Annotated in this window: 43 protein-coding genes and 1 riboswitch (2 of these 44 cut by a window edge); of the genes, 27 read left to right on the top strand and 16 right to left on the bottom strand. The window is 73.0% G+C overall.

Annotated elements, in window-relative coordinates; translation table 11 throughout:
• Window positions 1–1,486, top strand: the 3' portion of a protein-coding gene (locus JKV81_RS35530) for an alpha/beta hydrolase (protein WP_202079715.1). The gene continues 47 nt to the left of window position 1, outside the view; only the last 1,486 of its 1,533 coding nucleotides appear in the window; its start codon lies beyond the left edge, outside the window; it ends in the stop codon at window positions 1,484–1,486.
• 5 nt (window positions 1,487–1,491) lie between these two features.
• Here JKV81_RS35530 and JKV81_RS35525 read toward each other — a convergent pair whose 3' ends face one another.
• Window positions 1,492–2,418: an AraC family transcriptional regulator gene (locus tag JKV81_RS35525; protein WP_202079713.1), complete on the bottom strand. Its 927-nt coding sequence runs from the start codon at window positions 2,416–2,418 to the stop codon at window positions 1,492–1,494.
• A 117-nt stretch (window positions 2,419–2,535) separates the two neighbouring features.
• Here JKV81_RS35525 and JKV81_RS35520 point away from each other — a divergent pair, with 117 nt between their 5' ends.
• The 6 genes from JKV81_RS35520 to JKV81_RS35495 all read left to right on the top strand — a co-directional run bounded on the left by JKV81_RS35520 (window position 2,536) and on the right by JKV81_RS35495 (window position 8,728).
• Window positions 2,536–3,507, top strand: coding sequence for an SDR family NAD(P)-dependent oxidoreductase (locus tag JKV81_RS35520; RefSeq protein WP_202079712.1), 972 nt, complete (start codon window positions 2,536–2,538; stop codon window positions 3,505–3,507).
• An 84-nt stretch (window positions 3,508–3,591) separates the two neighbouring features.
• Entirely contained in the window at window positions 3,592–3,825 is a 234-nt protein-coding gene (locus tag JKV81_RS35515) for a hypervirulence associated TUDOR domain-containing protein (protein WP_202079710.1), read from the top strand.
• 139 nt (window positions 3,826–3,964) lie between these two features.
• Entirely contained in the window at window positions 3,965–5,230 is a 1,266-nt protein-coding gene (locus JKV81_RS35510) for an NAD(P)/FAD-dependent oxidoreductase (protein WP_202079708.1), read from the top strand.
• On the top strand, window positions 5,227–6,435 hold the full coding sequence (locus tag JKV81_RS35505) for a lycopene cyclase family protein (protein WP_202079706.1): 1,209 nt from the start codon (window positions 5,227–5,229) through the stop codon (window positions 6,433–6,435). The genes JKV81_RS35510 and JKV81_RS35505 overlap by 4 nt, the downstream gene beginning before the upstream one ends.
• Window positions 6,432–7,166 (top strand): methyltransferase domain-containing protein, encoded by a 735-nt coding sequence (locus JKV81_RS35500; RefSeq protein ID WP_202079704.1) that lies wholly within the window; start codon window positions 6,432–6,434, stop codon window positions 7,164–7,166. The genes JKV81_RS35505 and JKV81_RS35500 overlap by 4 nt, the downstream gene beginning before the upstream one ends.
• Entirely contained in the window at window positions 7,163–8,728 is a 1,566-nt protein-coding gene (locus tag JKV81_RS35495; RefSeq protein WP_202079702.1) for an FAD-dependent oxidoreductase, read from the top strand. Before JKV81_RS35500 ends, JKV81_RS35495 begins: the two co-directional genes overlap by 4 nt.
• A gap of 3 nt (window positions 8,729–8,731) precedes the next feature.
• Here the strand turns inward: JKV81_RS35495 and JKV81_RS35490 are convergent, their stop codons facing one another.
• From JKV81_RS35490 to JKV81_RS35475, 4 genes are read right to left on the bottom strand one after another with little or no spacing between them, the layout of a single operon-like run.
• Complete coding sequence (locus JKV81_RS35490) at window positions 8,732–9,739, bottom strand: DUF5914 domain-containing Rieske (2Fe-2S) protein (RefSeq protein ID WP_129259980.1); 1,008 nt, start codon at window positions 9,737–9,739, stop codon at window positions 8,732–8,734.
• A complete protein-coding gene (locus tag JKV81_RS35485; RefSeq protein ID WP_129259979.1) occupies window positions 9,736–10,722 on the bottom strand; it encodes a phytoene/squalene synthase family protein in 987 nt (328 codons plus the stop codon). The genes JKV81_RS35490 and JKV81_RS35485 overlap by 4 nt, the downstream gene beginning before the upstream one ends.
• Window positions 10,719–12,254 carry a phytoene desaturase family protein gene (gene crtI / locus JKV81_RS35480; RefSeq protein WP_129259978.1) on the bottom strand — a complete coding sequence of 512 codons (1,536 nt, stop codon included), beginning with the start codon at window positions 12,252–12,254 and terminating at the stop codon, window positions 10,719–10,721. Before crtI ends, JKV81_RS35485 begins: the two co-directional genes overlap by 4 nt.
• On the bottom strand, window positions 12,251–13,390 hold the full coding sequence (locus JKV81_RS35475) for a polyprenyl synthetase family protein (protein WP_129259977.1): 1,140 nt from the start codon (window positions 13,388–13,390) through the stop codon (window positions 12,251–12,253). Before JKV81_RS35475 ends, crtI begins: the two co-directional genes overlap by 4 nt.
• A gap of 433 nt (window positions 13,391–13,823) precedes the next feature.
• On the opposite strand from JKV81_RS35475, the gene modA reads away from it, so the two are divergent.
• From modA to JKV81_RS35460, 3 genes are read left to right on the top strand one after another with little or no spacing between them, the layout of a single operon-like run.
• Entirely contained in the window at window positions 13,824–14,648 is an 825-nt protein-coding gene (gene modA, locus JKV81_RS35470) for a molybdate ABC transporter substrate-binding protein (protein ID WP_202079700.1), read from the top strand.
• Window positions 14,645–15,499: a molybdate ABC transporter permease subunit gene (gene modB, locus JKV81_RS35465; protein ID WP_129259975.1), complete on the top strand. Its 855-nt coding sequence runs from the start codon at window positions 14,645–14,647 to the stop codon at window positions 15,497–15,499. The genes modA and modB overlap by 4 nt, the downstream gene beginning before the upstream one ends.
• Entirely contained in the window at window positions 15,496–16,584 is a 1,089-nt protein-coding gene (locus JKV81_RS35460; protein ID WP_202079698.1) for an ABC transporter ATP-binding protein, read from the top strand. Before modB ends, JKV81_RS35460 begins: the two co-directional genes overlap by 4 nt.
• 17 nt (window positions 16,585–16,601) lie before the next feature.
• On the opposite strand, the gene JKV81_RS35455 is transcribed toward JKV81_RS35460, so the two are convergent.
• The gene (locus JKV81_RS35455) at window positions 16,602–18,155 is read right to left on the bottom strand and encodes a glycoside hydrolase family 43 protein (protein WP_202079696.1); all 1,554 of its coding nucleotides are present in this window, start codon (window positions 18,153–18,155) and stop codon (window positions 16,602–16,604) included.
• A 241-nt stretch (window positions 18,156–18,396) separates the two neighbouring features.
• On the opposite strand from JKV81_RS35455, the gene JKV81_RS35450 reads away from it, so the two are divergent.
• The 3 genes from JKV81_RS35450 (at window position 18,397) to JKV81_RS35440 (ending at window position 23,148) form a co-directional block, all read left to right on the top strand.
• Window positions 18,397–19,350: a carbohydrate deacetylase gene (locus JKV81_RS35450; RefSeq protein ID WP_202079694.1), complete on the top strand. Its 954-nt coding sequence runs from the start codon at window positions 18,397–18,399 to the stop codon at window positions 19,348–19,350.
• A riboswitch (cobalamin riboswitch) is annotated at window positions 19,349–19,568 on the top strand. It overlaps the preceding gene by 2 nt.
• A 159-nt stretch (window positions 19,569–19,727) precedes the next feature.
• Window positions 19,728–22,046, top strand: coding sequence for a 5-methyltetrahydropteroyltriglutamate--homocysteine S-methyltransferase (gene metE, locus JKV81_RS35445; RefSeq protein ID WP_202079692.1), 2,319 nt, complete (start codon window positions 19,728–19,730; stop codon window positions 22,044–22,046).
• A gap of 274 nt (window positions 22,047–22,320) precedes the next feature.
• Complete coding sequence (locus JKV81_RS35440) at window positions 22,321–23,148, top strand: aldo/keto reductase (RefSeq protein WP_202079690.1); 828 nt, start codon at window positions 22,321–22,323, stop codon at window positions 23,146–23,148.
• An 80-nt stretch (window positions 23,149–23,228) separates the two neighbouring features.
• On the opposite strand, the gene JKV81_RS35435 is transcribed toward JKV81_RS35440, so the two are convergent.
• A complete protein-coding gene (locus tag JKV81_RS35435) occupies window positions 23,229–25,577 on the bottom strand; it encodes a GH92 family glycosyl hydrolase (protein ID WP_202079688.1) in 2,349 nt (782 codons plus the stop codon).
• Between the two features lie 226 nt (window positions 25,578–25,803).
• Between JKV81_RS35435 and JKV81_RS36465 the strand changes: the two genes are divergently transcribed.
• A complete protein-coding gene (locus JKV81_RS36465; protein ID WP_236058545.1) occupies window positions 25,804–26,064 on the top strand; it encodes a hypothetical protein in 261 nt (86 codons plus the stop codon).
• The gene (locus tag JKV81_RS35430) at window positions 26,061–26,990 is read left to right on the top strand and encodes a PP2C family protein-serine/threonine phosphatase (RefSeq protein ID WP_307820669.1); all 930 of its coding nucleotides are present in this window, start codon (window positions 26,061–26,063) and stop codon (window positions 26,988–26,990) included. Before JKV81_RS36465 ends, JKV81_RS35430 begins: the two co-directional genes overlap by 4 nt.
• Window positions 26,991–27,033: 43 nt before the next feature.
• Here JKV81_RS35430 and JKV81_RS35425 read toward each other — a convergent pair whose 3' ends face one another.
• The 6 genes from JKV81_RS35425 to JKV81_RS35400 all read right to left on the bottom strand — a co-directional run bounded on the left by JKV81_RS35425 (window position 27,034) and on the right by JKV81_RS35400 (window position 34,130).
• Window positions 27,034–27,639, bottom strand: a complete 606-nt coding sequence (locus JKV81_RS35425; RefSeq protein WP_129259967.1) for a class F sortase — start codon at window positions 27,637–27,639, stop codon at window positions 27,034–27,036.
• Window positions 27,640–27,730: 91 nt separating this feature from the next.
• A complete protein-coding gene (locus tag JKV81_RS35420) occupies window positions 27,731–28,126 on the bottom strand; it encodes a hypothetical protein (RefSeq protein WP_129259966.1) in 396 nt (131 codons plus the stop codon).
• 101 nt (window positions 28,127–28,227) lie between these two features.
• Window positions 28,228–30,246, bottom strand: coding sequence for a sensor histidine kinase (locus tag JKV81_RS35415; protein ID WP_202079686.1), 2,019 nt, complete (start codon window positions 30,244–30,246; stop codon window positions 28,228–28,230).
• Window positions 30,230–30,952 (bottom strand): response regulator transcription factor, encoded by a 723-nt coding sequence (locus JKV81_RS35410; RefSeq protein ID WP_202079684.1) that lies wholly within the window; start codon window positions 30,950–30,952, stop codon window positions 30,230–30,232. Before JKV81_RS35410 ends, JKV81_RS35415 begins: the two co-directional genes overlap by 17 nt.
• A gap of 80 nt (window positions 30,953–31,032) precedes the next feature.
• On the bottom strand, window positions 31,033–32,325 hold the full coding sequence (locus tag JKV81_RS35405) for a YeeE/YedE family protein (RefSeq protein WP_202079682.1): 1,293 nt from the start codon (window positions 32,323–32,325) through the stop codon (window positions 31,033–31,035).
• A gap of 1,460 nt (window positions 32,326–33,785) precedes the next feature.
• Complete coding sequence (locus tag JKV81_RS35400; RefSeq protein WP_129259961.1) at window positions 33,786–34,130, bottom strand: hypothetical protein; 345 nt, start codon at window positions 34,128–34,130, stop codon at window positions 33,786–33,788.
• A 374-nt stretch (window positions 34,131–34,504) separates the two neighbouring features.
• Between JKV81_RS35400 and JKV81_RS35395 the strand changes: the two genes are divergently transcribed.
• The 5 genes from JKV81_RS35395 to JKV81_RS35375 all read left to right on the top strand — a co-directional run bounded on the left by JKV81_RS35395 (window position 34,505) and on the right by JKV81_RS35375 (window position 47,882).
• Entirely contained in the window at window positions 34,505–44,896 is a 10,392-nt protein-coding gene (locus JKV81_RS35395) for a non-ribosomal peptide synthetase (protein ID WP_202079680.1), read from the top strand.
• Entirely contained in the window at window positions 44,893–45,099 is a 207-nt protein-coding gene (locus JKV81_RS35390; RefSeq protein WP_099175872.1) for an MbtH family protein, read from the top strand. Before JKV81_RS35395 ends, JKV81_RS35390 begins: the two co-directional genes overlap by 4 nt.
• A gap of 43 nt (window positions 45,100–45,142) precedes the next feature.
• Window positions 45,143–46,141, top strand: coding sequence for an ATP-binding cassette domain-containing protein (locus JKV81_RS35385; protein WP_202079678.1), 999 nt, complete (start codon window positions 45,143–45,145; stop codon window positions 46,139–46,141).
• Window positions 46,138–46,938 (top strand): ABC transporter permease, encoded by an 801-nt coding sequence (locus JKV81_RS35380; RefSeq protein WP_129259957.1) that lies wholly within the window; start codon window positions 46,138–46,140, stop codon window positions 46,936–46,938. Before JKV81_RS35385 ends, JKV81_RS35380 begins: the two co-directional genes overlap by 4 nt.
• 137 nt (window positions 46,939–47,075) lie before the next feature.
• Window positions 47,076–47,882, top strand: a complete 807-nt coding sequence (locus tag JKV81_RS35375) for a class I SAM-dependent methyltransferase (protein ID WP_372444278.1) — start codon at window positions 47,076–47,078, stop codon at window positions 47,880–47,882.
• A gap of 25 nt (window positions 47,883–47,907) precedes the next feature.
• Here the strand turns inward: JKV81_RS35375 and JKV81_RS35370 are convergent, their stop codons facing one another.
• Window positions 47,908–49,056 carry an FAD-dependent oxidoreductase gene (locus JKV81_RS35370; RefSeq protein WP_129259955.1) on the bottom strand — a complete coding sequence of 383 codons (1,149 nt, stop codon included), beginning with the start codon at window positions 49,054–49,056 and terminating at the stop codon, window positions 47,908–47,910.
• A gap of 169 nt (window positions 49,057–49,225) precedes the next feature.
• Here JKV81_RS35370 and JKV81_RS35365 point away from each other — a divergent pair, with 169 nt between their 5' ends.
• Window positions 49,226–49,822 (top strand): TetR/AcrR family transcriptional regulator, encoded by a 597-nt coding sequence (locus tag JKV81_RS35365; RefSeq protein ID WP_129259954.1) that lies wholly within the window; start codon window positions 49,226–49,228, stop codon window positions 49,820–49,822.
• 103 nt (window positions 49,823–49,925) lie between these two features.
• On the opposite strand, the gene JKV81_RS35360 is transcribed toward JKV81_RS35365, so the two are convergent.
• Window positions 49,926–50,966: an NAD(P)-dependent alcohol dehydrogenase gene (locus JKV81_RS35360; protein ID WP_129259953.1), complete on the bottom strand. Its 1,041-nt coding sequence runs from the start codon at window positions 50,964–50,966 to the stop codon at window positions 49,926–49,928.
• A 171-nt stretch (window positions 50,967–51,137) separates the two neighbouring features.
• Between JKV81_RS35360 and JKV81_RS35355 the strand changes: the two genes are divergently transcribed.
• From JKV81_RS35355 to manD, 6 genes are all read left to right on the top strand, one after another.
• Window positions 51,138–52,082, top strand: coding sequence for a helix-turn-helix domain-containing protein (locus tag JKV81_RS35355; RefSeq protein WP_129259952.1), 945 nt, complete (start codon window positions 51,138–51,140; stop codon window positions 52,080–52,082).
• A 152-nt stretch (window positions 52,083–52,234) separates the two neighbouring features.
• Complete coding sequence (locus tag JKV81_RS35350) at window positions 52,235–53,041, top strand: FadR/GntR family transcriptional regulator (RefSeq protein ID WP_129259951.1); 807 nt, start codon at window positions 52,235–52,237, stop codon at window positions 53,039–53,041.
• Between the two features lie 188 nt (window positions 53,042–53,229).
• Window positions 53,230–54,549: an ABC transporter substrate-binding protein gene (locus tag JKV81_RS35345; RefSeq protein ID WP_129259950.1), complete on the top strand. Its 1,320-nt coding sequence runs from the start codon at window positions 53,230–53,232 to the stop codon at window positions 54,547–54,549.
• Window positions 54,549–55,508: a carbohydrate ABC transporter permease gene (locus JKV81_RS35340; protein WP_099175862.1), complete on the top strand. Its 960-nt coding sequence runs from the start codon at window positions 54,549–54,551 to the stop codon at window positions 55,506–55,508. The genes JKV81_RS35345 and JKV81_RS35340 overlap by 1 nt, the downstream gene beginning before the upstream one ends.
• Window positions 55,505–56,365 (top strand): carbohydrate ABC transporter permease, encoded by an 861-nt coding sequence (locus tag JKV81_RS35335; RefSeq protein WP_124279217.1) that lies wholly within the window; start codon window positions 55,505–55,507, stop codon window positions 56,363–56,365. The genes JKV81_RS35340 and JKV81_RS35335 overlap by 4 nt, the downstream gene beginning before the upstream one ends.
• Before the next feature lie 37 nt (window positions 56,366–56,402).
• A complete protein-coding gene (manD, locus tag JKV81_RS35330; RefSeq protein WP_202079674.1) occupies window positions 56,403–57,617 on the top strand; it encodes a D-mannonate dehydratase ManD in 1,215 nt (404 codons plus the stop codon).
• Between the two features lie 53 nt (window positions 57,618–57,670).
• Here manD and JKV81_RS35325 read toward each other — a convergent pair whose 3' ends face one another.
• Window position 57,671 carries a 1-nt sliver of a glycoside hydrolase family 2 TIM barrel-domain containing protein gene (locus JKV81_RS35325; protein WP_202079672.1) on the bottom strand. Its footprint extends 3,953 nt past the window's final position, so only 1 of the gene's 3,954 nt is visible here; the start codon falls outside the window, past its right edge; the stop codon is cut by the window's right edge — 1 of its three bases falls inside, at window position 57,671.

Below are 57,671 nucleotides of genomic sequence, written 5' to 3'. Positions count from 1 at the left end.
GTGGGACGACGTAGCCGCGCGGCTGACATCGGCGGGGGCCGAGGTCCACGCGGTGGCCCTGACCGGGCTCGGCGGAACCGGCCCGTCCGCCGTCGGTACGGGCATCGATCTGGAGACGCACATCGCGGACGTCGTCGCGGTGATCGACCGGGTGGGCGGAGAAGTGGGAGGAGAACAGGGCCAGGAGATCGTTCTGGTCGGCCACGACTACGGCGTCCATCCGGCCCTGGGGGCCGCCGACCGGCGGGCGGGGTCGGTCGCCCGGATCGTGTACCTGGACTCCGGGCTGCCCCAGGACGGCGTCCCGGCCCTGGCCGCCGTGGCCGACCAGGGTCTGCGTGAGGAGGTGCTGCGGGCCGCCGAGGCGGGAGAAGGCACGCTGCCGCCGCCCACGCGCGACGCCTGGCGGCTCTGGGGCAGCACCGCGGACCTCCCCGACGCGGCACTCGACCGGCTGACGGCCCTCGCCGCACCGCAGCCGCTGGGCACCCTGCTCCAGCCGCTGCGGCTGACCGGTGCGGCGGCCTCCGTGCCCATGGCCGGGGTGCTGTGCGTCGGCAACGGTGCGGGCATCGCGATGGTCCAGGCCCGCGTGGACCTCGGCGAGCCCAGCCTGCAGGCGCTGACCGACCCCCGGGTGACCTTCTTCGAACTGCCCACCGGACACTGGCCGATGCTGTCCGGGCCCACGGCGCTGGCGGTGACGCTGCTGAAGGCCGCCGCGGGCGAGGGACACCGGCTGACCCCGGCGGACACCACGAAGCCGCCCGCCCACCTGCGCCCGTTCCTGCTGGACGTGCCCGAACTGCCCCGCGAGCGGACGGACAACCTGGACCTGTACCTGCCACCCGCCACCGACGGCCCCCGTCCGGCGGTGGTGTTCGTCCACGGAGGCCCGGTGCCGGCCGGGGCGAGCCCGACGCCCCGGGACTGGCCGACCCTCCGGGGGTACGCCTGTTACGCCGCCGACCGGGGCGTGGTGGGGGCCACGCTGGACCACCGGCTGCACGCCGTGACCGACTACGAGCGGGCCGCGGCCGATGTGGCGGACGCGGTGGAACGGGTCAGGGCAGACCCGCGGGTGGACGCGGACCGGGTCGCCCTGTGGTTCTTCTCCGGCAGCGGCCCGCTCACCGCGGACTGGATGGGGAAGCCCCCGCCGTGGCTGCGCTGTCTGGCCGCCGACTACCCGATCATGGCTCCGCTGCCGAACTGGGGGCGGCTCGACGCCCGGTTCCACCCGGCGGACGCGGTCACCCACGCGGGGGCGCTGCCCCTGGTGCTGGTGCGGGCGGGTCTGGAGTCGGCCGAGATCGCCGCCACCGTCGAGGAGTTCCTGGCCGCCGCGCGCCGGTGCGGGGCGGACGTCGAGGTGGTCGACGTACCGAACGGCCACCACGGCTTCGAGACGGTCGACCCGACCGACGAGTCACGCGCCGCCGTGCACCGCGCGATGGGTACGGTCCTGCGGCATCTCACGGCCTGATCTGGTCAGACGCTCCGGGGCGACCGGTGGGAGGTGCGGTAGTCCCGGGGTGATGCCCCGGTGACCCTCTTGAAGGCGGTACTGAGGGCGCTCTCGGAGCCGTAGCCGACCGCGCGGGCGATGGTGGCGATCGTCCCGGTGTCCTCGCGCAGGTGCCGGGACGCCAGCTCGACGCGCCACCGGGTGAGGTAGTCGAGCGGGCCGCAGCCGACCGTGCCGCGGAAGCGCGCGGCCAGGGTGGAGCGGGAGACCGCACCGGCCCGGGCCAGTTCGGCCACGGTCCACCGGTGCTCCGGCCGCGCGTGCATCGACGTGAGGGCGGCGGCCACCGCGGGATCCGCGAGGCCCGCCAGCCAGCCCGAGACGGCGTCCGGATCACGGGCGAGGTGCAGACGCAGGACATGGACGAGCATGACCACCGCCAGATGCTCGGCCACCAGCGTCGAGCCCATCTGCCGCCGCCGCAGTTCCTCGTCGATCCGGGCGAGCGCCCATTGCAGGGTCTCGGCCTGCGGGGTTCCCGCCGGTACGTGGACGACCTCCGGGAGCCCTTCCAGCAGCAGCGACCGTGCCCGGTCGCCGAAGGAGAAGCGGCCGCCCACGAGCAGCACCTCGTCCGAGCCGTCGCCGGTGCGCGCCAGGCCGTCCTCGGCGGACGCGTAGACATGTGCCGCGTCGACCGGGACGGCCTCCCCGTCGCTGCGCAGGGTGAACCGGCGTGGCCGCGTGAGCAGATAGCAGTCGCCCTCGGCCAGCGCGATCGGCTCGCCGGCTCCCTCCACCTCGAGGAAGCACGCGCCCCGGCGGACGGCATTGAACTTCACCCCGGACGGTGCGTCGAACCGGACGGCCCACCGCCCTCCGGCGGCCAGGCTCGACGAGAGATGACTCCGCGTGTCCAGCAGGGTCAGCACGTCCTCCAGAGGATCCATTACTCCACCCTACCTGGATGATCGAGCATGTTTCTCGGACGTGACCTTATAGAAGCTCCAGCACAAGGTCGGTAGCGTCAGGAAGTGACACCGGTCCCCCCTCGCGGAAGGCTTCCCATGTACGACCACGACCGCCTGACCACACCGTTCCACTCCCACGCCACGGCCACCGAGGTCCTCGACGGCGCGGACCTCGCGGGGCGCCGTGCCGTCGTCACCGGAGGCGCCTCCGGGATCGGCACCGAGACGGTCCGGGCCCTGACCGCGGCCGGTGCGGAGGTGACGGTCGCCACCCGCGATCCGGCGTCCGCCGAGGCCACCGTCCGGGCCCTCGACGCCCTGCCGGGACCCGGTTCCGTACGGTCCGCGCCACTCGACCTGGCGGATCTGGCCTCGGTCGAGGCCTTCGCGCGCGCCTGGCAGGGCCCCCTCGACATCCTCGTCGCCAACGCCGGGATCATGGCGGTCCCCGAGCGCCGGGTCAGCGACCAGGGCTGGGAGCTGCACCTCGCGACCAACCACCTCGGTCACTTCGCCCTGGCGACGGCACTGCACCCGCACCTGCGGGCAGCGGGCTCGGCGCGCGTCGTGGCCGTCAGCTCGGGAGCGCACCGGGCCGCCGCGTTCGACTTCGAGGACCCTCAGTTCGAGCGGCGCCCGTACGACCGCTGGACCGCCTACGCACAGTCGAAGACCGCAGATGTGCTGCTCGCCGTCGGCGCCCGGCGGTGGGCTTCCGACGGCATCACGGCCAACGCGCTCAACCCGGGGTGGATCAGCACCAATCTCCAGCGCCACCTCGACGACGAGACCCTGCGCGCGATGGGTGCCATCGACGAGAAGGGCGACATCATTCCGCAGCCCTACTACAAGGAGCCCACCCAGGGAGCCGCGACCTCCGTGCTGCTCGCGGCCTCGCCCCTGCTGGAGGGTGTGACCGGCCGGTACTTCGAGGACAACCAGGAGGCGCGGCTCGCCGAGGACTCCGACACGCGGCCCGGCGGGGTCGCGGCCCACGCCCTCGACCCCCGGGCGGCCGACCGCCTCTGGGAGTACGCCGCCCGTACCGTCGCGGCGGCCCGCGGGTAGAGGCCGGCGAGGGTGCGCGGGCGTGCGATCCGCACGAAGGTGGAAGGGCCCGACGAGGATCGCCGTACGTGCGAGGAGGTCGCTGTGACGAAGAAGGACAACAGCCTGGACAAGGGCGACAAGGTGTCCTGGAAGAGCCACGGCCAGGAGGTCACGGGCGAGGTCACCGGGAAGCACACGGAGCGCACCCGTGCCGCTGGGCGGACCGTCGACGCCTCGGACGAGGAACCGCAGTACGAGGTGGAGAGCGACCGGTCCGGACGCTCCGCAGTGCACAAGCCGGACGCCCTGCGGAAGAAGCGGGGCAGCGGTTCCTGACCGGAGGCGCACCGCCGGTCGGGCCAGGCACGGGGGTCACCCGAAGAGGCGATCTCCGTGGCGGCTCCTGGCTTCGGCGCCCGGAACGTGATCGGGTTGACAACCCGTCAGCCGTACGGGGCCGAGCCGAGGGACCCGGATGACGAACCGACCGAATCCACCGCCGCCCGACGCCGTCGTCGTCGGCGCCGGCCTGGCGGGACTGGCCTGCGCACTCGACCTCGCCGAGGCGGGCCTCCGCGTCGAACTGCTGGAGGCGTCCGACGGGGTGGGCGGCCGGATGCGCACGGACCGCAGGGACGGCTTCCTCCTGGACCGCGGCTTCCAGGTCTTCAACACCTCCTATCCGCAGGTACGCAAGCGCCTCGACCTGCGGGCCCTGCGCCTGCGGCCGTTCACCCCGGGCCTCATCGCCCGGACGTCCGAGGGGCGGGTGCGGCTCACCGACCCCACCCGCCGCCCGGAGGACGCGGCGCAGCTGCTGCCCGGGCGTGTGCTCCCAGCCCGGGACCTCGCCGCCCTCGCGGCGCTGACCGCCCGTGACGTCCTGCTCCCGCCGAGGCGTCTGGGGCACATGCGCGACCGTACGGCGTCCGAGGCGCTCGTCCGCGCCGGGCTGTCGCCGCGCGCGATCGAGGACCTCATGCGGCCGTTCCTGTCCGGGGTGTTCCTGGAGGAGGGGCTGGAGACCTCGGCGCGCTTCCTGCACCTGGTCTGGCGGAGCATGGCGCGCGGCACGCTCTGTCTGCCCACCCACGGCATCGGCGCCGTGCCGGCCCAGCTCGCCGGTCGGCTGCCGGAGGGGACCCTCCGGCTCGGTTCGGCCGTCGCCGGGGTGACGGACTTCGGGGTGCTCCTGGCGGACGGCGGCGAGCGGCCCGCGGCCTCCGTCGTGGTGGCCACGGACTCCTCCACGGCGGCCCGTCTGCTGCCGGGGCTGCCGGTGCCGGACAGCCGTACGGTGACGACGTACTACCACGCGACGGACCGGTCACCGCTGTCCGAACCGACCCTGGTCGTGGACAGCGGCCTCGCCGTCCTCAACAGCTGTGTCCTCACCGAGGTGGCGCCCTCGTACGCTCCCCCGGGTACGGCCCTGGTGTCGACCTCCGTTCTCGGCGCGGGCCCGCCCGGCGGGGACCACACGGTCCGCGCCCGGCTCGCCGAGCTGTACGACGCGGACACGAGCACCTGGGACACGGTCGGCACCTTCACCGTGGAGGGTGCCCTGCCGGCCATGCGGCCGCCGTGGCCCCTGAGCCGTACGACCCGTTTCGCTCGGGGCCGTTACGTGTGCGGGGACCATCGGGCCACCGGGTCGGTGCAGGGCGCCCTGGCCTCGGGCAGCCGGGCCGCGCGCGAGGTGCTGGCCGACCGGGCCGCCGCGCGGACCCCCAGGACGTGACCGGGGCCGCCCAGGAGCGGGTGGACGACGCCGTCGTCGTGGGCGGGGGCGCCGCCGGACTCTGTCTGGCCCACTGGCTCACCGAAGCCGGTACGGGAGTGACGCTGGTCGAGGCACCGGACGGGCCGCTGCGCCCTGCGGAGCGCACCTGGTGCTACTGGGAGGCGGGCACCGGCGCGTTCGAGGAGGCCGTCGTCGCGTCCTGGCGGCGGCTGCGGGTGCGCGGGCCGGACGGCGAGGTCGTCGAGTCGGACCCCGCGCCCCTGCGCTACCGCATGGTGCGCTCGGGCCCATTCGAGCGGCTCGTCCACGCGCGGCTGGCGGCCTCCCCGGCGGCCCGCGTCCTGCGTGCCACCGCCCACGAGGTGCGTGACACCTCGTACGGCGCGGAGGTCCGCTGCACGACGGCCGACGGGCAGCCGCTCACCCTGCGCGGCAGACACGTCTTCGACTCACGGCCCGTGCGACGCCCACCGCCGCACCGCACGCTCCTGCTCCAGCACTTCCGCGGCTGGTTCGTACGCACCGACGCCCCCCGCTTCGACCCCGGCGTCGCGGACCTCATGGACTTCCGGGTCCCGCAGCCCGGCCACGGTCTCGCGTTCGGCTACGTGCTGCCGCTGGCACCGGACCGGGCGCTGGTGGAGTACACCGAGTTCTCCCGTGCCCCGCTCACGACGGACGCGTACGAGGCGGCCCTGCGGCAGTACACCGAGGGTGTCCTGCGGCTCGGCAGGTTCGCCGTGGAGTCGGCCGAGCAGGGCGTCATCCCGATGACGGACGGTCGCTTCCCCCGCCGGGCGGGCCGTGCCGTCTTCCGGATCGGGGCCGCCGGGGGTGCCACCCGTCCGGCGACCGGCTACACGTTCGCCGCGGTGCAGCGGCAGAGCCGGGCGATCGCCGCCGCCGTGCACCGGGGGTCCCCCGGTGTGCCGCCGCCGCACGGGCGCAGGGCCCTGGCGATGGACGCCGTGCTGCTCCGGGCCCTCGACACGGGGCGCGTGGACGGGCCGCGCTTCTTCACCGACCTCTTCCGCCGCATCCCCATGGAGCGCCTGCTGCGCTTCCTCGACGGCGGCAGCACGCCGTGGGAGGAGTTCGGGATCGGCCTGCGTACGCCTGTGGGCCCGATGCTGCGCACCGCGGCCGAACTCCCCTTCCTCGCCCGCCGGGAGACCGGCCGATCCGAAGAGAGCCCCCGATGACCCTGCTGCGGGACCACGAGCTGGCACACGCCTTCGACCACGCGTCACACACGTACGACCGGCTCACCGCGCTGAATCCGGGCTACCGCTCCGATCTGCTGCGCTCCGCGCACCGGCTCCGGCTGCCCCGTGGCGGGCGGGGGCTGCGCGTGCTCGACCTGGGCTGCGGCACGGGCGCGTCCACGCGGGCCCTGCTGCGGGCCGCCCCGTACGCCCGGATCACGGCGGTCGACGCGTCCGCCGGCATGCTGGAGCGGGCGCGTGCCAAACGCTGGCCCCCGAACGTCCGCTTCGTGCACCGCTCGGCGGAGGAGATCCCCACCACCGAGGACGACGGCTCGTACGACGCCGTGTTCGCGGCCTATCTCTTCCGCAACGTCGCGGAGCCCGGCGCCGTCCTGGAAGCCGTGCGCGCGCTGCTGCGCCCGGGCGGCCGTCTGCTGGTCCACGAGTACAGCCTCAGTGGCTCCCCCGTGCACCGGGCCGTGTGGAACACGGTGTGCCGGGGTGTCATCGTCCCGGCGGGCAGCCTGACCGGTGACCGCGCGCTCTACCACCATCTGTGGCGCAGCGTCCTGGACTTCGACACGGCCCCGGTCTTCGCGCGGCGGATCGCCCGGGCCGGGTTCCCCTTCGTACGGACCGTTCCCGTCGGCGGCTGGCAGACCGGGATCGTCCACGCGTTCCTCGCCCGGAGCGGCCAGGAGCCCGTACGGGCCGACGCCTCATGAGCGCCCGCAGGCGGCGCCCCGGCACGGCCCGGCGGCACGGGCGCGACCGGCGGGCCGAGGTGCTTCTGCCGGAGCCGGGGCGCGCGCGCTTCACCGGTGACGCTCCGTCGGCGGCGGTGGTCGGCGGCGGGATCGCCGGGCTGGCGGCGGCGACCGCGCTCGCCGAACGCGGTGTCCGGGTGACGCTGTACGAACAGGGCGAGAGCCTCGGCGGGCGCCTCGCCGGCTGGCCCGTCCAGCTCGCCGACGGGTCCTCCGCGACGATGAGCCGCGGCTTCCACGCGTTCTTCCGGCAGTACTACAACCTGCGTGGACTGCTGCGCCGTACGGACCCCGGGCTCTCGATGCTCACCCCGCTGCCGGACTACCCGCTCCTGCACCGCAACGGCATGGCGGACGGCTTCGCCCGGGTGCCGAGGACCCCGCCGTGGAGCGTGCTCGGATTCGTGGCGCTCAGCCCGGCGTTCGGCCCGCGCGACCTCACCGCGATGCGGCCCCGCGAGGCCCTGCCGCTGCTCGACGTGCGGGTCCCCGAGGTGTACGAACGGTTCGACGGGGTCGGAGCTGAGGAGTTCCTGCGCCGGATCAACTTCCCCGAGGCGGCCCATCATCTGGCCTTCGAGGTGTTCTCGCGCAGCTTCTTCGCCGACCCCCGGGAACTCTCCGCCGCCGAACTGCTGCTGATGTTCCACATCTACTTCCTCGGGTCGTCCGAGGGGCTCCTCTTCGACGTACCGCGTGAGCCGTTCCCCCAGGCGCTCTGGGAGCCGCTCGCCGCGTATCTGGGGCGGCTCGGCGCGGAGGTGCGCACCGGCACTCCGGTGCACCGGGTCCGGCCGGCCGGCGGCGGGGACCTGGTGGTGGAGACCGGCGGCGCGGCAGACGTCCACCAGGCCGTGGTCCTCGCCCTGGACACCGAGGGGCTGCGCCATGTCGTCGGCTCTTCGGAGCAGTTGGGGGACGCGTCCTGGCGTGCGGACATCGCGGCCCTGCGGACGGCGCCCCCGTTCCTCGTGTCCCGGCTGTGGCTGGACCGCCCCGTGCGTGGGGACCGTGCGGGGTTCCTCGGCACCAGCGGCTTCGACGGGCTCGACAACGTCAGCGTCCTCGACCGCTGGGAGGGCGAGTCGGCCAGGTGGGCGGCGCGGACGGGCGGTTCCGTGGTCGAACTCCACGCCTACGCCGTCGAGGAGGGGGCCGAGCCGAAGGAGGTCCAGCGCCGGATGCTGGACCGGCTGCACGAGATCTATCCGGAGACGGCGGACGCCCGGGTGGTCGACGCCCGCCACGAGTGGCGGGCCGACTGCCCTGTCTTCTCGGTGGGCGGCTACCGGCGCCGGCCTCCCGTGCGCACCTCTCATCCCGGGGTCGTTCTGGCGGGCGACCTGGTCCGCACCGGCCTCCCCGTCGCCCTGATGGAGCGCGCCGCGACCTCGGGGTTCCTCGCCGCCAACGCGCTCCTCGCCGGCTGGGGCGTCCGGGGGCAGGTGCTGTGGACGGTCCCGCGCGCCGGGCGCTCCCGGGTCCTGCGTGCCCTCGCGGGCCTGGCCGCGCGGCGCTGACGCTCAGCCGGGGAAGCGCCCGGTGCTCCGCAGCGACCAGCGCCGTTCGGCGTACGCCAGGTCGTCGCGCCAGAGCCGGCCGGCCGTCCGGCGCATCAGGGGGCGCAGGACGGGCGCCGCGGCACGGGCGAGGGCGAAGCCCCGCCGGCCGGAGGCCGCGACGACGGCCTCGACGACCGCGGTCCGGGGGTCAGCCGCGCCGGGCGCTGTCAGCGGGGTGGCATGCGTCTCCACCACCGACCCGGCGCCCTCGCCGTCGGTGATGCGCATGAGAACGGTGCGGGGCCCGGGCGCCGTGAACACCGCCCGTACGGGCACCACGAGCCGGCCGGCCACCTTGAACGAGACGTCGACGGTGAACGCGTCCTCCCCGCCCTGCTCCGGGGTGCCGGCCACGCTCAGTCCGACGAACGCGTACGGGTGGAACCAGGAACCGTGCCAGGGGTCGAGCCGGTTGGCGACCACGTCCTCGGGTTCGCACCGGCCCACGGCGGTGAACACCGCGTCCACGGCGTCCGCCGGCACCGGCCGAGCCGGTACGACTGGGCGCTCCAGCGGGCGCTCGCCCCCGGCCCGGTCCAGCCTCACCCAGACCAGGACCCCGTCGTCGTGCACCGGGTACGGCTCCCACCCGGCGAACGGCCCGCCGTCCAGCGCCAAGCCGTGCCAGTGGCACAGGAGCGTCCCGCACACCACCCGGCTGTCGCGCAGCGGCGCTCCCAGATGGGGGCACTCCCCCGGCCCGGCGTGCGGGGTGCCGTCCTCGGACCGCCACAGGACGACTTCCACCCCGGCGATCGTCCGGCCGTACGGGCGGTCCCTCGCCCCGATGTCCCGGGAGGCCCCGGCGACGTACCAGTTGCCCGACGGGCGGGCCGTAGCCCGCTTCAGCGCCTCGGCGATCACGGCGGGCCTCGCCTCGCGCCAGGTCGGTGCCTGCCGCTCCCAGCGGGGGGCGCGCCGCACCCGCAGCGGTGACGTCCATGTCGTCGCTCTGCGCGGGGTGTTCATCGCAGGGAGCCCTCCGCCCCGGCGGCCGCGCCCTGGGCGGGTGCGGACGGTCCGGTGCGCAGCCGCGCTCCCAGGATCCGTACGAGCCCGCCCGCCGCGGTGGCGGCCCGGCGGTGGCGCGGCACCACGGCGCGGCGGTGCAGCACCCGGTAGTCGTCGGCGGCGACCGCGTCCAGGATCCCCCGGTACAGAACGAAGGCCGTACGGATGCAGGGCCGCACCCGTGGCTCCAGCATGGCGATGCCCGGTTCCGCCTCCCGGTAGACGGCCCTGATCACCGTGTCGGCCTCGGCGAACGCGGCCCGCAGGCGCGGGTCGTGCCGTCCGGTGCGGCGGCTCCACTCCAGCAGGGGGCGGTCCACGGCGTGGGCGGCGAGCAGGTCCGCCGGCAGGTAGACACGGCCGCGGTCCAGGTCCTCGCCCACGTCCCGCAGGAAGTTGGTGAGCTGGAAGGCCACACCGAGCGAGGCGGCGTGCGGGGCCGCCTCCTCACGGGGTACGACGGTCCCGAGCACGGGCAGCATCTGGAGGCCGATGACCGCCGCCGAACCGTGCATGTACCCGCGCAGATCGGCGTACGTCGGATACTCGGTGACCGTGAGGTCGCTGCGCATGGACGCCAGGAAGTCGGCGAAGAGGCCGTGGTCGATGGCGTAGCGCGCGGCGGTGTCCGCCACGGCCCTGACGACCGGCTCGTCGCCGCCCCCCGTACGCAGGCCGTGGGCCAGGTCGCTCTCCAGCAGGCGCAGCAGCCGGTCGCGTTCCTCGGGGAGCAGGCGACGGTCCAGGTCGTCCACGATGTCGTCGGCCCACCGGGCGAAGCCGTACAGCGCGTGGACGGCGCAGCGGCGTTCGACGGGGAGCAGCCGGGTGGCGAGGAAGTAGGTGCGGCCGTGCCGGGCGTTGAGCCGCCGGCAGCGGGCGTAGGCGGCGCGCAGGGCGGGCGCGGTGATCCCGGCGGCGTCCAGTTCGCGGTGGTTCATCGGCTCTGCCCTTCGAGGACGGGGGGACGGCGGCGCGCGCCCGCCGCTCGGGGGGCGCCCGTGATGCGGGCCGCGGCGAGCTTGCCGCTGACCAGGACGGTCGGCACGCCCACCCCGGGGGTGGTCCCGCAGCCGGCGAGGACGACGTTGTCGTAGCCGCGCACGAGATTGCGTGGCCGGAAGGGGCCGGTCTGCGCGAAGGTGTGGGACACGGAGAACGGGGTGCCCGCCGCGTGGCCCTGCGCCGTCCAGTCCACCGGGGTGACGAGCAGCTCCCGGTCGACGGAGGCCCCGAAGCCGTGGAGGCCCCGGCGTTCCAGCTCGGCCAGCAGGCCGTCCCGGTAGCGGGGTCCCAGGTCACGCCAGCCGGCGGCCGACGGGCCGGTCGTGGTGTTGGGGCAGGGGGCGAGGACGAAGTGCAGGTGTCTGCCGTCGGGCGCCAGTGCCGGGTCGTGCGTCGTCGGCCGGGTGATGAGCAGCGACGGGTCGCTCATCACCCGTCCGGTCCGGGTGAGTTCGTCGAAGGTGCTCTCCCAGGCGGCGCCGAACGACAGGGTGTGGTGCGCGAGTTCCGGCCAGGTGCGGTCCGTGCCGGCGTGCAGGACGACGGCCGACGGCGCGTGGCGCAGCGGTACGGGCCGCCGGGGCGCCCGGCCCAGGAGCCGGTGGACGACGGGGAGATCCGGGGTCAGGACGACGGCGTCGCAGGCGATCCGCTCGCCGGACGCCAGCCGGACGGCCCGTACCCGCCCGGACGTACGCTCCAGGGCGGTCACCTCGGCCTTCCAGCGGAATTCTCCTCCCGCGTCGGCCGCCGCGTCGGCCATCGCCCGGGGCAGCGCGTGCATGCCGCCCTTCGGGAACCAGACGCCGGCGACCGTGTCCATGTAGGCGATGACGGCGTAGGCGGCGAGGGCACGGGCCGGGGCGACGCCGGCGTACAGCGCCTGGAAGGAGAAGACCCGGCGCAGCCGTGGGTCCGAGAGGAACCTGCCGATCTGCGGGTCGAGCCGGCCGAAGCCGCCGAGAGCGGCGAGCCGGGCGAGGTCCGGGTGCAGGAGCTGGAAGGGCGAGTCGAAGTTGGTGTCGATGAAGCGGTGCATCTGCGCCCGGTACATCCGCTCCAGCCAGCGCCGCAGCCGCCGGTAGCCCTCGGCCTCCGCGGCTCCGGCGAACCGGCGGACCTCGGCCTCCATCGCCTCGCCGTCCGTGTGGACGTCGAGGCGGCTGCCGTCGGCGAAGAGGGCACGGTAGGCCGGGTGCAGCGGGATCAGCTCGACCCGCCGGTGGAGGCTGTCCCCGACGGCGGCGAAGGCCTCGTCGGCCAGGTGGGGCATGGTCAGCACGGTGGGTCCTGTGTCGACCCGGTAGCCGCCGAGTTCCAGCCTGCCGGCACGTCCGCCGGGCCCGGCGTCACGCTCGACGACGGTCACCCGCCGTCCCGCGCCCAGCAGATGGAGTGCCGCGGCGAGGCCGGACAGTCCGGCGCCGACCACCACCACGTGGTCGGTGGGTCCGGTGACGGTCCTCATGCGCCCTCCCCGTTCGGTACGGCGCCCACGGCTCTGGCCACCAGCGCGGCGAACTCCCGCCGGGCACGCGGGTCCGCCCCGGTGTCCGCGAAGTGCCGCAGGCTCGCTCCGGAGAGTTCGGTGATCTCCTCCTCGACCGCCGCCCGGGCGCCCGTGCGTTCCAGAGCGGCGCGCATGCGGTCGACCGTGTCCGCGCCGGAGCCCTCCGGGCCGAGCACCGCCAGTGCCTCGGTGTCGCCCGTCTCGGCGGCGAGGCGGAGCGCGGCCGCCAGGAGGAAGGTGAGCTTGCGTGACCGCAGGTCCTCGTCCGCGGGTTTCCCCGTGACGGCGGGGTCGCCGAAGGCGCCCAGCAGGTCGTCGCGCAGCTGGAAGGCGAGCCCCGCGCACCGTCCGGCGGACCGCAGCCCGTCCAGGGCACCGGCGCTCGCCCCCGTCAGGCACGCGCCGAGGGCGAGCGGCCGTGCCACGGTGTAGTACGCGCTCTTGAGCGTCGCGATGGTCCTGGCCAGGGCGGGGTCGGAGGAGCCCGTCGCCTGGGCCCGCATGTCCAGGTACTGCCCGGCGACCATCTCGCCCCGCATCGCCTGCCACTCCCGGAACAGCCGTTCGCCGTAAGGGGAGGCGAGCGCCGTCTCGGTGAGCAGGTCGTCGGCCCACGCCAGTGCGAGGTCCCCGGTGAGCACCGCGGCGGTGGCGGAGTAGGACGCGGCGGAACCGCGCATGCGGCCCTCCCGGTGCGTGCGGGCGAAGTCCGTGTGCACGGCGGGCGCGCCGCGGCGTACCGGCGATTCGTCCATGACGTCGTCGTGCACCAGGGCGCAGGCCTGGAGCAGTTCCAGGGCGGCGCCGACGCGCAGCGGCATCCCGGGGTCGCCGGCCCCTCCGGCGGCCAGCCATCCGCACCACACGAAGGCCGTCCGCAGCCGTTTGCCGCCCCGCAGGACGAACTCCGCCACCCGGGTGGCCACCTCGTCGGCGAAGACGGCGTCCACGCCCCGTGCTTCCGCCACCCGGGCGTGCAGGTGCTCCGCGAGGACGGCGTCGACGGCCGCGGCCGCCTCGGCCGCCGTACGCGGGACACCGCCGGGGCCCGCGCCTGTGCCGGCGCCCGCCCGCGCCGCCCGTGGACCGAGCATGGACAGCCCCTTTCGCTCGGTTGTCCGCTTCCGCGTCCACCGGTGCTTCCGGCCGCGAGGACCGCGGATGCCCCTATGCCTGCCCGTCGCCCGGCCCCTCCGGAGCGGAGTTCACCCGGACGGCGGGCGGAACGGCGTGGCGGGGCCCGACGACGGGACCGGGCGGGCGGCGAGGCGGCCGGTCCCGCGCCGGACCATGACCGGCATCCGGACTCACTCTCCGTACAAACGCACATGCCAACGACGGCGATCATGATTGCGCCTCATGCGAAGCGACAAGGGACTTTCCCCTCGCATCTGCGGCAGTATGATCAGCGTATGCACGCCTACCGGACCGGGGGCGCCGCCGCGTGCGCGCGAACCGGTCCATGAGCGGGTCCGCCAGGACCCCGGGTGGTCGTGCCCGTCAGGACGAAGAGGGAGCAGACCCGTGATGACCCGTACCGCGCGCCGGACCCGCCGGACCCTTCAGACGGCCGTTGCGGGCGCCACCGCCCTGCTGGCCCTGAGCGCCTGCTCGTCGTCCGACGACTCCTCGTCGGCGTCGGACTCCCCGGGGACCGCCTCCCCGTCGGACGAGCTGTCCGGCACGGTGACCGTGTTCGCGGCGGCCTCGCTCAAGGAGAGCTTCACGACCCTGGGCAAGGAGTTCGAGAAGGCCCACCCCGGCACGAAGGTCACCTTCAGCTTCGGCGGCAGTGACTCCCTCGCCGCGAGCATCCCCGGCGGCGCCCCCGCCGACGTGTTCGCCTCGGCCAGCCCCAAGACGATGAAGATCGTCACCGACGCGGGGGACGCCACCGGCACGCCCGCTACCTTCGTCCGCAACCAGCTGGAGATCGCCACCCTGCCGGGCAACCCCGACAAGATCTCCTCCCTGAAGGACCTCACCGACTCCGGCCTCAAGGTGGTCCTCTGCGACAAGGAGGTGCCCTGTGGCGCCGCCGCCCAGAAGTCCCTCGACGCCGCCGGCCTCAAGCTGACCCCGGTCTCCTACGAGCAGGACGTCAAGTCCGCTCTGACCAAGGTCGAGCTGAAGGAGGCCGACGCGGCCGTCGTCTACAAGACGGATGTGCACGCGGCGGGTGGCAAGGTGGAGGGCGTGGACTTCCCCGAATCGGCCGACGCCATCAACGACTACCCGATCGCCCAGCTCAAGGACACGCAGAACGCCGACGCCGCCAAGGCGTTCATCGCCCTGGTGCAGTCCTCCGAAGGCCAGAAGGTCCTGACCGGGGCCGGGTTCCTCAAGCCGTGACCGAGCTCGACAAGACCGGTGCCGCGGCCGGCGCCCCCCGGGGCGGGCCGCGGCGTCGGCGTATCCGGGGCCGCCGGGGTGTTCCGCTGCCGCTCCTGGTGCCCGCGCTGCTCGGTCTGGCGTTCCTGATCGTGCCGCTGGTGGCCCTGCTCGTACGGGCCCCGTGGCGCAGCCTGCCCGAGCTGCTGACCAGTGCCGAGGTCTGGCAGGCGCTCCAGCTGTCCCTGGTGTGCGCCACGGCCGCGACGGCCGTCAGCCTGGTCATCGGGGTGCCGCTGGCCTGGCTGCTGGCCCGCGTCGAGTTCCGCGGGCGCGGTCTCGTACGGGCGCTCGTCACCCTGCCGCTGGTCCTGCCCCCCGTGGTCGGCGGTGTGGCGCTGCTGATGGCGCTCGGACGCAACGGGATCGTCGGGAAGTCGCTGGACGACTGGTTCGGGATCACGCTGCCGTTCACCACGGCGGGGGTCGTGATCGCGGAGGCGTTCGTCGCGATGCCGTTCCTCGTCATCAGCGTCGAGGGGACCCTGCGCGCCGCCGATCCGCGCTTCGAGGAGGCCGCCGCCACGCTCGGCGCCTCCCGCTTCACCGCGTTCCGCCGGGTCACGCTGCCGCTGATCGCACCGGGCGTCGCCGCGGGCGCCGTGCTGGCCTGGGCCCGTGCCCTGGGCGAGTTCGGTGCGACGATCACCTTCGCCGGGAACTTCCCCGGCCGCACCCAGACCATGCCGCTGGCCGTGTACCTGGCGCTGCAGAGCGACCCGGAGGCGGCCATCGCCCTCAGCCTGGTCCTGCTCACCGTGTCCGTCGCGGTGCTGGCCGGTCTGCGCGACCGTTGGATGACAGCAGGATGACCGACACCCGCGACACCGCTCCCGGCCCCCGCTCCGATGGGCGCGCGGAGGGCCTCGACGCCCGTCTCGTCGTCGGGCGCGGCGCCTTCCGCCTCGATGTGGCGCTGACCGTCGCGCCCGGCGAGGTCGTCGCCCTGCTCGGCCCGAACGGCGCCGGCAAGACCACCGCACTGCGCGCCCTCGCCGGTCTGACACCGCTCACCGCGGGCCATCTGCGGCTGGACGGGCAGGCGTTGGAGCCTACGCCCCCGGAGTCCCGCCCCGTCGGCGTCGTCTTCCAGGACTATCTGCTCTTCCCCCATCTCACCGCGCTGGACAACGTGGCCTTCGGGCCGCGCTGCCAGGGTTCGGCCAAGGCGGAGGCCCGGGCGCAGGCCTCCGAGTGGCTCGGCCGGCTGGGGCTCGCGGACCATGCCGGCGCCAAGCCGCGCAAGCTGTCCGGCGGGCAGGCCCAGCGGGTCGCCCTGGCCCGCGCGCTGGCCACCCGGCCGCGCCTGCTGCTCCTGGATGAGCCGCTGGCGGCGCTGGACGCCCGCACCCGGCTGGAGGTCCGGTCGCAACTGCGGCGGCACCTGGCCGAGTTCGAAGCCGTGGCCGTCCTGGTCACGCACGATCCGCTGGACGCCATGGTGCTGGCCGACCGCCTGGTCGTGGTCGAGGACGGCCGGGTCGTTCAGGAGGGCGCGCCGTCCCACATCGCCCGCCATCCCCGTACGGACTACATCGCCCAACTGGTCGGCCTGAACCTCTTCCGGGGGACGGCCGACGGCCACACCGTCCGCCTCGACGCGGGCCCCTGCGTCACCACCACGGAGGACCTGTCCGGCCCGGTCTTCGTCGCCTTCCCGCCGAACGCGGTCACCCTCCACCGCGAGCGGCCCGCCGGCGCGAGCGCCCGCAACCTCTGGCACTGCGAGATCGCGGGCCTGGAGACCCACGGTGACCAGATCCGCGCCGACCTCACCGGGGAACTGCCCCTCGCCGCGGACCTGACCACGGTCGCCGCCGCGGAGCTCGACCTGCGCCCCGGCGCGGCGGTCTGGGCGACGGTGAAGGCGACGCAGACGCACGCCTACCCGGTCTGAGACCCGCTCCCCTGGTGTCAGGTCGGCTCCCGGCGGGCCGGCCGCAGCTCGAACCAGTCGAAGGCCGGCGCCCCTCGCGTCGCGTACATGCCGACGACGCGGCCGGTGAATCCTCCGGCGACCTCGGTGGTGAGGTAGCGGCCGTCGAGTTCGGCGAGGATCTCGACGTGCCCGTCCCCGGTCTCGTACCCGAGGCGCAGGGTATCGGGGCCGCCGACGCGCAGGCCGGACGGCGCCGGGGTCCCGGGGCCGGCGGGTCGTACGGTGACGGTGGGCGGCAGAACGTCCGTGGTGGTCACGTCGATCCGCAGCGTCACAGGCCCGGCGGGCACGGCCCGTTCGGCCACGGTCCGGCGCAGGGGGCCGATGCGGGCGACCGCGCGCACCATGCCGTCCTCCGCCTCCACCTGGTAGTGGTGCGCCTCGTCGAGCCGTACGGCGATGCCTCCCCGGCCTCCTTCACCGGTGTCGACCCGGGTCCGTGCCACACAGTCGGCGTCGCGCTGGCGCCGCCCGACGAACAGGGCACCGGGCTGCTCCATGCCGTCGGCCCTGGCGTGCAGCACCAGATGGCCCGGCCGCTCGTCGAGGCGCGCGGCATCCGGATCGTGACGTCTCGGCGAGACCCAGCAGGGTGCGAGCGCGGGGGCGTCGAAGTCGTCGCGGTGCGGCTCGGCGGGCCAGGGGTGCGGGGCCAGTGCGGGCGCCTGGGCTCGGAGTTCCAGAGGTCCCGGCAGGGGCCATCCGTCCTCCCAGCGCACCGGCACCAGGAACGTCTCCCGGCCCATGCCGTGGAACCCGGGCGTGTCGCCGCGGGGCCGGGTGCCCAGCAGCACCATCCACCAGGTGCCGTCGTGCGCCTGCACCAGGTCGCCGTGGCCGGTGTTCTGCACGGGATGGCCCGTGCTGCGGTGGGACAGCACGGGGTTGTCGGGGTGCGGCTCGAAGGGGCCCGGCAGCGTGCGCGCCCTGGCCACGGACATCGCGTGCCCGCGTTCGGTGCCGCCCTCGGAGAGCAGCAGGTACCACCAGTCGCCGATCCTGTAGAGGTGCGGGCCCTCGGGGTACTGGAGGCCGCTTCCCGACCACATCTCCACGGGCTCACCGAGCAGTTCGCCCGTCCTGGGCTCGATGCGCACCGCGCGTATCCCGTCGTGCGAGAACACGCACCAGCAGTTCCCCTCGTCGTCCCAGGCCAGGTCGGGATCGATGCCGGGTATGCCGACGGGCACCGGTTCCGACCAGGGCCCGGCGGGGTCCTCGGCGGTCACGAGGACGGTGCCGGCGCCGGCCACCACGGTCGTGATCATCCAGAACAGGCCGTCGTGGTGCCGCAGCGTCGGGGCGTACACCCCGCAGGAGGCGGGGGCCGTGTCAGGGAGCGACAGTTGCGAGGGGCGGTCGAGGGCGTGCCCGATCAGCCGCCAGTGCACGAGGTCCCTGCTGTGCCACAGCGGCACCCCGGGTACGTATTCGAAACTGGACGTCGCCACGTAGTAGTCCTCGCCCACACGGCAGATGCTCGGGTCCGGGCTGAAGCCGGGTATCACGGGATTGTCGAAGAACGCCACGGTCCGTCCTCAGGGTCGGGCCAGGGGCCGAGACCCACGGCCAAGATCGTTGAAGCGCTTCGACGGTGTCAGGCCGGCGGGAGGGTGTCAATGGACAATTCCGGCCCGGCCTGCGCAGCCTTGGCTGTCGAATCGCTTCGACGTCTGCTGGTCCCGACCGGCCGGTCGTACGGTGGCGCATCGACCCCACGGGCGCTCTATTCAGGTGCGCGAGCGCCGGGACGGGGGCCAGACTGCGGACATGGATCGAGCAGCCGTCGAACCCCCGCCCAGGACGTCCCCCGCGCGCTGGAACCGGATCCTGGGGTTCCCGCCCGACGCCCGCCTGCTCATCGTCAACTGCGACGACTTCGGCATGGACCGGGGCGTCAACGCCGCCGTGATCGAGTCGGTCGAGGAGGGGATCGCCTCGTCGTGCAGCCTCATGACGGTGTGTCCGGCGGCATCGGATGCCGTACGACTGCTCCGGCAGCGGCCCGGCATTCCGTTCGGTGTCCACCTCACCCTGGTGTGCGAGACACCGCACCGCCCCTGGGGTCCTCTCTCGGCCAGGGAGAAGGTGTCCTCCCTGCTCGACCCCGCGGGCAACTTCTTCGAGCCGACGCCCGCGGGGCGGGCCGCTCTGCTCGGCCGCGCCCGCCCCGACGAGGTCGAGGCCGAGTTCCGCGCGCAGATCGACGCCATCGTCCGTACGGGGCTCACGCCGACCCATCTGGACTTCCACTGCCTGGCCGACGGGGGCCGCGACGACATCCTCGACGTGACCGTGGGGCTGGCCGCCGAGTACGGCCTCGCGGTCCGCGTCTGGCTGGAGCCGGGGCGGCGCGCGATGCGCCGGCGTGGGCTGCCCGTCGTCGACCACGACTTCCTGGACAGCTTCTCCCTCGCGACCGAGGACAAGGCGGCCCTGTACGCCCGGCTGCTCCACGCCCTGCCGGCCGGGCTCAGCGAATGGGCCGTCCATCCCGGCCTCGGCGACCGGGAGGCGCAGACCCTCGACCGGCTGGTGCGCCGTACGGACCACGCGTTCCTGACGTCGCCCGGGGCCCGGGAGGCGGTGGCCCGCGCGGGCGTCACGGTCATCGACTACCGCGCTCTCCAGCGCGTCTGGGCCGCGGACACGGGGCCGCGTGGGTCCGCGAGGGCCCATCCGCATGCTGGACCTGGGGCGCCGCGCGCTCCGAAGGACCCGTAGGCTTGCGGGTGCAGCTGGTTCGCCCCGTCCGCCAGGCGGGATGCGTCGTAAGAGGGAACCCGGTGGAATTCCGGGACTGCCCCGCAGCGGTGAGCGGGAACGACCGCCGTCATGAGCACTGGGTCCGATGAACCGGACCTGGGAAGCGACGGCCATTAGGTGTCCTCACACAGGACGTGCCCGCGAGTCCGAAGACCTGCCATCTGCCCGCGCACGGACGATTCGTGCGCGGACATCCCGGTGACCTCGTGGGCGGGTCGGCGTGCATACCTGGCGGATCTCCGCGTCGTCCGACGTGTTTCGTCCGGTACGTCACCCCTTCGCGTCCTCGTCCCGTCGCCGGGATCTCAGGGATTCATCTCGCGAAGGAGATCTCCGTGACCACCGAGCACGCGACCGCCACAGCGCAGTCCACTGTGTACGGCTACCCCCGGCAGGGACAGAACCGGGAACTGAAGAAGGCCGTCGAGGGCTACTGGAAGGGGCGGGTCACCGCCGACGCCCTCCGCGCCACGGCGGCCGATCTGCGCCGTACGAACTGGCGGCAGCTCGTCGATGCCGGCGTCGACGAGGTCCCGACAGGGGACTTCTCGTACTACGACCATGTGCTGGACACCACCGTCATGGTCGGGGCCGTCCCCGACCGCCACCGGGAGGCTGTCGCCGCCGATCCGCTGGACGGCTACTTCGCGATGGCACGCGGCACGCAGGACGTCGCCCCGCTGGAGATGACCAAGTGGTTCGACACCAACTACCACTACCTGGTCCCGGAGCTGGGCCCCGACACCGTGTTCACCGCGGACTCCGCCAAGCAGGTCGCCGAGCTCAAGGAGGCCGTCGCTCTGGGGGCCGCTGCCCGGCCCGTCCTGGTCGGCCCGGTCACGTACCTGCTCCTGGCCAAGCCCGCCCCCGGTGTGGCCGCCGACTTCGACCCGCTCACCCTCCTGGACCGGCTGCTGCCGGTGTACGCCGAGGTGCTCGCCGATCTGCGCGCGGCCGGAGCCGAATGGGTGCAGCTCGACGAGCCCGCACTCGTCCAGGACCGTACCCGGGCCGAACTCGACGCCGCCGAGCGCGCCTACCACCGTCTCGGCTCGCTCACCGACCGGCCCAGGCTGCTCGTCGCCTCCTACTTCGGCCGGCTCGGCGAGGCCCTCACCGTCCTGGCCAAGGCGCCGGTGGACGGGCTCGCGCTGGACTTCACCGAGGCCGCCGCCGGGAATCTGGACGCCCTGGCGGCCGTCGGCGGGCTCCCCGGCAAGCGGCTGGTCGCCGGTGTGGTCAACGGCCGCAACATCTGGATCAACGACCTGGAGAAGTCGCTCTCCACGCTGGGCACGCTGCTCGGGCTCGCCGGACGCATCGACGTGGCGCCCTCCTGCTCCCTGCTGCACGTCCCTCTCGACACCGCCGCCGAACGGGACATCGAGCCGCAGGTCCTGCGCTGGCTGGCCTTCGCCCGGCAGAAGACCGCCGAGATCGTCACCCTCGCCAGGGGCCTCACCCAGGGCACCGGGGCCATCGCCGCCGAACTGGCCGCCAACCGGGCCGACCTGGCCTCACGCGCGCACTCCCCCGTCACCCGGGACCCCGCCGTACGGGCCAGGACCGCGGCGGTCACCGAGGCCGACGCCCGCCGCTCCCAGCCGTACGGGGAGCGGGCCGCAGCCCAGCGCGCGCACCTCGGGCTGCCCCTGCTGCCGACGACCACCATCGGCTCGTTCCCGCAGACCGCCGAACTGCGCACCGCCCGCGCGGATCTGCGGGCCGGACGCATCGACGCGGCCGGGTACGAGGAGCGCATCAAGGCCGAGATCCAGGAGGTGATCTCCTTCCAGGAGAAGACCGGCCTGGACGTCCTGGTGCACGGTGAGGCCGAACGCAACGACATGGTCCAGTACTTCGCGGAGCAGCTGACGGGGTACCTCGCCACGCAGCACGGCTGGGTCCAGTCGTACGGCACCCGCTATGTCCGCCCGCCGGTGCTGGCCGGTGACATCTCCCGCCCGGCGCCGATGACGGTGGGCTGGACGACGTACGCCCAGTCCCTCACCGGCCGTCCGGTCAAGGGCATGCTCACCGGGCCGGTCACGATGCTCGCCTGGTCCTTCGTCCGCGACGACCAGCCCCTCGGCGACACCGCCCGGCAGGTCGCCCTCGCCCTGCGGGACGAGGTGAACGACCTGGAGGCCGCGGGGACTTCGGTGATCCAGGTCGACGAGCCCGCGCTGCGCGAGACACTGCCGCTGCGCGCCGCCGACCACGGGGCCTATCTGGCGTGGGCGACGGAGTCGTTCCGCCTCACCACCAGCGGAGTGCGGCCGGACACGCAGATCCACACACACATGTGCTACGCCGAGTTCGGTGACATCGTCCAGGCCATCGACGACCTCGACGCGGACGTGATCAGCCTGGAGGCGGCCCGCTCGCACATGCAGGTCGCCCACGAGCTGGCGGAGCACGGATACCCGCGTGAGGCGGGACCCGGCGTGTACGACATCCACTCGCCCCGGGTGCCGAGTGCCGCGGAGGCGGCCGAGCTGCTGCGCACCGGGCTGAAGGCGATCCCGGCCGAGCGGCTGTGGGTGAACCCGGACTGCGGGCTCAAGACCCGCGGCTGGCCGGAGACCCGTACGTCGCTGGAGAACCTCGTGGCGGCGGCCCGCACGGTCCGCGGGGAGCTGTCGGCGCCCTGACGCTCCGGGGCGGCCGGGGCCGGGGGTGTCCCCGCGGCCGGGGCCGGGGGGTGTCCCGTCCCCGGCCGCCCCTGCCCCGGCCGCCCCTGCCCCAGCCACCTCCGCCCCGGCCGGATGTCTCGCTCAGCCGGGCACGTATTCCGTCATTTCGACCTGTTTGTGCTGTTTGATGGCGGGTACGCCGCAGGGAGGGCGGAACACAGCGCTCCGCTGCGTGCCGCGAGCCGCCGCCCGTACACCGGCCCCGACCGACACCCACGAGAAGGAGTCATCCGTGCCCTCTGTACCCGCCATCACGCTCAACAACGGTGTGGAGATCCCCCAGCTCGGCTTCGGGACCTTCCAGATCCCTCCCGAGGACACCCGCGAGACCACGCTGGCCGCGCTCGAGACCGGTTACCGGCACATCGACACGGCACAGATGTACGGCAACGAGCGGGAGGTCGGCCAGGCGGTCAGGGAGTCCGGTCTCGACCGTGCCGACGTCTTCGTCACCAGCAAGCTGAACAACGACGCCCATGCGTACGACGACGCCCTCCAGGCGTTCGAGCGCACCATGGACCAGGTGGGGCTGGACTATCTGGACCTCTTCCTCATCCACTGGCCGCTGCCCGACAAGGGTGACTTCGTGGAGACCTGGAAGGCGCTGGAGGAGATCTACCGTTCGGGCCGCGTCAAGGCCATCGGTGTCTCGAACTTCCAGCCGCACCACCTGCGCCGGCTGCTGGACGGCAGCACGGTGGTGCCCGCCGTCAACCAGATCGAGGTCCATCCGTACCTCACCCAGGACACCGTCAGGGCCTTCGACGCCGAACACGGCATCGCCACCGAGGCGTGGTCGCCGATCGCGCAGGGCAAGGTGCTCGACGACCCGGCGCTGACGCGTATCGCCGAGCGGGTGGGGAAGTCGACGGCGCAGGTCACGCTGCGCTGGCATCTCCAGCGTGGGGACATCGTGTTCCCCAAGTCGGTGACGCTGCGGCGTATCCAGCAGAATTTCGACCTCTTCGACTTCGAGCTCACCGAAGGGGACATCGGCGAGATCAACGCCCTGAACCGCGACGAGCGCACCGGGTTCGACCCGGACCGTTTCAACGGCTGAGCGGACCGGCCCGCACGGCGCAGGACCCGCCCCCGGCGAGGGGCGGGTCCTGCGTTCCTGGGTTGGGTCCGCTCAGGGCGTCACTTCAGGGCGGGCGGTGCGGCGTCCGCCGAGGTGCCCCACTCCGAGGGCTCCGTACCGACCTCGAAGGACAGGTCGCGTGTGCCGCGGATGTCCTCGGTGGTCAGATAGGTCTTCCCGTACGCCGCCCCGTCGGCCCGGGCCGACTGGATGTAGCGCGAGGTGTCGGAGGTGCCGGGAGCCCTGACGGTCAGGCTGCCCTTGGGGTAGTAGCGCCGGTCCAGGGTCAGGTCGACCCGCTCGAAGACCGGGGTCGAGAGGCCCCAGGTGTCGGTGCCCGGCTGGACCGGGAAGATCCCGATCGAGGACAGGACGTTCCAGGCGGACATCGTCCCCAGGTCGTCGTTTCCGGTCATGCCGGTCGGGGTGTCCGTGAAGAGTGTGAGCGCGGCGTGCACCACGTCGGTCGTCTGCCAGGGCCGGCCGGTGGACAGGTAGGTGTAGGGGGCGATGAGGTCGGGCTCGTTCTGCGGGTTGTACTTGTCCGCGTTGTAGTAGTCGTACGGCCCGTTCACCCACACCTCGCGGGCGGTCTTCGCCGGGTCCTGGAGCAGCTGCTCGTACGCGAAGAACGAGTCGAGCCGTTCGTTCGCGGCGTCGGTGCCGCCGATCAGGGAGACCATGCCGGGCAGGTCCTGCGGGACCAGCCACTGGTACTGCCAGGAGGTGCCCTCGTGGAAGCCCTCGCTCTGTGCCGGGTCGACGGGGCCGGTGAAGGCGCCGCTCGCGTCCCGGGCGCGGAAGAAGCCGGTCGAACTGTCGAAGATCTTGCGGTAGTTCTGCGCCCGCGCCGCATACCGCGCGGCGTCGTCCGGGTGCCCGAGCTCCTTCGCCATCTGCCCGAGCATCGCGTCGGACAGCGCGTACTCCAGGGTCGCGGAGGCACCGTGGTCGTAGTCGGAGTCGCCCGGCTTCACGTGCGCGCGGTCCTTGATGTACGGCGCGAAGCCGTCCGCGAGGTACTCCTTGTTGGCCTCGCGGCCCACGGGGGCGGAGTCCGCGGGAGGCACACCGTCGGCGTTCTTCTTCAGCGCGCGGTACGCCTTCTCCTCGTACCCCTTGAGGAGTCCCTGCTGGTAGGCGTTGGTGAGGAACGGCGTGACCGGATCACCCGTCATGATGTTCGTCTCGACCGTGCCGTAGCCCCACTTGGGCAGCCAGCCGCTGTCCTCGTCGATCTTGATGACGGAGATGGCCATGTCGCGGGACTCGTGCGGGGCGAGCAGCGAGAGGAGCTGGGCCTGGGTGCGGTAGGTGTCCCAGAGCGACCAGTTCTGGTAGTAGGTGAACCCCTTGGCGCGGTGGATCTCCTGGTCCCAGCCCGTGTAGCGGCCGTCGACGTCGCTGCCGATGTTCGGCGCGAGGAACGAGCGGTAGAGGGACGAGTAGAAGGTCCGGCGCAGCGTCTCGCTGCCGCCCTTGGCGCGGACGTCGTCGAGACGGTCCTCCCAGGCGGCCCGCGCGGCGCGTGCGACACGGTCGTACGAGCGGCCGCCCTCGGCGTGGAGGTTGAGGGCGGCACCCTTGGCGTCCACGTAGGAGATCGCGGTGGTCGCCTCGACGGTGCGGTCCTTGGTGGTGTCGAAGCGCAGGAAGGCGCCGTTGCGCTCGGCGGCCGCGGACGAGGAGGTCGACCCCTCGGTGACCTTGTCGCCCTTCCAGGTGCCGGAGGTGGTGAACGGCCGGTCGAAGCGGGTGATCGTGTACACGGTGTACGGCTTGGTGTCCTGGCAGAAGCCGCTGCCGGTGATGGCCGTGCGTACGGTGCGGTGGTCGAGGATCTCGACCTCGGTGTTCAGGGTCTTGTGCAGGGACTGGCCCGCGTTGACGAGGACGTTGGCCTTGCCGGTGGCGGGGAAGGTGTAGCGCTGCACGCCGGTGCGCTCGGTGGCGCTCAGCTCGGCCTTGATGCCCGTCTTGAGCCCCACCTCGTAGGTGCCGGGGCCGGCCTTCTCGTCGTCGTGGCTGAACTCCGCCGCGTAGGCGGCGTTGTCCGTCGAGGTGATGTCGCCGGTCGTCGGGAGCACCGGGAGGTCACCACCCAGGCCGCATCCCACGCCGGAGATGTGGACGGTGGAGAAGCCCCGGATGTGGGTCTCCGAGTAGTCGTAGCCGGTGTTGTGCCCGGTGTCGGGCGAGAACTGCACCATGCCGAAGGGCACCGCGGCGCCGGGGTAGGTGTTGCCCTCGTTCTCGGTCCCGATGAACGGGTTGACGAGATCGGTGAGCCGGCCGCGCTCGGCGTGCCCTCCCCCGTCCGCAGCGGCGGGTACGGCGACGGCGCCGCCGAGGAGGGCTGCCGTGGCGGCCGCCGTCCCCGCACCGCGAATCCAGTGGGTCCATCTCATGGAATGAGCGCCTCTCGGACATAGACAACGTTGTCATACGCACTGCGCGATCATTCTTGGTCCGCGTACGTGTACTCGTCAAGAGTCGCGGCGGTCCGCGTCGGTGGCTCGCCTCGCTCCTCGGCACCCGTTCCGCGTGCGGGGCAGGGCTTCCGGCGCGAAGGTCGAGTGAGGAAGCAGTGCCTGCCGGGCGGCAGCCTGCCTGTTCCGTCCCGGAGGCGATGCCGTGAGCCCGAACCGCGCCACGACAGGGCTGACGTCGCACGCGCCGCAGAGCGAGAGCGACCTGCTCCCGCGGTGGACGCGGTTCGCGCCCCTGGTCCTGGTGGTGCTCGGGCTGGCGATCGACCTGCCCACGCCGGGGGCGTACAGCGGGGACGTGTTCCTGATTCTCAGTTCCATGATCGCGGCCTGTGTGTACTCGCTGCGGGCCGTGGTCTGGGTGGCCGCCCTCAACAGTGTGGCGGGCCTGGTCTTCCTCCTGTGAGGCATTTGCCCTCGGACGGCCAGCACGCGGTCGTGGACTACGTCGCGCTCGTGGTCCTCGCGTGGGCGACCGTACCCCTGTGCAGGCTGCGGCTGTTCCTGCGGGACCAGCTCCTGGGAGCCCAGCGGGTGGCGGAGAGCGCCCAGCGGGCCGTGCTCCCGCCCGTGCGGTCCTGGTGGGGGAACACCTGGGTCGCCGTCCGCTATGAGGCCGCGTCCGCGGCGGCCTCCGTCGGGGGTGACCTGTACGCGGCGGAGCACACCTCGTACGGCGTACGTCTGCTCATCGGTGACGTGCGCGGCAAGGGGCTGAACTCCATTCCCAGCGTGGCCGCCCTGGTGGGCAGCTTCCACGAGGCGGCCCACCACACCCCGACCCTGCCCGAGCTGGCCCGCCATCTGGACCAGGCGGTGACCCGCCACATCCGGGAGGCCGCGGCGGTCGGCGGCGGGGGCGAGGGCGGGGACGAGGCGAGCGGCGAGCACTTCATCACCGCCGCCGTCGCACAGATCCCGGACGACGGTACGGAGGTGCGTCTCATCAGCCGGGGGCACTGTCCGGCCTTCCTGGTGAGCGGGACCGTCCTGCGGGTCTGGGAGCCCGAGCATCCCGGAATGCCTCTGGGGCTCGGTGAATTCGACACGGGCCCATGGGTGGACGAGGTGCGTCCCTTCGGTCCGGGGAGTCTGCTCCTGCTGTGCACGGACGGGCTCCTGGAGGCCCGGGACGCCGGCGGACGTTTCTACACACCGGACGAGGATCTGCTGAGGTCCTGGCGCCACGGGCCGGCGACCGTCGTGGACAGGCTCGCCCAGGCGGTCCACACCCATACGGACGGCGTCCTGGCCGACGATCTGGCCCTGGTCGCCGTCACCCGCGCGGAGCACGCCCCGCCGTGGGGCGGGGCGGAACCGGCACCGCCGTGAGGTGCCGGGGAGCCGGCCGGCGGGGCTTCCGGCCGGCCTCGGGTCAGCGCAGCGTCGCGTAGACGATGAGGTTGTCCACGGGGTGGCCGTCGGCGTCGAAGGCCCCGTCGCACGTGATCAGCCGGAGCACGCGCTCGTCGGTGGCTCCGTAGACCTTCTCGGTGGGGAAGGCGTTCTTGCGGACGGTCTCCTTGCCGGTGACCGTGAAGTGGGCCGCCTTCCCTCCCCCGGCGGAGACGGCGATGTCGGCACCCTCGGCGATGGTGTGCAGCTCGTGGAAGACGGCCTTGCCGAACCGTGTGTCGTTGTGGCCGATGAGGACCGCGGCACCGGGCTCGCCCGGTACGGCTCCGCCCGCGTACCAGCCGGCCGTCATGCCCTGGTCGGCCGGCGGGACCTCCACCGTGCCGTCCTCGTTGAGTCCCAGCCGCAGCAGCGAGCTGTCTATCCCGAGCGAGGGGACGGTCAGCCGCGTCGGTGCGGGCGCTTTGGGGGCCTCCGAGGAGGGGGACGCGTCCGAGGCCGTGCCGGCGGCGGCCGTGGGCGCGGGCGTGTCGGCCCCGCCGCAGCCGGTGACGGCGGCGAGCAGCAGGCCGGCTGCCGCCACGGACACGGCGGTCCGCCAGGACGAGTTCGTTGTCAAGGGCATGAGCACTCCGGTGCGGGGACGAGCGTAGGCGGGAGGGGGGAACGGCGGGTGGCGCCGCACCCCGGGCGGGGTGCGGCGCCACCGTGCGGGATCAGCCGTTGCGCTGTGCGGCGGACCGGCGGCGCAGCACGAGGACGCCGCCGCCCGCGAGCAGGACCGCGCCAGCCGCGGAGCCGTACAGCGCGGTGGCGCCGGAGCCCTCGGACGGACGCTCGCCGGCGTCGACGCCGCCTCGCGGCACCGTGCCGGCCGGCACGGACTCGGCGGGGACCGGGGTCGCCACCTCGGTGGGCTCGGCGGGAGCCGGGGTGGGGGTGGCGCTCTCGGCGGGCTCCGCGGTTCCGGGCGCGGGGGTGGGGCTCTCGGTGCGCTCGGCGGGTACCGGCGTGGGCGAGTCGTCGGCGGCGGCCACGGAGGCCGGCAGCAGGACCGCGCCGAGGCCGACGGCGGCGAGGACCGCGGTGCGCAGGGTGGGACGAAGGGACATGAAGAACTCCGATTCCGGCCCGGCGTTGGTGGGGCCCCCGCGCGGATGCGCGTCGGGCGCCGGGCATGTCCTCAGACTGGAGCGAAGTTGTGAGGAAGCTGTCAGACCGCCGTGTTCATCGGATCAGGGCCTGCCGCCGGCAGGCGCAGGGTGAACACCGAGCCCCGGCCCACCGTGCTGACCACGCCGGTCGTCCCGCCGTGCGCCTCGACGAGCTTGCGGACGATCGCCAGCCCCAGGCCGCTGCCCCCCGTGCGGCGGCTGCGTGACTTCTCCGCCCGCCAGAACCGGTCGAAGACGTACGGCAGATCCTCGGGGGCTATGCCGCTTCCGGTGTCGGCGACCTCCAGCACCAGCTCGCCGTCCTCTCCCCCGGAGCCGTCCGCGTAGGCCCGCAGTGTCACGCGCCCGCCCTTGGGGGTGTGGCGTACGGCGTTGGAGACAAGGTTGCCGATCGCCTGCCGCAACCGGACGGGGTCGGCGTTGAGTTCGGGGGCCGGCGCGTCCCCGTCCGCGGCGGTCACGGTGAGGGCGACCCCGGCGGCGTCGGCCTGCGCCTGATGGGCCGCCACGGCGTGGGCGAGCAGCTCCTCGATCCGTACGGGCTCGGGGTGCAGACGCAGAGCGCCGGCATCGGCCGCAGCCAGGTCCTGGAGGTCGTCGATGATGTGCTGCAACTGCACCGCCTCCTCCAGGAGCGAGGAGACGAACACCGCGTCCACATCGGCGATGCCGTCCTGGGCGCCCTCCAGCCACCCCCGGATGTTCGACAGCGGGGTGCGCAGTTCGTGTGCGACATCGCTGACCATCACCTTGCGCTGCTCCTCCAGCCGGGCGCGGTGCACCGACATGTCGTTGAAGGCGGCGGCCAGTCTGCCGATCTCGTTGTCCGCGGCGACCACCACATGGGACGGTTCCTCACCGTCCCGCATGCGCTGGGCCGCTCCCGTGAGGGCGTGCAGCGGGCGCACCAGCCGGGCTCCGGCGAGGATCGAGGCGCCGACGGTGAGGGCCAGGACGAGCGCCGCGACCCCGATGATCTTCGCCGTGTTGGCCGAGGAGAGCGCGAAGCCGGGCACCGCGCCGCCGCGCGGGTCGCTGATGAACAGCAGCGCGGGTGAGGCGACGTACGAACTGAGCTGTTCCTGGCGGGCGATGCCGACGCAGGAGGCGATGTCGCGGTCGTTCTCGCTGTCGAGCGGTTCGGGGGTCGCCATCTCCGTGGGCAGGGCCTCCCGGGGGACGCTGATGCTGGGCACCGGCGTCGGTACGGGTGCGGCGGTCGCGGCGCCGGGCGTCTCGCCGGTCCTCCACGAGAGGTCGAGATCGAGCCGTACGTCCTCACGGCCCTGCCGGTCCAGGCACGCGTTGACGAGGTCGTTGAGGGCGGTGAGCGCCTTCGTCTCCGTCTCGGTGGGGCTGTCCAGGGCGTCCGTGGAGCACCGGCTGCCGCGCATACGGTCGGGATCGTTGCCCACGACCTGGATACGGGGGCGCCCGCTCGGCCCCTCGACGACGTCCGAGGCGATCCCCGACCGGCTGAGGCACCGCACCGTCTCCTCGGCGCTGCGCCTCAGCGACGTACGTTCGGCCTCGGGCAGCCTGAACGGGCCGACGGCCCGCGGGTCGACCCGGTCGTTGCCGGAGCGCTGCTCCCCGTCCGTGCCGGGTGCCGCGACCGTCACGGATCCTGCCCCCGCCTCCGTCTCGGTGGTGGCGGCCACCGACAGGGGGTCCACGACCGCGGATGCCTGGGGCGGCAGAGCGGGTGGCGGCGGGGAGGAGGACGCGGAGTCGGCGAGGATCTGCCGGCTCTGGGTCGTCAGTGTGATCCGCCGGTCGGAGGCGTCGGCGAGCTCACGCACCGTGGCGTCCACCCCGTCCCAGGAGGGGTGTTCGGCCGCGTAGGCGAGCAGGGCGTCGAGGACTCGAGTGTCGGCGGCGAGATTGCGGCCCTGCTCCTGCTCGATCGCGCCGGAGGTGGTCTGTACGGCCAGCCACGCGGTCGCGGCGACCGAGCAGGCGGCGACGAGCGCCGACACCGCCAGCAGCCGGCCGAGGAGGCTCTTGCGCAGGGGGAGCCTCAGGCGAGGTCCGCCGCGTTCAGCGCGCCGAGGCACCCGGGGCACCCTTCAGCGGGTCCATGAGCTTGTAGCCGACTCCGAAGACGGTGAGCAGGCGGGCCGGGCGCCGGGGCGCGCGCTCGATCTTCTTACGGAGGTTCATGATGTGTACGTCGACGGTACGGCTGCTGATGTACCGGTCGAAGCCGTGGAGTTCGGCGAGCAGCTGCTCCCGGGTGAAGACCCGTCCGGGCTCGGCGGCCATCGCGGCGAGGAGCCGGAACTCCCCCGGTGTGCACTCGACCCCGACGCCGTCGACCGCCACCTCGTGGCGCACGGGATCGACGGCGAGCGATCCCACCCTGAGTATGTGGCCGTCCTCGCGTCCGGTCTCGCGCCGGGTGCGCCGCAGGAGCGTGCGCACCCGTGCCATGAGCTCCCGCGGGCTGTAGGGCTTGGTCATGTAGTCGTCCGCCCCCAGGTCCAGCCCGAGCAGCAGATCGTCCTCCGTGGCCCGGGCGGTCAGCATGAGGACCGCCAACTCCCGCTCCTCCGCGCGCAGGATGCGGACCACGTCGAGCCCGTCGGCCCGGGGCATCATCACGTCCAGCACCAGCAGGTCCGGCCTCCCCCGCCGTGCCTGTTCGAGCGCGGCCAGGCCGTCGGACACCACCGTGACCGCGTGGCCTTCGCGTTCGAGGTAACGGCGGACCAGCTCGGCCTGTTTGGCGTCGTCTTCAGCGATTATGACGTTTGCGCACACGGGGACGATCGTAGAGGAGGGCGGTCAGCGGTCTTTCGCCCGCGAGGCGTCCCTTCGTGCGCGCGCTGCCGGGGGGCTGTTCAGCAGACGCCGTCGCCCGGCTTGGGGTTGCCCAGGCCGAACAGCGGGCGGAGCCTGAGCCCGACCCAGGTGCCGGCCAGGGCGACCGCGCCCCACAGCCAGCCGCTGAGGCTGCCCGAGGCGATGCCCGCCAGGTAGGCGCCGATGTTGCAGCCCCCGGCCAGTCGCGCGCCGATGCCCATGAGCACTCCGCCGAGCACCGACGCGACGGCCGTACGCCAGGGGATGCCGCGGTGCAGGGCCCAGGTGCCGCCGAGCGCGGCGGCCACCGCGGCGCCGATCATGATGCCGATGTCGGTGAGGCTGGTCTTGTCGGCCAGGACGGGGCCCGCCAGCATCTCCTTGTTGCCGGCCTGCTGCCACCAGGTCCAGTTCTCCGGGTGGCCGCCGAGGGCGCCCACCAGCTCCGAGCCCCAGAGGCTGAACGCGCTGGTGACGCCCCAGGCGCCGCCCGACACCAGCAGCACGCCGGCACCCAGTACGGCGAGCACCGGAGCGCCGGCGGCCAGCGGCCAGGAACCGCGGAAGGCCCGTACGGCCGCGGTGCGTGCCGAGGGCACGGTGCCGAGGGGCGGCGGGTTGCGCCGGGCCTGCACGCGCCGGGTGACCACGACCACCAGGAGCAGCGCCGCGATCGTCACCGCCCACGACCCGAACCAGCCGATGTGGTCGGAGAGGACGACCGGTTCCCAGGCGGGGAGGTCCTTCCACAGGTCGAACTGCCAGGCGGCGAGGGTGGCACCCGCGATGAAGCCGCCGAGGGTGAGAAGGATCGAGCTCTGCCCCGAGCCGACGGCGAACAGGGTGCCCGAGGCGCAGGCACCGCCGAGTTGCATCCCGATGGCGAAGAGCAGGGAGCCGACGACCAGTCCGGTCCCGAGCGGCCCCGCGGACGGTGCGGGCTGCGAACCGAACAGGCCGGTGCTCGTGCCGATGACCAGCGCGAACAGGGTCGCGGTGGTCCCGAGCAGCAGCGCGTGCGCCCGCAGCCCGGCTCCGTTGCCGACGGCGATGAGCTGCCGCCAGGCGGAGGTGAAGCCGAACCGGGAGTGGAAGAGGGCGACGCCCAGGCCGAGTCCCAGCAGGAGCAGTACGCCCGGCTTGGCACCGTGCGCGGACCACACGTACGCGGTGAGGGCCACGGCGAGCAGCCCGGACACGACGAGCGGGGCCCTGCGCACCGGCGGCAGGGGCGGTGCCTCGGGTCGCGGGACCGAGGTGGGAGAGGGGACGAACAGGGCGGGCAGCGCGCGCGGCGGCGCGGTCTGCCCGGCGGGAGGCGCGGTGGTCACGAAGGTCTCCGGGGTGATGCTCGGCGGACAGCGGTCTCGGCTGTCGACGGGCGCGTCACGCGCTGCCGACGGGATTCAGCCGCTACAGAGGCCGTCGTCGACGCACCAGGCCGAGTGCGCGAAGAGCGCGAGGCACAGGGGCAGGGCCGAAGCAGACATGCGTACGAATATACGGACGGCCCTCCTCCACATGCCTGGCTGTCTCGCCATGCGGGAAGCGGTGTCCACCGCCGCACGGGGAGGCCGCCCACGGCCGCCCTGACGTCCGCAGCGCACGGGGCCCACGGAAGCGTCCGGGAGGCCCGCCGCTGGAGGTGCGCGGTTCCCTGCGCGGACAGCGGGCCTCCCGGCCGCACAGTGCCCCTGCCCCGCTCCGGTTCCGGCCATCTCACGCATGCTGCTTTTTCACATAAGGAGCACACAAAAGGCGCGACGCGTGTACGGCGTGCTTTTGTGGCGCGGCCGGACCAATCCGCAGGGCGTACAGGTCCGAATTCCCTGGGGAAGTCCGGCGGGGAGGTCTCGTCGGCGGGGGGCCGGCAGGCCCGTACAGAGGGAGAGACGCACATGGGCATAGCCGGCGCGACAGTGAGCAACGTGCGGGACACACCGGATACATCGGACGCACCGGAGGCCGGGACCGTCGCACCGTCCGCCCGACCGGTGTTCGTCGACACCACCGGGAGGCGCAGCCGGACGTGGCGCCGAGCAGGGGCCGTCACGGCGCTCTGCTGTGTCTGCTACGCCACGACGGTGGCCGCCTCGCTGGTCGGGGGCGATTCGAGCGCGCCCTTTCTGCAGCTGCCCCGGGCAATGGGGCTGGAGCGCGGGACGACTGAGCCGCCAGCACCTGCCGAGGACGCGGACCGTACGGCCTCGGCCACCGGAACCGCGCTCGGTGCACCCGGGCCGGTGAGACCTGGTCCGGTGACTCCGGCCCCGGCCCGTCCCTCGGTGGCCGTCCTGCCCGTCCCGCCGCGGCCCCTCGAACAGGCCTCCGCGCACCCGGGTGCGAACGCCGGGGCCTCCGCACCTCCCGTCCGGCCCCAGCCCTCCGGACCCGCGTCCGGCGGAGGCACACAGACCGGCGCGGACGGCGCGGGGTCCGTGAACAAACCGGTGGGCGAGCCCGTGAACGAGCCTTCTCCACCCGCCCAGGGGACGGGGGGCGGCTCCGGATCCGAGGCTCCGCCCGCCGGTGGCGCGGATGCCGGGGCACCGGCGGGCGAGGACACCGCCGAACCCGGCGGGCAACTCGGGGACCTGCTGGGGGGGTTGCTCGGCGGACTGCTGGGAAGCTCCTGACATCACTGTGAGGCCCTGAGGCCCTGACCTCAGGCCGTTCCCGTGCACGGCACGGAGGACCGGGCCGTACTCCGGTATCGGGCACGGAGGACCTCGCCGTACGACGTTCCGGTATCCGGCACGGGGCCGACGGGACGGCGTACGGCGAGCGGCCTTCAGGGACGGACGGTGCAGGCGGCCAGCAGGCAGAGGTTGAATCCCTGCGTGTTACTGGGACCCGCGTGGCCCTCCGGTCCTGAATCGCCGACCGTGCACCGGGCGAGCAGGCAGAGGTTGCCGCCCTGCACACCCCGGTAGGACCCGAGCGGCCCGGCGTCGGACGCAGCGGCGCCCCCGGCGGCCGTCCCGCCGTCGGCTCCGGTCGGCCGTATCGACTCGGCCTGCCGCAGCGTGGGCTGATGAGAGGTCACCGCCCCGGCACCGGGCGCGGCCGTCAGCAGCAGTGCGCCCGCAGCGGCGGACGCCGCCGCCCAACGCAGGGCAGTGGGGGGAAGCTTCATGGGTTCTCCAGACATCGCGGACTGAGCATCGGACGCGGGTGGTTCGTTGCCGCACGCCCTGCGGATGGGTGCCTGGCGCACATTCGTCGCGGAGTTGGCTGATATGCGCGGGCAAAGCGCACAGCCCGAGAAGATTCAAGTGACCTGTGCCACATGGGCAATCCGGGACGCATGCGCCTCCGAACGACTCATGTGAGAGCCAAATGCACGGAAACAGCTGACCATCGGGGGCAATCGGTATGCACGGAGCGCAGGACGCGCCTGATTCGCCATCGCAACGCGCAGGTCGTCGACTGCCCTCCTGCTGCGCTCTGCTCCCGGCACCGGCCGGCCCGGTCCGTGCTCCCGCAGGTATGCCACCGAGGTGAAATCGCGTGACCGACGCACCGCACGACAGGACTCGGCCGGACACCCTGCGCCTGACGGCCGCTCAGCGGGGCCTCTGGTTCGCCCAGCGGCTCGATCCGGCGAATCCGTCCTACAACGTGGCGGAGTACGCCGACATCCGGGGCCGGATGGAGCCGGGACTGCTGCGGCGGGCCGTCGGCCACACCGCGGCCGAGACGGAAGCCCTCCGCAGCACCTTCGGCGAGCGGGACGGGGTCCCCTTCCAGCGTGTCCATGAGCACGTCGGGATCGACGTCCCTCTGGTCGACCTGTCGGGATCCCCCGATCCGCGCGCCGAAGCCGTACGGCGTATGGAGCAGTGCCTCGCGGAACCGGCGGACCTCGACACCGGCCCGCTGGTGCGTATGACGCTCTTCCGTCTCTCCGAGACCCATCACCTCTTCCACCAGCAGGTGCACCACCTCGCGCTCGACGGCTACGGGGCGGTGCTCGCGCTCGCCCGCATCGCCGAGGTGTACACCGCCCTGGTCGAGTCGCCGGGTTCCGCCCCGCCGGTCCGGGCCCCCGCTCCGCTCGCCGCCCTCCTCGACGAGGAGGACACCTACCGCGCCTCACCCCAGCACGAGGCGGACGAGGGGTTCTGGGCGGACCATCTGGCCGGCGCACCCACGCCGACGGGTCCTGGGGACAGGAGCGCGCCTCCCGGGCACGGGGCGCGGTCGGTGCGCCGGGAGTTCACCGCCGAGGAGACGGCCGGGCTGCGGGCGGCGGCCAGGCGGGCCGGCACGGGCTGGCCGACGTTCTTCATGGCGACCATGGCGGTCTGTCTGCACCGGAGCCGGGGACTCGGCGAAGTCGTCATCGGGCTCCCGGTCACCGGCCGCCGGACCCCCCTCGCCCGGTCCACGCCGGGGATGCTCAGCAACGTACTGCCGCTGCGTCTCGCGGTGTCGCCCGCGGACCGGTTGGCCGACCTGGCCAAGCGTGCCTCCTCCGGGGCTCGCGCCGTCCTGCGGCACCAGCGTCTGCCGTCCGAGGATCTGCGCCACCGTCTCGGCCTGACGGGGAGCCGGACGCCTCTGGCCGGGCCGTCCGTGAACATCCTCGCCTTCGACGAGGCCCTGCGATTCGGCCCGCATCCCGCGACGCTGCACAACCTCTCGATCGGTCCGGTCGAGGATCTGTCCGTCGCCGTCCACGCGTCCTTCGCGGACGGCGGCATGCAGGTGGATCTGCTCGGGAACCCCGGTCTTCACAGCCAGGAGGAGCTGGCGGGCCATCATGCGCGCTTCTGCCGTGTGGTCGAGGCGTTCGCCGAGGATCCGGACCGCACGGTCGGCTCGCTGCGCCTGATCGACGACGACGAACACGTCCGCGTCCTCGGCCTGGGGGCCGCCCGGATCCCCGCGGAGTACGACCGGGGCGGACGTCCTCCGCTGCCCGAGCAGCTCGCACGGCAGGCACGCAGGACCCCGGACGCGACGGCCCTGGTCTGCGCGGACACCCGGCTCACCTTCCAGGAGCTCGACCGCCGGGTCGACGTACTCGCGGGCGTGCTCGCCGCCCGGGGGGCCGGACCGGGCACCCGGGTGGCCGTCGGCCTGCCCCGGTCGTCCGGTCTCGTGGTGGCGATGCTCGCCGTGCTGCGGGCGGGGGCGGCCTATGTGCCGCTCGACCCGTCCTACCCGGCCGACCGGCTGGCCTTCATGATCGAGGACTCCCGGCCCGCCGTGCTCGTCGCGACGGCCGGCTCCGCCCGGCTGATGGACCCCGGGGGCACCGTGGCGCTGGTCGACCCCGCCGGGGCGACGGCGGCCGAACGGAGCGAACCGGTTCCGCCCGGTCCCCAGGACGCGGCGTACGTCATCTACACCTCGGGTTCCACGGGCCGGCCCAAGGGTGTCGTGGTGGAGCACCGTTCCCTGAGCAACCTGCTCGCTCACCACCGCCAGGAGATCCACGCCCCGGCCGAGAAGGCCCTGGGCCGGCGGCTGCGGGTCGCGCTCAGTGCGGCCACCTCGTTCGACGCGTCCTGGGACCCGGTGCTGTGGATGGTCGCCGGGCACGAGCTGCACCTCGTCGACGACGACGTGCGCAGGGATCCGCAGGCACTGGTGGACTTCCTCGCCGAGCGACGCGTCGACGCCGTGGAGACGACCCCCACCTACCTTCGGCAGATGCTGACGGCGGGGCTGCTCACCACCGCCGCGCACCGGCCCCGGGTCATCGCGCTGGGCGGCGAAGCCGTCGACGACGCCCTGTGGGGCGAACTGGCGGGCGACCCCGCGCTGCTGGTCTTCAACTACTACGGCCCGACGGAGACCACGGTCGACGCCGTGACCACCCGGATCACCGGGCTCTCCCCTGTCATCGGCCGACCGGTGGCCGGCGCGGGCGCCTACGTCCTGGACCCGTCGCTGCACCCGCTGCCGCGGGGCGCGGCCGGTGAGCTGTACCTCACCGGTGAAGGCCTGGCCCGCGGCTACGCGGGGCGTCCGGGGCTGACCGCGGAGCGCTTCATGCCGGATCCGTACGGACGGCCCGGAGGCCGGATGTACCGGACCGGGGACCTCGCGCGGTGGAGCCGGGACGGCACGCTGGAGTTCCTGGGCCGCAGCGACCGGCAGGTCAAGGTACGGGGCTTCCGCGTGGAGACCGGTGAGATCGAGGCCGTGCTGCGTTCGCTGCCCGGGGTGGAGGACGCCGCGGTCACCCTCAGCTCGACGCCGGACGGGCCGGAGCGGCTGGCCGCCTATCTGGTGGCCGCCACCGGAGAAGCCGCTGCGCCCGGACACGCAGAGGTCCGGGACGCGCTCGCCGCGGCCCTGCCCGGGCACATGGTGCCGACCGCCTGGGCCACCGTGCCCCGCCTCCCGCTCACCCCGAACGGCAAGCTGGACCCGGCCGGGCTCCCGGAGGCAGTGCCCGTGGCGTCCGACGGCGGTACACCGCGGACCCCCGAGGAGGCACGGATGTGCGCGGTCTTCGCGGAGTGCCTCGGCCTCCCCCGGGCGGGCCGGGACGACGACTTCTTCCTGTTCGGCGGTCACTCGCTGCTGGCGATGCGGCTGATCGGGCGGGTCCGCGGCGAGTTCGGCGTGGAGCTGCCGATCCGGGCGCTGTTCGCGTCGCCCACCCCCGCCGGACTGGTGGCCGCGCTCTCCGGTGCCTCACCGGCCCGTCCTGCCGTCACGGCGGTCCGGCCGCGCCCGGACCGGCTGCCGCTCTCCTTCGGCCAGCAACGGCTCTGGCTGCTGGAGACGCTGGGCGACGCGGGCACCTCGTACCACCTGCCGGTCGCGCTGCGGCTGCGCGGCGCGCTCGACCGGGACGCGCTCGCGCACGCGCTGGCCGACCTGGTGGCACGGCACGAGAGTCTGCGTACGGTGGTGAGCGAGGGCCCGGACGGGCCCGGCCAGCACATCGTTCCCGCGGCGTCGGCCCGGCCGTCCCTCCGGGTGATGGCGCCGGCGGACCCCGTGCTGCCGGACCCCGCTCCCTTCGATCCGGCCCGTGAACTCCCGGTGCGGGCACAGCTGTTCCCGGCCGCCCCCGACGAGCACGTCCTGATCGTGACGCTGCATCACATCGCGGCCGACGGCTGGTCGATGGGGCCGCTGATGCGGGACCTGTCCGCCGCCTACACCGCACGCCGCACCGGTGCCGCGCCGGAGTGGACCGCGCTGCCGGTGCAGTACGCCGACTACGCCCTGTGGCAGCGCCGGCTGCTGGGGGACGTCAAGGACCCCGGCAGTCTCGCCGGACGGCAACTCGCCCACTGGTCGGCCTCGCTGGCCGGGCTGCCCGAGGAGTGCGGTCTCCCCGCGGACAGGGCGCGTCCGGCGCGGCCCTCGGGGCGCGGCGGGAGCGTGCCCGTACGCATCGGCGCCGCGGACCACCGTGCGCTGGTCCGGCTCGCGGGCGACTGCGGGGCCAGTGCGTTCATGGTGCTGCACGCGGCGCTGGCGGCCCTGATGTCGCGTCTCGGCGCCGGGTCCGACATCGCGATCGGCACCCCGGTGGCGGGCAGGACCGATGAGGCGCTCACCGAGCTGGTCGGCTTCTTCGTCAACACGCTCGTCCTGCGGACCGACACCTCCGGCGCGCCGGACTTCCGGGAGCTGGTGCGGCGGGTGGCGCGGGACGATCTGGCCGCCTACGCCCACCAGGACGTGCCGTTCGAGCGGATCGTGGAGGAACTGGCCCCGGCCAGGTCGCTGTCCCGCCATCCGCTCTTCCAGGTGATGCTCAGCCTGAACAACACCCCTCCGCCCGAGCCCGTCCTGGACGGGCTGGCGGTCAGCCATGAGGCGTCCGTGGGCCGGTCGGGCGCCAAGTTCGACCTGACCTGGGACCTGGTCGAGCAGCATGACGTGACGGGCGCTCCGGCCGGGATCTCCGGGGAGCTGGAGTTCAGCGAGGACCTCTTCGACCGGGGCACGGCCGAGCGGTTCTGCGAACACTTCTCCCGGCTGCTCGCGGCCCTGCTCGCCGATCCCGGCCGCCCGGTGGCGGACGCCGGGTTCCTGACGGCCGAACAGTGTGCCGCCGCCCTGGACGAGCTGCCCCGCCCCGCCGCCGGGCCGCTGACCGGCGCGTCGGCGACGCGGCCGGGCGAGCCCGACGGGGGCTGGACGGTGGTGGACGTCCTGGAGACCCGTGCCGCGGTGCAACCGGGCCGTACCGCCGTGGTCGCGCCGGACGGCCGTCTCTCCTTCGGTGAGCTGCTCGCGCTCGCCCACCGGCTGGCCACCGCGCTCTCGGCAGCCGGTGTCGGTGCGGGCGACCGGGTGGCGGTGGCGCTGCCGCGCACCACTCTGCAGATCGTGGCGTTGCTCGGCGTGCTGCGCGCCGGTGCGGTGTACGTCCCGGTCGACCCGTCGCACCCGCAGGCCCGCAACCGGCTGATCCTGGACACCGCGGCCCCGCGCCTGGTGCTGGCCACGGCCGGGACCCGGGCCGCGGTCCCCGGCACGTCCGACGTGATGCTCATGGACGGGGCGGCGCCGTGGCGGGGTGCGGAGGGCCCGCTCCCTCCCCTGCCACGGGACCGCGACGCCGCCTATGTGCTGTACACCTCCGGCTCCACCGGGGTGCCCAAGGGTGTCGTGGTCGAGCACGGGTCGCTGGCCAACCTGCTGACGGGTCACCGTGAGCGGCTGATGTACCCCGCCGAGGCCGGCAACAACGGCCGCCCCCTGCGGGTCGCGCTCACGGCGGCGATGACCTTCGACGCGTCATGGGACCCGCTGCTCTGGATGATCGCCGGCCATGAGCTGCACCTGGTGGACGACGCGACGCGCCGTGACCCCGAGGCGCTCACGGCGCTGCTGCACGAGCGGGCGGTCGATGTCGTCGAGACCACCCCGTCCTTCGTCGAACAGTTGCGCGCCTGCGGGCTGTTCGCCCCGGGGCGGCCCCACCCCCGGGTTCTCGCCCTCGGCGGCGAGGCGGTCAACGAGGCGCTGTGGCAGGAGCTCTCGGCGCTGCGTGGTGTCACGGTGTGGAATCTCTACGGGCCGACGGAGGCGACCGTGGACAGTGTGATGGGCCGGATCGTGCCCGGCTCCCGTCCGCATCTGGGCCAGTCCGTCAACGGTGTGAGGGCCCGGGTGCTCGACGGACGGCTCCGGCCGGCCGCCCCGGGCGTCACCGGTGAACTGCACCTGGCGGGGCCGGGGCTGGCGCGTGGGTACGAGAACCGGCCGGGCACGACCGCCGCCGGCTTCCTGCCCGATCCGTACGGCGCACCGGGCTCCCGGATGTACCGCACCGGTGATCTGGTGCGGCGCAGGGAGGGCCGGCTGGAGTACGTGGGCCGGGCGGACGGGCAGATCAAGGTGCGGGGCTTCCGGGTGGAGACCGGGGAGATCGAGGCCGTGCTGTCCGGTCACCCCGACGTGGCCCAGGCAGCGGTCGCCGTGCGCCCCGGGGCCGGGGGCGAGGGGCGGCTCCTCGGGTGGGTGGTCGCCGCCGAGGGCCGTGAACCCTCTGCCAAGGCGCTCCGCGCGTTCGCCGCCGACCGGCTCCCGGCCCATATGGTGCCGGGCACGATCGTCCCGGTCGCGGTGCTGCCGCTGACCTCGCACGGGAAGGTGGACCTGGCGGCCCTGCCGCTGACCCCGGAGGTCACGGTCGTGGCAGCCGACGGTGAGCTGCCTCGCTCCGCCGCGGAGGAAATAATCTGCGCCCTGTTCGCGGAGAGCCTGGAACAGGAACGGGTCTCCCGTGACGACGACTTCTTCGAGCTCGGGGGCCACTCCCTGCTCGCGACCAGGCTGGTGGGCCGGATCCGTTCCGCGTTCGGCGTCGAGATGCCCGTACGGGCGCTTTTCGAGTCCACGACTCCGGCGGCCCTCGCCGAACGGCTGGGCGAGGCGGGGACGGCGCGGCCCGCGCTGCGCCGTGCGGTGCGGCCGGACCGTCCTCCGCTCTCACCGGCCCAGCGGCGCCTGTGGTTCCTGCACCAGCTGGACCCGGGGACGGCCGCGTACCACATCTCGTTCGCCGTACGCCTGCACGGCAGCCTGGACCGGCGGGCGCTGCACCAGGCGCTCTGCGACGTGCTGGCCCGGCACGAGAGCCTGCGTACCCTGATCAAGGACGGTGACGGGGAGCCGTACCAGGCCGTGCTGGCACCGGGCGACGCCCGCATCGCGCTGCCGCTCACGCCGGTCGACGACGCGGCTCTCGCCGCGGAGATGAGGGACTCGGCGTCGGTGCCGTTCGACCTGGCCGGGGAGGTGCCGCTGCGCGCGGCTCTCTTCCGTACCGCCGAGGACCGGCACACGCTTCTGGTGACGGCGCATCACATCGCTGCGGACGGCTGGTCGATGGGGCCGCTGGCACAGGACCTGGCCGGCGCGTACGCGGCCCGTACGGCCGGACGCGCCCCGAGCTGGGCCCCGTTGCCCGTGCAGTACACGGACTACACGCTCTGGCAGGACGGTCTGCTGGGCTCCGCCGAGGATCCGGCCTCACTGGTCACGGCCCAGCTCGCCCATTGGAAGGCCGAGCTGGCCGGTGCCCCGGAGGAGACCCCGCTGCCCAGCGACCGGCCACGGCCCGCCGCCAGCGGCGGCCGGGGCGGCACCGTCGCGCTGCGTCTGACCGAGGAGACCACGGCGGACCTGGTCAGGCTGGCACGGACGACGGCCACCAGTACCTTCATGGTGCTGCACGGGGCGCTGGCCGCTCTGCTCCACCGGATCGGCGGAAGCTCGGACATCGTCATCGGCACCCCGGTGGCCGGGCGGACGGACGAGGCGCTGGACCTGCTGGTGGGCTTCTTCGTGAACACGCTGGCCCTGCGCACGGACGTCGGCCCGGACCTCACCTTCAGGGGCCTGCTGGCCCGGGTGCGGGACACCGATCTGGCCGCGTACGCCCACCAGGAACTGCCCTTCGAACGGCTGGTGGAGGCTGTGCGGCCGACGCGCTCGCCGGCCCGTCACCCGCTGTTCCAGGTCATGCTCAGCCTGAACAACCACCGCCCGCCGCGTCTGGACCTGCCGGGGCTGCGCGCCCAGGTGGAGGGCGTCGACACCGGGGCTGCGAAGTTCGACCTGTCCTTCTCCTTCACCGAGCGCCCTGTCGCCGGCGGCGGAGCCGTGCTGGAGGGCACGCTGGAATTCAGCCGCGACCTGTTCGACACCGGCACGGCGCAGCGGATCGCCGACTGGTTCGGCCGTCTCCTCCCGTACGCCGTCAGCGAACCGGACACCCGGGTGTGCGACCTGCCGTTGATCGGCGCCGAGGAGCACAGCAGGCTGCTGGCGCTCGGGGACGGCGGCTCCACCGGGACGAAGCCGCCCGGTGTGCTGGAACGGTTCGCGGAGACCGTCGCCGCCGCGCGCAGCGGTGACATCGCGATCACGGCTCCGGACGGCAGCCTGTCCTTCGAGGAGCTCGACGGCCGCTCCGACCGGATCGCCGCGCTGCTGGGTGAGGCCGGCATCGGAGCCGGTCAGGTGGTGGCGGTGCTGCTGCCGAGGAGCACCGACTCGATCGGGGCCCTGCTCGGCGTCCTGAAGGCCGGCGCCGTCTACGCCCCGGTCGACGCCTCGCTGCCGCAGGGCCGGATCGACGCCGTGCTGGCCGATACCCGTCCGGGGGCGGTCCTGACCGCGGATGCCACCGCTGCCCGCGTGCGTGGGGAGTGGCCCGGGCTGAACCTCGACGGCATGGCGGCCTCGCGGCTGCCGGCCGGGACGGCGCACCGGGCCGGGGCCGCAGGCCCCGCCTACCTGCTGCACACCTCCGGTTCCACGGGGCGGCCCAAGGGTGTGCTCGTCGGTCATGACTCGCTGGCCCGGCTGCTGGAGCACCACCGGCTCCACCTCTTCGGCCCGGCGGTGCGGGAGAGCGGGAAGCCCAGGCTCCAGGTCGCCCTGACGGCGGCACTGTCCTTCGACGCGGCGTGGGATCCGGTGCTCTGGATGATCGACGGGCACCGGCTCCATGTGCTCGACGACCTCACCCGGCGCGATCCGGAGGCGCTGGTCGATGCCGTGCGCACCCTCGGCCTGGACGTCCTGGAGTCCACCCCCACCCATGTCCGCCAGCTCCTGGACGCGGGGCTGTTCGCCACTCCCGCCCCCGGGCCGGGCGTCCTGGTCCTCGGCGGCGAGGCCGTACCGCCCGCCCTGTGGAGCGCCTTGCGGGAGCAGCCCGGCGTGCGGTGCTGGAACTTCTACGGTCCGACCGAGGCGACGGTCGACACCCTCACGGCCGATGTCCGCGACTTCACGCGCCCGGTCCTCGGCACTGCCGTCCGCGGCACCCGCGCCTATCTGCTGGACGCGCGGCTGCAGCAAGTGCCGGCAGGGGTGACCGGAGACCTCTACCTGGCCGGGGACAGTCCCGCGCTCGGCTACCCCGGCAGGCCGGCCGAGACCGCGCGCGTCTTCCTGCCCGATCCGTACGGCCCGCCCGGGGCTCGGATGTACCGCACCGGTGACCGGGCGGTGCGCGCCCCGGACGGGGCCCTGGAGTTCGCCGGGCGCGCCGACGGACAGGTGAAGATACGTGGCTTCCGGGTCGAGCCCGACGAGATCGCGGCCGTCCTGGAGGCCTCCCCGGACGTCGTACAGGCGGCGGTCGTGGCCCACGGGGACGGTCCGGCGGGGGCGTGGATCGCGGCGTACGTGGTGCCCGGCGTACGGTCCGGGGCGGACGTGCCGGACGGGGCCGAGGCGGCTCTGCTCGCTTCCCTGCGGGACCGTGCGGCGGCGCACCTGCCCGCCTACATGGTGCCGTCCGGCTGGCGGGTGGTGGACCGGATCCCGCTCACGCCGAGCGGGAAGCTCGACCGGGCGGCCCTGCCCGCCCCTTCGCCGCTGGAGGTGGCCGACGGCACGGGCCGGGGTCCGCGCAGTCCGCGCGAGGACGTGCTCTGCACCCTGTTCGCGGAGGTGCTGGACCGCGAACAGGTGCTGATCGACGACGACTTCTTCGCCCTGGGGGGCCACTCCCTGATGGCCACCCAGCTGATCGGCCGTATCCGGACCACGCTCGGTGTGGAGGTCAGCATCCGCAGCCTGTTCGAGGCCCCGACCGTCGCGGCCCTGGCGGAAAGGCTCCTCGACGGCGCACGGGACAACCCGCTGGCGACCCTGCTGCCGCTGCGTACCACCGGCGGCCGGCCCCCGCTCTTCTGCGTCCATCCGGCGGGCGGCCTGGCCTGGTCGTACGGCGGACTGCTCCCGCACCTGGACGACGACCAGCCGGTGTACGGGCTGCAGACGCCGAATCTGGACGGCACGGCACCCTTCCCCGACAGCATCGAGGAGATGGCCGCCGTCTACGTGGCCGAGCTGCGGAGCGTCCAGCCGCACGGCCCGTACCACCTCCTCGGCTGGTCCTTCGGAGGCAATGTCGTCCAGGAGGTGGCCGTGCAGCTCCAGGAGGCGGGCGAGCGGGTGGCTCTGCTGACGGTCCTGGACGCCTTCCCGCTCGCCCCGCTGGACGACCTGGACAGCGCCGGCCGTGACACCGTGTTCCGGGCGCTGCTGTCCAACATCGGCGTCGGCGAGGAGGCCCTGGCCGGGGCGGAGGAGGTCGAAGCGGCCGCCGTACGGGAGGAGTTCCGCCGCGCCGGCAGCCCGCTCGGGTCCCTGGAACCGGCCACGATCGACGCGATGGTGGACAACTTCGCCGGTCAGGCCCGGCTGATGCGGGCCTACACCCCGCGTACGTTCCACGGTCCGGTGCTGTTCTTCACCGCCACCGAGGGCCGCTCGCCCGACACCTTCGGGCTCGGCCTCTGGGCCCCGTACATCGACGGGCACATCGAGAACCACGACGTGGCGTGCGCGCACGCCCAGATGATGACCCCGGCCGCGCGGGCGCAGATCGGCGCCACCGTGTCGGCCGCCCTGCGCTCCATCCATCGAACCGCACAAGGAGATCTCTCATGACCAACCCGTTCGACGACCCCCGGACCGAGCACCGCGTTCTGGTCAACGACGAGGGGCAGCACGCGCTGTGGCCGTCCTTCGCCCCCGTACCGGCCGGCTGGGACGAGGTGTTCGGCCCGGCCGGGCACGGCGCCTGCCTGGAGTACGTGGAGCTGAACTGGACCGACATCACGCCCAGGAGCGCACGCGTGCGGGTCGCCTGAACACGGCCGTCCGGCCCGTCCCACCGTGCGAGGAGAGGCACTCATGAGCAAGCCGCAGTCCCGGCCGGCGATACGCGCCGAAGGGCTCACCAAGAGATTCGGGAGCAGGCGGGCGCTGGCGGGGGTGGACCTCGAAGCGGCCCCCGGCACGGTGCTCGGCGTTCTCGGCCCCAACGGCGCCGGCAAGACCACCACGGTGCGTGTGCTGTCCACCCTGCTCCGGCCGGACGCCGGAAGGGCGTGGATGGCGGGCCACGACGTACTGGCGGATCCCGAGGGCGTACGCCGCAGCCTCGGGCTCTCCGGACAGTACGCGGCGGTCGACGAGAAGCTCACCGGGCGGGAGAACCTCTACCTGGTCGCCCGGCTCTACGGCCTGGGGCGGCGGGCCGCACGCGTCAGGTCCGGGGAGCTGCTGGCGGGCTTCGACCTGGAGGAGGCGGCGGACCGGCGGAGCGGCACCTATTCGGGCGGGATGCGCCGACGGCTGGACCTGGCCGGGGCGCTGGTGGCCCGGCCGCCCGTCGTCGTCCTGGACGAGCCCACCACCGGGCTCGATCCGCGCGGCCGCGCCGACACCTGGCGAGCCGTCAGGACGCTGGTGGCGGAGGGCACGACGGTGCTCCTGACCACCCAGTACCTCGAGGAGGCGGATCAGCTGGCGGACGTCATCGTCGTCATCGAACACGGCGGAGTGGTCGCCCGGGGCTCGGCCGCCGAGCTCAAGGCACGCGTCGGTGGCGAGCGGCTCTCCCTGACGGTCACCGAGGCGTGGGCGCGGGCGGCCACCGGCGACATCCTGTCCTCCCTCGGCGCGCACCGCCCCGAACTCGATGCGCGTACCGGACGGTTCACGGTAACCACCGACCATGGCGCGGAGACCCTTGAGTACACCCTTGGCTGCCTGCGGATGGCGAGCATCGCGGTCCGTGACGTCGTCCTGGCGCCACCGACCCTCGACGACGCCTTCCTCGCCCTCACGGGACAGCCGGTCTCGGCCGGCGGCCCGGCGGACGAGGCTCTCGGCGCCGGTGCCCGGTGAAGGCCGCCCGGAGGCTGGCACGCGACTCCTCTCTCATCGCCTGGCGTAATCTGCTCAACCTGCGCCGTACCCCCGGCTCCGTCGTCGCGGCCCTGGTGCAGCCGGTGATGTTCGTCCTGCTGCTGGCCTACGTCTTCGGCGGGAGCCTCGGCGGAGCGGGGTACCGCACCTTTCTGATGGGCGGGATCTTCGCCCAGGCCGTCACCTTCAACGCGGCGTTCACCGCGCTCGGGCTGGCCGGCGACATGGACAAGGGGATCGTCGACCGCTTCCGCTCCCTGCCGATGCCCCCGATGGCCGTGCTCCTGGGCCGGGCCCTGTCCGACCTGACGATGAGTACGGTGACGCTGGCCGTCACCTCGGTGTGCGGGCTGCTGGTGGGCTGGCGCATCGCGGGTTCCGCGGCCGGCGCTCTGCTCGCCTACGGGCTGATCCTGCTGTTCGCCTTCGCCATGTCCTGGGTCGGTGCTGCGATCGGGCTGCTGGCCCGCAGCGTGGAGGTGGCGCAGAGCGCCGGGCTGGTCTGGCTGTTCCCGGTCACCTTCGTCTCCTCCGCGTTCGTCTCGACGGACTCCATGCCGGGTCCGCTGCGTACGGTCGCGGAGTGGAATCCCGTCTCCGCCACCGCGACCGCCGTACGGCAGCTCTTCGGCAATCCGCCGCCGGGCGGCTTCCCTGCCGGAGACGCCTGGCCGGTCGTGCACGCGCTGCCGTACGCGGTGTTCTGCGCCTGCCTCATCACCGCCGTGTTCAGTGCGCTCGCGCTGAGGCGGTTCCGCCGCATCACTCTCGGCTGACGGACCCGGCCGCCTGCGGTGCCGTTCACGCCGAGTGATCCATTCCATGGATCGGCATTGTTGCGAGCTGGTGGTAAGAACACATCGAGTGCACATACTGGGCACGGTGATTGTCCGCGACGGCCGGGACAGACCGTATCCGGAAGGGAAGAGCCGCACTCATGACAGCGACCGCCACCTCCGCATGGCAGCGCCTGCAGACCAGTTGGGACCGGCAGCAGGAGTGGTACATGCCGGACCGGGAGGAGCGCTTCCGGGTCATGCTCGACACGGTCGAGGCCGTGGCGGGATCCGCCCCGCGCGTCCTCGACCTGGCGTGCGGCACCGGCAGCATCTCCGACCGGCTGCTGCGGCGACTGCCCGGCGCCCGCACCACGTGTCTGGACATCGATCCGACGCTGCTGACCATCGCGCGCGGGCACTTCGCGGGCGACGACCGCGTCACCTTCGTGGAGGCCGACCTGACCGACCCCGGCTGGACCGGCCGCCTCCCCGAAGCGCCGTACGACGCGGTGGTGACGGCCACCGCCCTGCACTGGCTGGACACCGAGCCGCTCCGCCGTCTCTACGGCTCACTGACCGGGGTCCTGCGTGAGGGCGGCGTCTTCCTGAACGCCGACCACATGGAGGACGGGTCCGCCCCCCGTCTCAACGCGGCGCTCCGGACCCTGCACACCGGGCGCCAGGAGCAGCAGCGGCGGGAGGGAGCCGTGGACTGGGCGGACTGGTGGGACGCGGCGGCCCGCGATCCTCTCCTCGCCGCGGCCACGGCCGAGCGGTTCGCCCTGCTGGGCGATCCACGGCGCCCCAGGGCGGACGCCGGCCGGCGCGATCGCCCCACCCTCACCCGGTGGCACATCGAGACCCTGCTGGAGCAGGGCTTCGGCGAGGCCCGGCAGGTCTGGTGCTCCGCCAGCGACGCGCTGGTGGCAGCGCTGCGCTGAACCCCCTCCTGACCCGTACGTGCGGTCAGGGCTGGGCGTGGCCGGACGGCTCGGCCCCCTCGGCGTCGGGGACGCCGAGAAGGTGCTCGGCTCCGCCTTCGAGCTGCCGGGCCAGCTCGGCCGAGCGCGGGAGCATGGTCTTCTCGTAGCCGCGCACCGCGTCGTCGACGGTGGACGCGCCGGCGAGTGCGAGCGCCAGTTCGCAGGCGTCGAGCATGGCGAGGTTGACGCCGACGCCGAGCGGCGGCATGAGGTGCGCGGCGTCGCCCAGGAGCGTCACCCCGGGCGTGTGCTCCCAGGTGTGCGGCACCGGCAGGGCGAACAGCGGACGGTCGACGTACGGGCCGTCGTTGTCGGTGATCATGCGGAGCATCTGCGGCGACCACCCCGCGTAGGCCTCCAGCAGATGCGCGCGGATGCCTTCGGTGTCCCCGGGGCGCAGCCCGTTCGCCGCGATCCAGTCCACGGGGACGCGCCGCATGAGGTAGACCCGCATATGGCCCCCGCTGTTGCGCTGCGCGAAGAGGCCCCGCTCACCGTCGCCGGCGTGCGCGCTCCCCTTCCCGACCAGTTCGGAGAGCTCGGGGTGCGCGGTCTCCATGGCGTCGAACCACGCCTCCAGGAAGCTGACCCCGGTGTACTGCGGCACTGCGGCCGACACCGCCGCGCGGACCCGGGAGAAGGCGCCGTCCGCACCGATCACGAGATCCGTCTCCACGGCCGTGCCGTCGGTGAACGTCAGGGTGCGCGGCCCGTCGGCCGGTCCGTCCACCGAGACGAGGGCACTCCCCCAGCGGACGGTCCCCGGCGCGAGTGAGGCCACCAGGAGATCGCGGAGCTGCCCGCGGTCGATCTCGGGCCTGGCCGTCTCGCCCTCGTCCGGCAGGTGATGGCCGATGAGGTGTCCCGTCCGGTCCATGCTGCGCATCTCCTGCCCCTCGAACCGGGCGAGTGCGAAGAACTCCTCCAGCAGGCCCGCCTCGTGGAGCGCGAGCTGCCCGTCCTCCTCGTGCAGGTCGAGGGAGCCTCCCTGGTTGCGGGAGCCGGCATCCGGATCCCGGTCGTACACCGTCACCGCTATGCCGTGCCGCTGGAGGATGCGGGCACAGGTGAGGCCTCCGGGGCCGGCTCCGATGATGCTGATCCGCGCGTTCGGCGGCGTCGGAGAGTTCATGGTGGGGTCCTTTCGTCGGCGGGGTTCCGGGCGCCGGGGCACGGCGATGACCGGGTGCCGCGACCAGGACGGGCGGCGACCCCTGCTGAAGCAACCAAAGCAGAAACGAGTCAATAAGTGCAACCGTTCAAGTTTCTGCTTCATTCCAGCCTTGGGGTACAGTGATCTCATGCCCGATTCCCCGACCGTCGGCCGCCGCGAGCGCAAGAAGGCCGCGACGAGACAGGCCATCGCCGATGCCGCCCTGGAGCTCTTCCTGGAGCACGGTTTCGAACGTGTGAGCGTCCGTGACGTCGCCGAGAGAGCCGACGTGTCGACGACCACCCTCTTCGCGCACTTCCCGGGCAAGGAGGCACTGGTCTTCGACCGGGAGGCGGATGTGGAGGCGGAGCTGGTCGCCGCGGTACGGGACCGACCCGAGGGCCTGGGTGTGGTCGAGGCGCTCCGCGCCCACGCACTGGCGTCCTGGGTGCCGCTGGCCGCCGACCCGCGCCGGGAACGGTTCACGGCCCTGGTGAACGGGACGCCCGCGCTGCGCGAGTACGGCGAGCGCATGTGGATGCGGCACGCGGGCGCGCTCAGCTCCGCGATCGCGGAGGAGCTCGGCCGGGACGAGGACGACCTCGCGTGCGCGGCGCTCGCACGGTTCGTCCTGGAGATCCCGGCCCTGGCCACGGGCAGGCACGATCCCCGGGCAACCGTGGAGACGGTCTTCGACCTGCTGATCAACGGCTGGCGGTCGCAGCTCGGCCCCGACGCGGGCTGACCCCTCGCACGTGAAGGGCCCCGACACGCACGCGTGTCGGGGCCCTCTTCGTGCACCCGGCCCCCGGACGGGACCGGCTAAGAGTGCCTTCGGACGGGAGTCCTCAGATGGTCGCGGCGTCGATCACGAACCTGTACCGCACATCACTGTTCAGCACCCGCTCGTACGCCTCGTTGATCTCGGACGCGCCGATCAGTTCGATCTCCGCGCCGAATCCGTGCTCGGCACAGAAGTCCAGCATCTCCTGGGTCTCCTGGATACCGCCGATGCCGGAACCCGAGAGGGACTTACGGCCGCCGATCAGCGAGAAGAGGTTGACGGATATGGGCTCCTCCGGGGCGCCGACGTTGACCAGCGCACCGTCCGTCCTGAGCAGGGAGAGGTACGCACCGAAGTCCAGCGGCGCGGAGACGGTGGACAGGATGATGTCGAAGGTGCCGCGCAGCTCCTCGAAGGTCTTCGGGTCGCTGGTGGCGTAGTAGTGGTCGGCGCCGAGCTTCAGCCCGTCGTCCTGCTTGCGCAGGGTCTGCGAGAGAACGGTCACCTCCGCGCCCAGCGCGTGCGCGATCTTGACGCCCATGTGCCCGAGCCCGCCCATACCGAGGACGGCGACCTTCTTGCCGGGTCCGGCGTTCCAGTGCTTCAGCGGGGAGTACGTGGTGATGCCCGCGCAGAGCAGCGGCGCCGCCTCGTCGAGGGAGAGGCCGTCGGGGATGCGCAGGGTGTAGTTCTCGTCGACGACGATGTGCGTGGAGTAGCCCCCGTACGTGGGGTCGCCGTTCTTGTCCAGGGCGTTGTACGTGCCGGTGTTGCCCTTGGCGCAGTACTGCTCCAGGCCGGCCTTGCAGTTGTCGCACTCGCGGCACGAGTCCACCATGCAGCCGACTCCCACCCGGTCGCCGACGGCGAACTTGGTGACGCCGGGGCCGGTCTCGGTGACGATGCCGGCGATCTCGTGACCGGGCACCATCGGGAAGATGCCCTCACTCCAGCCGTCACGGGCCTGGTGGATGTCCGAGTGGCAGATACCGGCGAACTTGATGTCGATCAGGACGTCGTACTCGCCGACCGGGCGTCGCTCGATGGTGGTGCGCTCGATCGGTGCCTTCGCGGAGGGGGCGGCGTACGCAGCGACAGTGGTCATCCGGAATTCTCCTAAGGAGGTGGTCCTGCGCCCGGCGGCTTTCGGTCCGGGCACGCAGACCAGCCTGCCCCACCTGACCGCGTTCACCCAGGCCACGGCTCTGCCTACGTCCAGTGGTCCTACTACTGACGGGGTCAGGATGGTGTGCGTACGACCGTGGATACTGGACACATGGACGAGCAGCCTGTACCCGGTCGGCAGCCCGCCGGTGACCCCGGTCCCGGTGGCGGCGCGGGGCACGCCCTCGACCGGCGTGCCGAGCTCAGCGAGTTCCTGCGCAGCCGGCGTGCCCGGCTCAAGCCGGAGGATGTGGGGCTGCCGGACTTCGGGCGGCACCGCCGGGTGCCGGGGCTGCGCCGCGAGGAGCTGGCCCAGCTGGCCGGTGTCTCCGTGGCGTACTACACACGTCTTGAGCAGGGCAACGGCCAGAACGTCTCCGCGGAGGTGCTCGGCGCCATCGCGTCGGCGCTGCGGCTGACCGACGCGGAGCAGGCGCATCTGACGCACCTCGCGAAGCCCAAGCAGCACAGGAAGAAGCCGTCGGCCCGGCAGCAGCGGGTGCGGGGAAGCCTCTGCCGGCTGCTCGACACGATGGACGGTGTTCCCGCGTACGTCATCGGGCGGCGTTCGGAGATTCTCGCCTGGAACCGGATGGCGGCAGCGCTCTTCGGCGACTGGTCCCTGCTGCCGGCGCAGGAGAGGAACTGGGCACGGCTGACGTTCCTGAAGCCGGAGTACCGCGATCTGTTCGTGGAGTGGGACCAGAAGGCGTCGGACATCGTGAGCTATCTGCGGATGGACGCGGGCTGCCGCCCCGACGACACCCGGCTCTCCGCGCTCATCGGTGAGCTGTCCGTGAAGAGCGAGGAGTTCAGGCGGCTCTGGGCCAGGCACGACGTCAAGGAGAAGAGCCACGGCGTGAAGCGGCTGCGTCATCCGCTGGTGGGTGAACTGACGCTCGACTACGAGACGTTCGCCCTGCCCGACGACGCGGAGCAGTCGGTGGTCGTCTATCACCCGGAGCCGGGCTCGGCGTCCGCGGACGCCCTGCTCCTGCTGGCGAGCTGGGGCGCGGACGCCACCCGGGCCGGCTCGTCCGTACCGGGGAGTCCGTGAGCCGTGCCGGGAAGTCCCTGAACCGGCCGGGAAGCCCCTGAGCCGATCGGGGAAGTGCCTGAGCCGGCCGGGAAGTCCGCGGGCCTGACCGCTCCCCCGGGCTCGGCCGGATCGGCAGCGTACCGCCAGGGACCAGCCTGTACGCTGCGGGGATGCAGCCGTCCGCCTCTTCCTCCTCCGCGCGGTCCGGTCAGGCCGCAGCTCCCGACCGGCGTGGACTCCTGACGGAACGGATCGCGCGCGAACTCGAGCACGACATCCGGTCCGGTGACATCCCCGTCGGAACCAAACTTCCCTCGGAGCGCGAGCTCGCGGCCCAGTTCGGCGCCAGCAGGAACGTCGTACGCGAGGTCCTGCGCCGGCTGGAGGCCCAGCTCCTGATCGAGGTGGCCCCGGGCCGCGGTTCCTTCGTGCGTGAGCAGAGCTCGGGGCAGGCCCGGGGGTACGACGCGTTGTACCGGGCCGGCCGGCCCACCGTCCGGCAGCTGATCGAGGCCCGGCTGCCGCTGGAGGTCGAGACGGTGCGCCTGGCGACCGAGCGCGCGACGGACGAGGACATCGAGGCGTTGAGGTCCGCCCGGGACGCGCTGGAATCCGCGAGCGACGTCGTCGTCAAGGCCCGGGCCGACATGGCGTTCCACGACGCCGTGGCCGAGGCGAGCAAGAACCCGGTCCTGAGGATCATGCTCTCGTCGATCAGCGGGATGATGTTCGAGATGATGCTCCGCTCCAACTCCGACCCGTCGATCGGGGAGCCCGGGGTCCCGCACCACCCCGAGATCTTCGAGGCGATCGAGGCCCGTGACGTGGACCTGGCGGGCGAACGGATGCGCGAGCATCTGATGCTCGGTCTGCGGACCTACGGGAAGGACCTGGACGTCCAGGTCGACATCATGGCGCGCAACCACATCGAGGCACTCCTGGACGGGACCGGCAACCGCTACGGCGCGGTCCAGTAGGGGTCACCGCCCGCGCGGCACGGTGAATCCGGCCCGCGAAAGGGCTGTTCGGGACGCCTCTCCCCTGCTAACGTCCGTCTCTGGTCGAACTGGTCCTACCAGTTGGGCCAGACGAACGGACGCTCCCCGCAGGCGGTACGCCCCCGGGTGAGCAGGACGCACGACAGCGCAGAGAGACGAGGACGACGATGTCCACGAGCAGCCAGCTCCTCAACCGGCGCTCCTTCGGCAGGCTGGCGGCGGGAGTCGCGGGAGCCGCCGGGTTGGGGGCGCTCAGCGCGTGTACGACCGGGGGCGGACGGCCCTCCGCGGACACCCCGTTGCGGATCATGGCGATCAACCATGTGTGGTCCCAGGCGATCCGGCGCCGTACGAAGGAGTTCGAGGAGCGCATCGGCCGGCGGGTCTCCATGACCCTGCTCACCGCGGACCAGCTGGCGAGCAGCTACAACGTGAAGCTCAACGCCTCGGGCACCGATGTGGACGTCATGATGGTCCGCGCGCTCCAGGAGCAGCTGCTCTTCGCCCACAACGGCTGGCTGGCCGACCTGAGCGACCGCGTCACCCAGGACGAGGACTTCGCCTGGCAGGATTTCCAGAAGGCCCCGCGCGACGCCTCCGTGACGGCGGGCCAGGTGCTGAGCGTCCCCGTGGTGACCGAGCGTCCGGCGCTGTACTACCGCAAGGACCTGGTGCAGGACCTCGGCGGACCGCCGGGCACCCTGGAGGAGCTGATGGCGGCCGCCCAGGAGCTCACCGACAAGAAGAAGGGCTTCTACGGGTTCGTCGGCCGGGGCCAGCGCAGCGGCGCCGTGTCCCAGTGGTCGAGCTTCCTGTACTCCCACGGCGGGGACTTCGTCGTGCGGGGCAGGTCCGGCATCGGCACCCCGGAGGCCCTCGCCGCGTACGCGTACTACGGCGGGCTCCTGGCGAGGACGGGGCCGCCCGGCGCCACCAACATGAGCCTCGAACAGGCCATGCCGATCTTCGCGCAGGGCAAGGCCGCCTTCTACATCGACGCCGACGCCATCTACAGCAGCTTCCTCGACCCGAAGGTGTCGACCGTCCGCGAGTCCGTCGGCTTCGCGCCCTTCCCGGCCGGACCGGCCGGCGCCCGGCCGCACAACATCCCGTCCTGGAGCCTCGGCATCAGCAAGTTCTCCCTGCTGCGCGACGACGCCTGGGAGTTCGTCAAGTGGGCCGCCGGCACCGAGATGACCGCCGAGCTCCAGAAGGGCGGCATCCCCGGCGCCCGTAGCTCGGTGTGGTCCGACCCGAAGTCCTTGGCCTCCTTCCCGCCCGATCTCGCCGAGGCCATGCGGCTCAACGCGGAGCGGGGTCTCGGCTACGACCGGCCCCGGGTCCTCCAGGTCGGCCGGGCCAGGGACATCGTCGGACGGCCCCTGGTCGCGGGCATCCTCGGCAACGACGTACGACCGGTGGCTCGTGACGCCGACGCGGAGTTCGCCGATTTCCTCGTCCGCGACAACCGCCACAAGGAGTCCTGATGTCCACCACCGAGGTCTCCCCCGCCCGCGCGGCAGCCGCGCCGGGCACGGGACCGGCCCCCGCGCGCCGCCCCCGTACTTTCGAGCAGGCCAACCGGCGGCTGAAGTGGACGATGCTCGCCCCGGCGCTGCTGTTCGTCGGCCTGATGATCGTCTTTCCGCTGGTCTACACCGTCAACCTCAGCCTGACCGACGCCTTCGGCGCGGTGAACGCGGGCAAGGCCCACGTCGGACTGCAGAACTTCGCCGACGCCCTCGGCGACACCCGCAGGTTCTGGCCCGCCGCCCGGCGCACGCTGGTCTTCACGGTCGGGGCGGTGGTCCTGGAGACGGTGCTCGGACTGGCCCTCGCGATGCTCATGCGCAAGCCGTTCCGCGGCATGCGGTGGGTGCGTACGGTCCTGATCATCCCGTTGCTCACCACGCCGGTGGCGATCGGCATCCTCTGGCTGCTGATCCTCGACCCCACCAACGGCATAGCCAACCACCTGCTCGCCGGAGTGGGCCTGCCCCGCCAGGAGTTCCTCGGCTCGGTCAGCCAGTCGCTGCCGACCCTGATGCTCATCGACGTATGGCAGTGGACGCCCATGATGACGTTGCTGCTGCTCGCCGGGCTGACCACCCTGCCCGAGGAGCCCGAGGAGGCGGCGCGCGTCGACGGGGCGAACGGCTGGCAGCGGTTCCGGCACGTCGTGCTCCCCATGCTCGGACCGACGCTCGCCACCGCCCTGGTCCTGCGCGCGGTGGACGCCCTCAAGACCTTCGACATCCTCTACGCCACCAAGGGTGCGGGCGGCGGCTCGGACTTCGAGGTGGAGACCCTGAACGTCTACGCCTACGGGCTGACCTTCGACTACCAGGAGTACGGCCTGGCCGCCGCCGTCCTGGTCCTGTTCACGCTCTTCATCATCGGCGTCGTGGTGCTGCTGCGCCGCCGGGGCGGAAGGAAGACCGCATGACTGCCACCGTCACCCCCGTGCCCGTCCCCGTCGCCCGGCACCTGCGCCGGCGCGCGGTCCGGTCGTGGCTGCGCGGAATCGCCATCGCCGTCGTGACGCTCGTCTTCGCGCTGCCCCTGGTGTGGATGTTCGCCGCCGCCTTCAAGACCAACGTCCAGGTGACCGACCCGTCGGTGGGGCTGTGGTTCAGCCCCACCCTGGAGAACTTCCGCAGCATCGTCGAGGCCGGGCAGATCGTCCGGTCCATGGGCAACTCCCTGCTGGTCGGGGTGGTCTCGACCGTGCTCTCCGCCGTCATCGCGGTGCCCGCCGCCTGGGCGGTCGGACGGTTCGACATGCACCGGACGGGATCGCTGATCCTGGTGGCGCGCATCGTTCCGGCGATCTCCCTGCTCGTCCCCTGGTACTACCTGTTCGCGCAGATGGGTCTCGTCGGCTCCTACACCGTGCTGATCCTCAGCCAGATGTTCGTCTCCGTCCCGCTCATCATGTGGATCATGATCAGCTTCTTCGCCGGCCTGCCGGTCGAACTGGAGGAAGCGGCGCGCACCGACGGACTCAGCGCCTTCGGGGCCTTCTGGCGCATCGCTCTGCCGCTGGCCGCCCCCGGGACGGCGACCGCGTCGCTGCTCGCCTTCGTCTTCAGCTGGAACAACTTCATGTTCGCGCTGATCTTCGCCGACGACCGCACCCAGACGGTGCCGGTGACCCTCTTCAACTTCATCTCGTACGCGAGCACCGACTGGGGCGGCCTGATGGCAGCGGCGACGCTCATCACCGTCCCCGTCGTCCTGGCCGCCGTCCTCGGACAGAAGTACCTGGTGGCCGGCCTGACCTCCGGCGCCACCAAGGGCTGAACCACCCTCACCACCGCATTCGGAAGAAAGTACCCCCATGAAAATTGTCGACGCGAAGGTCCTCGTCACCAGCCCGGGCCGTAACTTCGTCACCCTGAAGCTGACGACCGACGAGGGGCTCACCGGCCTCGGCGACGCCACGCTCAACGGACGGGAGCTGGCCGTCGTCAGCTATCTCCAGGACCATGTGGTGCCCCTCCTCATGGGTCTCGACCCGCACCGCGTCGAGGACACCTGGCAGTCGCTCTACCGGGGCGCCTACTGGCGGCGCGGTCCGGTGACGATGGCCGCGATCGCCGCCGTCGACGTGGCGCTGTGGGACATCAAGGCGAAGGCCGCGGGCCTGCCGCTTTACCAGCTCCTGGGCGGCGCGAGCCGGGACCGGGTGGGCACCTACGGCCACGCCAACGGCCGGGACATCCCCGAGCTCCTCGACTCGGTCCGGGCCCGCCTCGCCGAGGGCTATCCGGCGGTCCGCGTGCAGTCCGGCATCCCCGGGCTGAAGGCGGTCTACGGTGTGTCGAGCACGGACGCGAGCGGCTCCCCCGTGCTGCACCAGCAGGCCCGGCCGCTGGTGGAGGACTGGGACACCGACGCCTATCTGCGTCACATGCCGGACGTACTGGAGGCCGTGCGCGCCGAGTTCGGCCCGGAGCTGCCCCTCCTGCACGACGCGCACCACCGCCTCACGCCCGTGCAGGCCGCCCGTCTGGGCAAGGACCTGGAGCCGTACCGCCTGTTCTGGCTGGAGGACTGCACGCCCGCCGAGAACCAGGAGGCGCTGCGGCTGGTCCGCCGCCACACGACCACACCGCTGGCCATCGGTGAGGTCTTCAACACGGTGTACGACTACCAGGCCCTGATCACCGAGCAGTTGATCGACTACGTACGCTCGGCCGTCACGCACTTCGGAGGCGTCACGCCGCTGCGCAAGCTCTTCGACTTCGCCGCCCAGTACCAGATCAAGAGCGCGATCCACGGGCCGGAGGACATCTCCCCGGTCGGCATGGCGGCCGCCGTCCACCTCGACCTCGCCGTGCACAACTTCGGTATCCAGGAGTATTCGGGCCACACCGCGCTCACCGAGGAGGTGTTCCCCCACGCGTACACCTTCGAGAACGGATATCTGCACCCGGGTGAGGCGCCGGGCATCGGGGTCGAGCTGAACGAGGAACTGGCCGCCGCGCACCCCTACGAGGCGGCGTACCTCCCCGTCAACCGGCTGCAGGACGGGACGGTCCACGACTGGTGAGCCACGGGCAGGGCCGTTCCCGGGCGCCGGGAACGGCCCTGCCCGTCCCCGTGT

The organism is Streptomyces silvae (assembly GCF_016745505.1).
Classification (GTDB): Bacteria; Actinomycetota; Actinomycetes; order Streptomycetales; family Streptomycetaceae; genus Streptomyces; species Streptomyces silvae.
The sequence above is the reverse complement of the archived record's forward strand: the minus strand, read 5'-3'. Positions and strand labels throughout refer to the sequence as shown.

Bases quoted from the DNA above. Each gene is read 5' to 3' on its own strand.
- JKV81_RS35525 (WP_202079713.1), bottom strand. From the start codon at position 2,418: ATGGATCCTCTGGAGGACGTGCTGACCCTGCTGGACACGCGGAGTCAT.
- JKV81_RS35520 (WP_202079712.1), top strand. From the start codon at position 2,536: ATGTACGACCACGACCGCCTGACCACACCGTTCCACTCCCACGCCACG.
- JKV81_RS35510 (WP_202079708.1), top strand. From the start codon at position 3,965: ATGACGAACCGACCGAATCCACCGCCGCCCGACGCCGTCGTCGTCGGC.
- JKV81_RS35500 (WP_202079704.1), top strand. From the start codon at position 6,432: ATGACCCTGCTGCGGGACCACGAGCTGGCACACGCCTTCGACCACGCG.
- JKV81_RS35495 (WP_202079702.1), top strand. From the start codon at position 7,163: ATGAGCGCCCGCAGGCGGCGCCCCGGCACGGCCCGGCGGCACGGGCGC.
- JKV81_RS35490 (WP_129259980.1), bottom strand. From the start codon at position 9,739: ATGAACACCCCGCGCAGAGCGACGACATGGACGTCACCGCTGCGGGTG.
- JKV81_RS35485 (WP_129259979.1), bottom strand. From the start codon at position 10,722: ATGAACCACCGCGAACTGGACGCCGCCGGGATCACCGCGCCCGCCCTG.
- crtI (WP_129259978.1), bottom strand. From the start codon at position 12,254: ATGAGGACCGTCACCGGACCCACCGACCACGTGGTGGTGGTCGGCGCC.
- JKV81_RS35475 (WP_129259977.1), bottom strand. From the start codon at position 13,390: ATGCTCGGTCCACGGGCGGCGCGGGCGGGCGCCGGCACAGGCGCGGGC.
- modA (WP_202079700.1), top strand. From the start codon at position 13,824: ATGACCCGTACCGCGCGCCGGACCCGCCGGACCCTTCAGACGGCCGTT.
- JKV81_RS35460 (WP_202079698.1), top strand. From the start codon at position 15,496: ATGACCGACACCCGCGACACCGCTCCCGGCCCCCGCTCCGATGGGCGC.
- JKV81_RS35450 (WP_202079694.1), top strand. From the start codon at position 18,397: ATGGATCGAGCAGCCGTCGAACCCCCGCCCAGGACGTCCCCCGCGCGC.
- JKV81_RS35435 (WP_202079688.1), bottom strand. From the start codon at position 25,577: ATGAGATGGACCCACTGGATTCGCGGTGCGGGGACGGCGGCCGCCACG.
- JKV81_RS35425 (WP_129259967.1), bottom strand. From the start codon at position 27,639: ATGCCCTTGACAACGAACTCGTCCTGGCGGACCGCCGTGTCCGTGGCG.
- JKV81_RS35420 (WP_129259966.1), bottom strand. From the start codon at position 28,126: ATGTCCCTTCGTCCCACCCTGCGCACCGCGGTCCTCGCCGCCGTCGGC.
- JKV81_RS35400 (WP_129259961.1), bottom strand. From the start codon at position 34,130: ATGAAGCTTCCCCCCACTGCCCTGCGTTGGGCGGCGGCGTCCGCCGCT.
- JKV81_RS35390 (WP_099175872.1), top strand. From the start codon at position 44,893: ATGACCAACCCGTTCGACGACCCCCGGACCGAGCACCGCGTTCTGGTC.
- JKV81_RS35385 (WP_202079678.1), top strand. From the start codon at position 45,143: ATGAGCAAGCCGCAGTCCCGGCCGGCGATACGCGCCGAAGGGCTCACC.
- JKV81_RS35370 (WP_129259955.1), bottom strand. From the start codon at position 49,056: ATGAACTCTCCGACGCCGCCGAACGCGCGGATCAGCATCATCGGAGCC.
- JKV81_RS35365 (WP_129259954.1), top strand. From the start codon at position 49,226: ATGCCCGATTCCCCGACCGTCGGCCGCCGCGAGCGCAAGAAGGCCGCG.
- JKV81_RS35360 (WP_129259953.1), bottom strand. From the start codon at position 50,966: ATGACCACTGTCGCTGCGTACGCCGCCCCCTCCGCGAAGGCACCGATC.
- JKV81_RS35355 (WP_129259952.1), top strand. From the start codon at position 51,138: ATGGACGAGCAGCCTGTACCCGGTCGGCAGCCCGCCGGTGACCCCGGT.
- JKV81_RS35350 (WP_129259951.1), top strand. From the start codon at position 52,235: ATGCAGCCGTCCGCCTCTTCCTCCTCCGCGCGGTCCGGTCAGGCCGCA.
- JKV81_RS35345 (WP_129259950.1), top strand. From the start codon at position 53,230: ATGTCCACGAGCAGCCAGCTCCTCAACCGGCGCTCCTTCGGCAGGCTG.
- JKV81_RS35340 (WP_099175862.1), top strand. From the start codon at position 54,549: ATGTCCACCACCGAGGTCTCCCCCGCCCGCGCGGCAGCCGCGCCGGGC.
- JKV81_RS35335 (WP_124279217.1), top strand. From the start codon at position 55,505: ATGACTGCCACCGTCACCCCCGTGCCCGTCCCCGTCGCCCGGCACCTG.
- manD (WP_202079674.1), top strand. From the start codon at position 56,403: ATGAAAATTGTCGACGCGAAGGTCCTCGTCACCAGCCCGGGCCGTAAC.